43 protein-coding genes, 1 pseudogene and 2 other annotated features are annotated in these 43269 nt (G+C 53.8%); of the genes and pseudogenes, 1 reads left to right on the top strand and 43 read right to left on the bottom strand.

The annotated features are described in order from the left end of the window. Positions 1–366 precede the first annotated feature (366 nt). The 37 genes from AWJ19_RS27615 to AWJ19_RS27795 form a co-directional block, all read right to left on the bottom strand. Positions 367–1932, bottom strand: coding sequence for a LysM peptidoglycan-binding domain-containing protein (locus tag AWJ19_RS27615; protein WP_068728412.1), 1566 nt, complete (start codon positions 1930–1932; stop codon positions 367–369). A 328-nt stretch (positions 1933–2260) separates the two neighbouring features. After that, the gene (ilvE, locus tag AWJ19_RS27620; RefSeq protein WP_068728413.1) at positions 2261–3142 is read right to left on the bottom strand and encodes a branched-chain-amino-acid transaminase; all 882 of its coding nucleotides are present in this window, start codon (positions 3140–3142) and stop codon (positions 2261–2263) included. A gap of 4 nt (positions 3143–3146) precedes the next feature. After that, entirely contained in the window at positions 3147–4034 is an 888-nt protein-coding gene (gene pheA, locus AWJ19_RS27625; RefSeq protein WP_068728414.1) for a prephenate dehydratase, read from the bottom strand. Beyond that, complete coding sequence (thrB, locus tag AWJ19_RS27630; RefSeq protein ID WP_068728415.1) at positions 4031–5011, bottom strand: homoserine kinase; 981 nt, start codon at positions 5009–5011, stop codon at positions 4031–4033. The genes pheA and thrB overlap by 4 nt, the downstream gene beginning before the upstream one ends. Before the next feature lie 35 nt (positions 5012–5046). Beyond that, positions 5047–6333: a homoserine dehydrogenase gene (locus tag AWJ19_RS27635; RefSeq protein ID WP_068728416.1), complete on the bottom strand. Its 1287-nt coding sequence runs from the start codon at positions 6331–6333 to the stop codon at positions 5047–5049. Positions 6334–6498: 165 nt separating this feature from the next. Then, on the bottom strand, positions 6499–6936 hold the full coding sequence (locus AWJ19_RS27640) for an ACT domain-containing protein (RefSeq protein WP_039876434.1): 438 nt from the start codon (positions 6934–6936) through the stop codon (positions 6499–6501). Between the two features lie 184 nt (positions 6937–7120). Next, positions 7121–7549: a hypothetical protein gene (locus tag AWJ19_RS27645; RefSeq protein WP_068728417.1), complete on the bottom strand. Its 429-nt coding sequence runs from the start codon at positions 7547–7549 to the stop codon at positions 7121–7123. Then, positions 7540–7869 carry a hypothetical protein gene (locus AWJ19_RS27650; protein ID WP_068728418.1) on the bottom strand — a complete coding sequence of 110 codons (330 nt, stop codon included), beginning with the start codon at positions 7867–7869 and terminating at the stop codon, positions 7540–7542. The genes AWJ19_RS27645 and AWJ19_RS27650 overlap by 10 nt, the downstream gene beginning before the upstream one ends. A gap of 230 nt (positions 7870–8099) precedes the next feature. Then, entirely contained in the window at positions 8100–9410 is a 1311-nt protein-coding gene (gene obgE / locus AWJ19_RS27655) for a GTPase ObgE (RefSeq protein ID WP_068728419.1), read from the bottom strand. A 15-nt stretch (positions 9411–9425) separates the two neighbouring features. Beyond that, positions 9426–10166, bottom strand: coding sequence for a Spo0B domain-containing protein (locus AWJ19_RS27660; protein ID WP_068728420.1), 741 nt, complete (start codon positions 10164–10166; stop codon positions 9426–9428). 215 nt (positions 10167–10381) lie between these two features. Next, the gene (gene rpmA, locus AWJ19_RS27665) at positions 10382–10693 is read right to left on the bottom strand and encodes a 50S ribosomal protein L27 (RefSeq protein ID WP_039876443.1); all 312 of its coding nucleotides are present in this window, start codon (positions 10691–10693) and stop codon (positions 10382–10384) included. A gap of 18 nt (positions 10694–10711) precedes the next feature. Then, positions 10712–11047 carry a ribosomal-processing cysteine protease Prp gene (locus AWJ19_RS27670; RefSeq protein WP_068728421.1) on the bottom strand — a complete coding sequence of 112 codons (336 nt, stop codon included), beginning with the start codon at positions 11045–11047 and terminating at the stop codon, positions 10712–10714. A gap of 12 nt (positions 11048–11059) precedes the next feature. Then, on the bottom strand, positions 11060–11371 hold the full coding sequence (gene rplU / locus AWJ19_RS27675; RefSeq protein ID WP_019908991.1) for a 50S ribosomal protein L21: 312 nt from the start codon (positions 11369–11371) through the stop codon (positions 11060–11062). A gap of 14 nt (positions 11372–11385) precedes the next feature. Further along, positions 11386–11471, bottom strand: a sequence feature (ribosomal protein L21 leader region). Between the two features lie 81 nt (positions 11472–11552). Beyond that, positions 11553–12794 (bottom strand): Rne/Rng family ribonuclease, encoded by a 1242-nt coding sequence (locus tag AWJ19_RS27680; protein WP_068728422.1) that lies wholly within the window; start codon positions 12792–12794, stop codon positions 11553–11555. A gap of 62 nt (positions 12795–12856) precedes the next feature. Then, a complete protein-coding gene (locus AWJ19_RS27685; RefSeq protein WP_068728423.1) occupies positions 12857–13699 on the bottom strand; it encodes a M50 family metallopeptidase in 843 nt (280 codons plus the stop codon). Next, positions 13692–14543, bottom strand: a complete 852-nt coding sequence (locus tag AWJ19_RS27690) for a M23 family metallopeptidase (RefSeq protein ID WP_068728424.1) — start codon at positions 14541–14543, stop codon at positions 13692–13694. The genes AWJ19_RS27685 and AWJ19_RS27690 overlap by 8 nt, the downstream gene beginning before the upstream one ends. Positions 14544–14764: 221 nt before the next feature. Beyond that, a complete protein-coding gene (gene minD, locus AWJ19_RS27695) occupies positions 14765–15559 on the bottom strand; it encodes a septum site-determining protein MinD (RefSeq protein WP_068728425.1) in 795 nt (264 codons plus the stop codon). Between the two features lie 5 nt (positions 15560–15564). Beyond that, entirely contained in the window at positions 15565–16224 is a 660-nt protein-coding gene (locus tag AWJ19_RS27700) for a septum site-determining protein MinC (RefSeq protein WP_068728426.1), read from the bottom strand. An 80-nt stretch (positions 16225–16304) separates the two neighbouring features. Further along, positions 16305–16835, bottom strand: a complete 531-nt coding sequence (gene mreD / locus AWJ19_RS27705) for a rod shape-determining protein MreD (RefSeq protein WP_082708166.1) — start codon at positions 16833–16835, stop codon at positions 16305–16307. Further along, on the bottom strand, positions 16835–17713 hold the full coding sequence (gene mreC / locus AWJ19_RS27710; RefSeq protein WP_068728427.1) for a rod shape-determining protein MreC: 879 nt from the start codon (positions 17711–17713) through the stop codon (positions 16835–16837). The genes mreD and mreC overlap by 1 nt, the downstream gene beginning before the upstream one ends. A gap of 58 nt (positions 17714–17771) precedes the next feature. Further along, positions 17772–18806 (bottom strand): rod shape-determining protein, encoded by a 1035-nt coding sequence (locus tag AWJ19_RS27715; protein WP_068728428.1) that lies wholly within the window; start codon positions 18804–18806, stop codon positions 17772–17774. 40 nt (positions 18807–18846) lie between these two features. Then, entirely contained in the window at positions 18847–19536 is a 690-nt protein-coding gene (gene radC / locus AWJ19_RS27720; protein ID WP_068728429.1) for a DNA repair protein RadC, read from the bottom strand. 20 nt (positions 19537–19556) lie between these two features. Next, positions 19557–20165: a Maf family protein gene (locus AWJ19_RS27725; protein WP_068728430.1), complete on the bottom strand. Its 609-nt coding sequence runs from the start codon at positions 20163–20165 to the stop codon at positions 19557–19559. 37 nt (positions 20166–20202) lie between these two features. Then, positions 20203–20448 carry a DUF4321 domain-containing protein gene (locus AWJ19_RS27730; protein ID WP_068728431.1) on the bottom strand — a complete coding sequence of 82 codons (246 nt, stop codon included), beginning with the start codon at positions 20446–20448 and terminating at the stop codon, positions 20203–20205. 325 nt (positions 20449–20773) lie between these two features. After that, positions 20774–21769 carry an SPOR domain-containing protein gene (locus AWJ19_RS27735; RefSeq protein WP_068728432.1) on the bottom strand — a complete coding sequence of 332 codons (996 nt, stop codon included), beginning with the start codon at positions 21767–21769 and terminating at the stop codon, positions 20774–20776. Next, complete coding sequence (locus AWJ19_RS27740) at positions 21766–22146, bottom strand: hypothetical protein (protein ID WP_068728433.1); 381 nt, start codon at positions 22144–22146, stop codon at positions 21766–21768. Before AWJ19_RS27740 ends, AWJ19_RS27735 begins: the two co-directional genes overlap by 4 nt. Before the next feature lie 84 nt (positions 22147–22230). Then, entirely contained in the window at positions 22231–22461 is a 231-nt protein-coding gene (locus AWJ19_RS27745; RefSeq protein WP_068728434.1) for a glycosyltransferase, read from the bottom strand. Next, complete coding sequence (locus AWJ19_RS27750; protein ID WP_068728435.1) at positions 22440–23414, bottom strand: glycosyltransferase; 975 nt, start codon at positions 23412–23414, stop codon at positions 22440–22442. Before AWJ19_RS27750 ends, AWJ19_RS27745 begins: the two co-directional genes overlap by 22 nt. A gap of 303 nt (positions 23415–23717) precedes the next feature. Further along, positions 23718–24929: a diguanylate cyclase gene (locus AWJ19_RS27755; RefSeq protein ID WP_068728436.1), complete on the bottom strand. Its 1212-nt coding sequence runs from the start codon at positions 24927–24929 to the stop codon at positions 23718–23720. A gap of 27 nt (positions 24930–24956) precedes the next feature. Then, positions 24957–26120 carry a GGDEF domain-containing protein gene (locus AWJ19_RS27760; protein WP_068728437.1) on the bottom strand — a complete coding sequence of 388 codons (1164 nt, stop codon included), beginning with the start codon at positions 26118–26120 and terminating at the stop codon, positions 24957–24959. Between the two features lie 195 nt (positions 26121–26315). Next, on the bottom strand, positions 26316–27704 hold the full coding sequence (gene murC / locus AWJ19_RS27765; protein ID WP_068728438.1) for a UDP-N-acetylmuramate--L-alanine ligase: 1389 nt from the start codon (positions 27702–27704) through the stop codon (positions 26316–26318). Positions 27705–27711: 7 nt separating this feature from the next. Continuing rightward, positions 27712–29088: a folylpolyglutamate synthase/dihydrofolate synthase family protein gene (locus tag AWJ19_RS27770; protein WP_068728439.1), complete on the bottom strand. Its 1377-nt coding sequence runs from the start codon at positions 29086–29088 to the stop codon at positions 27712–27714. 5 nt (positions 29089–29093) lie between these two features. Next, entirely contained in the window at positions 29094–31730 is a 2637-nt protein-coding gene (locus AWJ19_RS27775; protein ID WP_277815843.1) for a valine--tRNA ligase, read from the bottom strand. A 144-nt stretch (positions 31731–31874) separates the two neighbouring features. Beyond that, positions 31875–32156, bottom strand: a binding site (T-box leader). 163 nt (positions 32157–32319) lie between these two features. After that, complete coding sequence (locus AWJ19_RS27780; protein ID WP_068728440.1) at positions 32320–33744, bottom strand: LysM peptidoglycan-binding domain-containing protein; 1425 nt, start codon at positions 33742–33744, stop codon at positions 32320–32322. A gap of 147 nt (positions 33745–33891) precedes the next feature. Continuing rightward, positions 33892–34593, bottom strand: a complete 702-nt coding sequence (locus AWJ19_RS27785; protein WP_068728441.1) for a glycosyltransferase — start codon at positions 34591–34593, stop codon at positions 33892–33894. Further along, positions 34548–34967 (bottom strand): glycosyltransferase family 4 protein, encoded by a 420-nt coding sequence (locus tag AWJ19_RS27790; RefSeq protein ID WP_082708168.1) that lies wholly within the window; start codon positions 34965–34967, stop codon positions 34548–34550. Before AWJ19_RS27790 ends, AWJ19_RS27785 begins: the two co-directional genes overlap by 46 nt. Continuing rightward, on the bottom strand, positions 34922–35287 hold the full coding sequence (locus AWJ19_RS27795) for a hypothetical protein (protein ID WP_068728443.1): 366 nt from the start codon (positions 35285–35287) through the stop codon (positions 34922–34924). The genes AWJ19_RS27790 and AWJ19_RS27795 overlap by 46 nt, the downstream gene beginning before the upstream one ends. Before the next feature lie 215 nt (positions 35288–35502). Between AWJ19_RS27795 and AWJ19_RS27800 the strand changes: the two genes are divergently transcribed. Next, positions 35503–36738: a GGDEF domain-containing protein gene (locus AWJ19_RS27800; protein ID WP_068728444.1), complete on the top strand. Its 1236-nt coding sequence runs from the start codon at positions 35503–35505 to the stop codon at positions 36736–36738. A 143-nt stretch (positions 36739–36881) separates the two neighbouring features. Here the strand turns inward: AWJ19_RS27800 and AWJ19_RS27805 are convergent, their stop codons facing one another. The 6 genes and pseudogenes from AWJ19_RS27805 to AWJ19_RS27830 form a co-directional block, all read right to left on the bottom strand. Next, entirely contained in the window at positions 36882–37733 is an 852-nt protein-coding gene (locus tag AWJ19_RS27805) for a neutral zinc metallopeptidase (RefSeq protein ID WP_068728445.1), read from the bottom strand. A gap of 743 nt (positions 37734–38476) precedes the next feature. Further along, positions 38477–39324, bottom strand: a pseudogene (locus AWJ19_RS27810) (RluA family pseudouridine synthase). 229 nt (positions 39325–39553) lie between these two features. Continuing rightward, positions 39554–39760 carry a hypothetical protein gene (locus AWJ19_RS27815; RefSeq protein ID WP_068728446.1) on the bottom strand — a complete coding sequence of 69 codons (207 nt, stop codon included), beginning with the start codon at positions 39758–39760 and terminating at the stop codon, positions 39554–39556. Continuing rightward, entirely contained in the window at positions 39757–41058 is a 1302-nt protein-coding gene (hemL, locus tag AWJ19_RS27820; protein WP_128083717.1) for a glutamate-1-semialdehyde 2,1-aminomutase, read from the bottom strand. Before hemL ends, AWJ19_RS27815 begins: the two co-directional genes overlap by 4 nt. A 28-nt stretch (positions 41059–41086) precedes the next feature. Further along, positions 41087–42085 carry a porphobilinogen synthase gene (gene hemB, locus AWJ19_RS27825; RefSeq protein ID WP_068728447.1) on the bottom strand — a complete coding sequence of 333 codons (999 nt, stop codon included), beginning with the start codon at positions 42083–42085 and terminating at the stop codon, positions 41087–41089. Positions 42086–42728: 643 nt separating this feature from the next. After that, positions 42729–43269, bottom strand: a 541-nt coding sequence (locus tag AWJ19_RS27830) for a uroporphyrinogen-III synthase (protein ID WP_198536655.1), incomplete at its 5' end; no start/stop codon positions are given.

Here is a 43269-nt window from a genome sequence, read left to right on the forward strand (position 1 = left end):
ACCGAAGTGATTTCCGATACTCACTCGTTGTTCAGTTTTCAAAGATCAAGCTCGTCGTCGCTTTCGATTAACTCGTCAGCAGCAACTTTTATAATATATCATGTCTTTCGATTTAATGCAACACTTTTTTTAAAAAAGTATTTTGCAATCTCATCATCAGAGCATGTCCCAATCACCAATTATTCCTTGCTGTTCGCGACTGGATTTATAATATACCATGGCCTGTCTCATAAAGACAACCCACAATATTTCCCAATTATAAATTTGTTGCATTAGTCCAAAAGAGCTACTATCCCAAGGCTTTTATTTTCTATCAAAAAGCATGCAGGCCTACAGCCCGCATGCTTCTGTTTAAACTAATCCCGGTTAATTCGAAATCCATGGATTTTTGCTTTTTTTGCTGCTTCGGTTACTTCCCTGTTTAGACGTTGTTTTCGCCGATTTCCCATCGGTATGACCGGAGACCTTCACTTTCGCTCCTCCCGCCTTACCACTCCGTGCTTTTCCTTTCGCTGCAGACTCTTTCAGTTCGGCGGATGCTTGAGGATCCTGCACGGCAGGCTCCGGTTCCAGAATCTCCGGCACCCGGTTATGCACAGCGTTCTCCATACCCGGGTAAACCGGATAAGCTGGAATACCGGCTATCGCCGGACTAGCATATGCACCTAATGGCGCTGCAGCGTTAATGCCGGCATTAGGCATAGACTCTGTCATAAATCCATATGGCGAAATCCCCTCTGGCTGAGGTGTGAATGCAGGATAGACGCCGCCATATACGGGCTGGTCATAGCTGTACGGTTGAATTACTGGTCCGCCTCCGCAGCCGCAGGATGGCCATGGCAGATTGACCGGCTGGCCCCCGTACTGCGGGACTCCATAAGGCGGATAATCGGTTGCCGGACTTACACCGGTAAACGGTGCAGCCGGATAGTCAGGCGCCATATTCGGATACCAGGCTCCCTGTGCTTCAGCTGCCGGGAATACATTGCCAGGGTAGCCATACGGCACGCCGTACGGGATCATGCAATCTGGCATATACATGGCCGGCTCGATCATATTCTGTGCCGGATTAATGCCCGCTACCGGCATAGCCTGCTCATAATACGGAGATACAGTCGGGCAATCATAGATATAAGGATTTTCATTTAATCCCGGGTAGCCCGCTGCCGGATCACAATGTGTTTCCTTAGTTGCCGGAGCCCAGACAGCAGGTTCAACCGCTGTCTTCCCCTTTTCCTTAGGCTCATAGACCACGGCTTCCTGGGCGGGAACGGAAATCTGCACATACAGGCTTTGCGATTCATGGACCATCTGGACAGGTGCAGGCTCAGGCGCTTTGTTAACTACCGGAGCTACATTTACTTCCGGAGCTATGTTTACTTCAGGAGCCACATTCATTTCAGGCGCTTTATTGATCACAGGCTCAGGTACCGTTTCTGCTACCGGGGCCGTCTCTGTTTCCTTAGCGGGCTCTGCTATAGGTCCGGTATAGGTTTTTCCGCCGACCTTTGTTTTATCTACAACTGCCGGAGATGTGGCTTCGGCCGGAACCGGTGTAGCATTCCCTTGGATAGATTGCGGCTGAATGGCCGCTCCATTCGATTTTTTTGGGATGTTCACAATTTCACCTGTCAAAAGCGCATTCGGATTTTTAAGCTGCGGATTGGCATCAATCACTTCCTTGAGCGTAATTCCCCAGGCTTTGGATAATTTCCACAAGGTATCCCCTTGTTTGACTGTATGTTTATAAAAAAGCTCACTGGTTTCCGGCACAGAGGCCGGAGCTGAAGGAATTTTGACTTTTTCCCCTACGTTCAGCACATCCGGATTACTGATCTGCGGATTAGCCTCAATGATTTTTTGCAGCGGTACTCCGTACTTTTGCGATAACGCATAGAGCGAATCGCCTTGCTTGACAATGTGTATTTTCACGCAGCATTAACCTCCTAAAAATGCGTAATGGTTGGAGCGCGTTGCAAGCTTTACAGCCATGTCTTCTCTAATCCGGCTGCAAATTCCGGCTCATAGAAGCATCCGTCCCCACTCCCGGGTACTGCTCCCTGAGCATCGTTATATGCGTTACAGCTGCCTCCTTCGTTACTACATCTTATGCAGCCCATGGGCGATTGACATCCCTGGAACAAAAAAAATCCCTTCATGCTCAGACGGGACTGGCCTTTGTCTTATTAACAAAGGTCTATCCCGCTTGCATGAAGGGATTTATATGTCTAATTAAAGCAGGCTCAGTCCCGGATACAACTTACTCCCAGACTTTATAGCCGTCCTTATCCACAGCATTACGGAATTCTTCAAGCAGCTGCAGCGTAATCGGACCGGCATGTCCTTCGCCGATAATCCGGCCGTCGATTTCGCGGGCGGCGATAACTTCGGCTGCTGTTCCGGTGAAGAAAACCTCGTCGGCAATATACACATCGTGCATGGTGAATGGCTCTTCCTTCAAAGGCAGACCCAGCTTCGCACACAGCTCGATGATCGCCAGACGGGTGATGCCTTCCAGTGCGCCCAGATAGCAAGGCGGCGTGTAGACAACTCCTCTTTTGACGATAAAGATGTTGTCACCGGAGCCCTCAGTTACATAGCCCTGTGCATTCATCATGATGGCTTCGTCGGCTTCCGCCAGATTGGACTGGATTTTGACGAGGATGTTGTTCAGATAGTTAAGCGACTTGATCTTCGGATTGAGCGCATCCGGAAGGTTGCGGCGCTGGGATACAGAGACGGCACGCAAGCCGTTCAGGTAAGCCTGTTCCGGATAGATCGCGAGCTGCTCCACAATAATGATTACACTGGCCTTAGGACAGCGGCGCGGATCAAGTCCAAGATTACCGACACCGCGCGAAACGATCAAACGGATATAGCCGTTGCGCATTTCATTCAGACGGATCGTCTCTGCCATCGCTTCCAGCATTTCATCATAAGTCAGCGGAATGTCCAGCATGATGGATTTGGCCGAATCATACAGCCTGTCCAGATGCTCTTTGCATTTAAAAATATTGCCGTTATAAATACGGATGCCTTCGAAAATACCATCCCCGTAAAGAAAACCGTGATCAAATACGGATACCTTTGCATTTTCCTTTGTTACGTGTTGTCCATCCAGATAGATCCATTGCTCAGCCATGAACTTACTGCACCTCCGCTTTCTCTTCCTCATAGGTGTATGTGGGATACGAGCCCAGAATCCGCACCTGGCAGCCCAAAGCTTTGATCTCTTCGATCGCCGCCGGCAGCAGGACCGATTCTATCGGTTCCAGCACATCAATGTAAAAATAATAAGTACCCAACTTCTTCTTCGTCGGCCGTGATTCAATACGTGATAAATTCAGCCGCCGCCACGCAAAGGCGGCCAGTACCTGGTGCAGAGCTCCCGGAAAATCCTCCGGCAGGGTTACAAGAATACTTGTCTTGTCACCAGAGCTCTTCTTCGGAAGGCTCAGCTTCTGCGGCCCTACCAGAACGAAACGCGTGTAGTTATTATGGTGATCCGTAATCTTGCGCTCGACAATCTCCAGGCCGTGTGTCGCGGCTCCAAGCGCAGTGCCGATGGCCGCCCAGCCCCGGCCGGGATTGTTCTTCACAATCTCCACAGCCTCGGAGGTGCTTCCTACCGACTCCAGCTCAGCCCACGGCGCATGCTCGCGTATGAACTGCAGGCACTGCGCCATAGCGACAGGATGAGAGAGGATCTTCACCATTCCGGAATAGTCCTTTTCGCCGCTGCTATTCTTGAATTCTCCAGGATGGCCGATCAGATTCTGAATAGACGGAAAGATCCATTCCGCCTGCATAGGCAAATTGACTTCATTGATGAGCCAGTCAATATGCAGGCTTACCGAACCGTCAATCGTATTCTCAATCGGGATCACACTGTAATCCGTAGTGCCGCCTGCCGTCGAAAGAAAGACATCGGATATCAGCTTGTGATGCACAATGCTGACCGGCTCGTCACCAAATAAATGCAGCAGCGCTTCGTGGGATACCGTACCCTGCGGCAATACCGCTATTGATTTCATGACAGTACTTCTCCTTTTATCATATCCAAAAATGAGCCGTTTTGCATCCCGTTTCTTTCCAGCAGCTCTGCCTTTACGCCGTCCGTACACGGAGACAGCCAGCGGGTGAGCGCCGGAATCCCGTGCTCCGCCATCGTCTCCTTCAGGAACAGCTCCAGATCCTGCTTCTGACTGCTGCCAGCGTCCACCAGACAGAGCAGGGTCGGGCCTGCTCCGCTAAGCGCAATACCAAGTGCCCCGTGCTGCGGTGCTTCTGCGAGCAGCTTCACCATTCCGGGGACAAGTGGAGCTCGGTACGGCTGATGCAGACGGTCCAGCATCGCCCGGCCGATCAGATCAAGCCTGCCCGCCGCAAAGGCTGCTGTAAGCAGCGAGGTACGGCTAATATTATACACAGCATCGCTGACGGTAATTTCCGCAGGAATAACCCCCCGTGCCTTGGTCGTAGCAAGCTCAAACTCTGGAATTACAACGAGCACCTCCATATCCCGGGGCGGCTCAATCCGGATATAGTCGGCATGTGCACCGTCCCAGACAGCCGTAATGATTCCTCCGAACAGGGAGGCTCCAACGTTGTCGGGATGCTTTTCGAGGGAGCAGGCCATATCGAACAGCTTGGCGTTGTCCAGCGGAGAGCCGATCATCGTATTGGCCGCAGCCAGCGCGCCGACAATGGCCGATGCGCTGCTGCCAAGGCCGCGGGTAAGCGGAATATCCGAATACATCGAAATGGACAGCTCGGGAACAGAGACGCCCGCTTCGGTAAATACCATCTGGGCCACCTGGTAGAGCAGATTGCTTTTATCACAGGGAAGCCCGTTCATCTGGTCGCCGTAAAAGTGAAACACCGTCTCTTCGGCTTCTTCCATCTCAATCCAGGCATACAGCGACAAAGCCATTCCCAGCGTATCAAAGCCGGGCCCCAGATTGGCGGTACTGGCGGGTACTTTTACTCTAGACCTTCCATACATACTCATAGCGGGTGAAATCTCCTTCGTCTTTTTTGCGAGTACTATCCCTCTACACGGTAATGGCTCTTGATCCGGTGAATAACCGGAAGCTCCTCCAGATGGCGCAGCACCTTGTTCATACTCGCCTTGCTGGCATTATGAGTTACAATAATAATTTCCGCATCCGGATTATTCGGATTGGCCTGCTGCACCACGGAATCGAGACTGACCTCATACTCCGCAAATACCTGGGTGATCTTGGCCAAAACGCCCGCTTTGTCATCAACATGGAGCAGCAGAAAGTTTTTGTAAAAGATATCTTCGTCGCTCTTCAGCTTCTTCTGCTTATAAGGCACAATCTGCTTCAAGCCGTTCACGCCCAGCTTCAGGTTCTTGATCACCGCCACCAGATCCGCAACGATTGAAGTCGCTGTAGGCATGGCACCGGCACCTGCGCCGTAGAACATCGTCTCTCCAACCGCCTGCCCGTATACATAAACCGCATTAAACACGCCGTTCACGGATGCGAGCGGGTGGGAGGTGCGGATCATCGTCGGCTGGACACTGATGCTGAATTCCTCGTCTTCACACTCGGCGATCCCCAGCAGTTTCATATCATAGCCAAGCCGTTTGGCAAAAGCAATATCCTCCTTGCTTACGCCGGAAATCCCGCTGACGCTGACATCATTCAGCTCCACATTGGTGCGGAAGCCGAGCGTGCCCAGAATGGCCATTTTGCGCGCTGCATCCAGGCCCTCCACATCAGAGGTCGGGTCGGACTCGGCATAGCCCAGTCCCTGCGCTTCTTTCAGCACATCGTGATACGAGGCGCCTTCCTGGCTCATTTTGCTCAGTATGTAATTGGTTGTACCGTTTACGATCCCCATGATTTTTTTGATTTTGTCAGAGGAAAAGCCCTCGATCAGCGTACGGATAATTGGAATCCCGCCGGCCACGCTGGCCTCATAAAATACGTCACACTGCTTCTCCTGCGCCTTGGCCAGAATCTCCGACCCGTGGAGTGCCATCAGATCTTTATTGGCGGTGACGATGTGCTTGCCGAGCTCCAGCGCCTCAAGAATATATTCCTTCGTGCCGGCGATGCCGCCCATTACCTCAACAATGACATCAATTTCCGGGTCGCGGATAACCTCCCAAGGATCTGTAGTGATCAGCGCTGCATCCACTTCGATGTCCCGCGGCTTATCGACATTTTTTACAGCTATACGTTCAATAACGATCGGGGAACCCACCTGACTGCTCAGGTCCTCCTGATTTCCTTCCACGATACGGACAACACCTGCACCGACCGTGCCAAGGCCCAATAATCCAACTTTAACCGGCTTCATGTGGTTCCTCCTAAAAGTTTTATGAAGCTATACTCCTCTGAATTTCTACGCAATAAAACTTGCTTCGTAAGCATCCGCTTAGTTTTATGAAGCTATACTCCCCTGAATTTCTACGCAATAAAACTTGCTTCGTAAGCATCCGCTTAGTTTTATGAAGCTATACTGCTACCCCTGACCTATGATCACAGCCCGTTTCACACCGGATATTTCCCGCAGACCGTCCAGCATATCGCCCAGCTCCTGATTCATATGTGAAATCTCTACAGAGATCACTACGTTCGCCCGTCCCTGCAGCGGAATACTCTGATTGATTGTCAGCACATTTGCCCCGTGAACCGCCACACAGCCAAGCACCTTGGACAGCATACCCGATTCATGCTCCAGATCAAGTGAAATAGTTACGATCCGTTCCCGCTCCAGCTGGTGGATTAGATGAATGCCGTCTTTATATTTATAAAAAGCGCTGCGGCTAAGTCCAACCTGCTCCACACCTTCATGTACCGTCTTGGCGTCTCCTGCTTCCAGCAGCTGTTTGACCTGCATGGTCTTCAGCACAGCGTCAGGCAAAATGTCCTCGCGGACCAAATAATAGCGCTCTTTCACGAACGTCCTCACCCCAAAGACTTTTGTGTTTTCATAGTGGACATTATACTTGAAAAGCTCTGAAAAAAGCAATAGGTTTTCACCGGGTACAGCCGGTGCCATCCCCGTTCAAATGCAAAATCAGATTGTATAAAAAGATAACATGCGGCTAATACAACGTCCAGGCGGTGCAGTACGCTGCCTCCTACTTTAACGCCGCAAGCTCCCTGTTCCGCCGCAGGAGCGTACCGGCTATGCTGTCCGCCAGTTCACCGGCCGCCCCTTCCCAGCCGCTGCCCGGGTCCCTGAGCGTCAGCAGAAGCGCCACCTGATCATGCAGCAAAGAAATCTGCCGGGTAAGCATTTCTTCGGTATCATACAGATCCGGCCTGGAGTGCGGGTCGCTATACCGGAACTGCTCCTCCAGCCCGGCGACAAGCTCCGCAAGCCACTGCGCCCCGGGATGCCTCCAGCTTCCGGCCAGCTCCCGGATGTCCCTCAGCTCGGCCTGGTGCTGTGTGTGGGCACTGGCGGCATCGTCAGTCCGGCGTCCCCCTGCAGCGGCATTGCGGCTGTATAGGCCTGTCACCGCGAGCAGGGCAGCAGCACTAACCAGCAGCAGCGTCAGCTGCACTGCCGCATAAGCCGCGCCTGGAGCTGCAGGCCCCAGTCGAGCAGCGCCGCCGCAATCATAACAGCGGCCGCATAAGCGGCAGTAATCCAGGCGCCGGCATTCAGCCCCAGAGAGGGATTCCGGTTACCTCTGGGCGTGCGCAGCCGGCATACGGTAAAGCCGAAGACCACACTTTCCGCAGACAGCATAGCCAGCATGCTGACGAAAGAGCGGGGCTGCAGTCCGGGCAGCCCAAGGATGATAAAGAAGGCGACTGTCAGAATTACCGCTGCTGCATAGATTAGACTACTGTTTCCGGCATAGCTCCTGTTCTTTTGCATAATGTCCTCCTTTAACCGGTCCTTCTGCCACACCTGCAGCTGAACTTCTGTCCTGGCTTCAGTTCAGGCCATCCGGCTTATATAGGAAATCGCGCCTTCCATCTCCCATTGTATACGATCTGCTGCCGGTTTGGATGTGCCCTACATGATAAAAAAACGCCGCAGTGCTCTCCGCTAGGAGAAGGCACTGCCGGCGTTCTATGACTGCCTGCCGGCGGGCATAAGCATTTTTAGTAGTAGCTGCTGTTCTCAACAAATTCGAATTCGAAATCGCCGATGCGGACGATCGTTCCTTCCACAGCTCCGCGCTTACGCAGCTCGGCATCGACTCCCATATGACGCAGAGTACGGGCCAGCTTCAGAATCGCATCATGCGTGCTCAGCTGCATGCGTTTGAGCATCTTCTCAATACGCGGGCTGCTGACAACGAAGGCCTCGTTATCACGCGTAATAGTGAAGCTGTCATCCGCTTCGGCTTCCAGCTTGTACACCTTGCGTTCCACTGTCTCGGCAACCTCTTCAACCACCGGAGCAACCGGAATGCTGTCCAGAAGATCCGCTGCACGGTAGAGCAGCTCCTGAATCCCCTGGCGGGTCAGCGAGGAGATCGGCATAATTTCGAGGTCAGGACGAATTTCAGCAATCCGTTCCCGGAAGGCAATCAGATTCTCCTCAGATTCCGGCATATCCATCTTGTTCGCTGCCACGATCTGCGGACGGTCGAGCAGATTGGCATTATACTGCTTCAGCTCATCGTTGATCAGCACCCAGTCCTCGAACGGATCGCGCCCTTCGGAGCCGGACATATCCACTACATGAATGATGATCCGCGTACGCTCAACATGGCGCAGGAACTCATGTCCAAGGCCTACACCCTCACTGGCTCCCTCAATCAGACCGGGCAGGTCCGCCATAACGAAGCTGCGGCCGTCACCAGCTGCAACCACACCCAGGTTCGGGGTAATCGTAGTAAAGTGATACGCACCAATCTTCGGCTGCGCTGCAGAGACTACCGACAGCAGAGTGGATTTGCCTACACTTGGAAAGCCTACCAGGCCCACATCTGCCATGACCTTCAGTTCCATCACAATATAACGTTCCTGGCCTTCTTCCCCGTTCTCGGCAAGTTCAGGTGCAGGATTATTTGCAGTGGCAAACCGGATATTCCCGCGTCCGCCCCGTCCGCCTTTTGCTACAACCACCTGCTGTCCATGACGGGTCATGTCGGCAATGACTTCCTGGGTATCATCATCAATCAGTATAGTTCCCGGAGGAATTCGCACGATCATATGCTCGGCATTTGCCCCGTGCTGGCTCTTGTTACGGCCCTTTACTCCGCGGTCAGCTTTAAAATGGCGCTGATAACGGAAATCCATCAGTGTCCGCAGCCCTTCATCCACACGGAAAATCACATCGCCGCCTCGACCGCCGTCACCGCCTGCCGGCCCGCCTTCCGGCACGTACTTTTCACGGCGGAAGGCCACGAGACCGTCGCCGCCGTCGCCGCCTTTAACATAAATCTTAGCCTTATCTACGAACATGAATATTCACCTTCCTTACATCTCCAGCGGCACCCGCAGCTCTACGTAAGCCTCGCTTGGCCTCCACTGCTCCGCCTTCATGATTTTGCCTTGCACTATATTATAAATTTGCTCCTGCAGCAGCTCAGGGTTACCATGCTCACCCTTGCCTTCGAATGAGATAAGAATATCTCCCTTGTCTTGTGTAAAGCTGAGGCGGAGTATCCGCGTATCGCCCTGGGACGTAAGCCCGCTGTACTGGTAAGCCCTTACCGTCTGCATCACCACAGATGTCAGCTCGTCACCCTGGCCGGGAGTCAGCTTGTCCTCCAGCTGTAAGCCTTCCTCCACCTGTACTTCCAGCTCCAGATTGCTGCTGAAGGTGCGGAACGACTGCAGATAGAATACCAGTGACGGAATGCCAAGCTTGGCGATCCGGCTGTCCAGTGCGATTCGTTCCTTTATTCTTTCCACACATTGTACGGATTTATCAGGCTTGTTCAGCTGAATATATCCATACAGCACTTGCAGATCATTCATCCAGTCATGACGATGATGATTCAGTGTCCGGTTCGCCGCCTGCTGCAGAGTCTTCTCCTGTATACGCAGTTCCTCTTCAAAATGACGCCGGTTGTAAAAAAAGCTGAAAGCAAGCACTGCAGCTACCCATACCGCGAGCAGCAGGCATGTGAAAAGGGTGGTGTGCCAATACAGAAGGCCCAAAGGAAGCGTTACGGATAACATGACTGCCCAGACAATACCTTTCCAGGATTTCATTCTTTCTCCCCGTCCCTCAGTTCGCAAAATTCATGCCAAATTTAGTCTAGCCCGCCCTAAGGCGCTTTTACCATTTTCCAGTATAACACACGCATCCTGTGCAATCACCAGCATTCAGACAGTTTCAGTGAACCCTCTGATCCGCCGTCTCACTTATCAAAAAAACCCCCGGCACTCATGCCGGAGGCTTCTCATGCAAATATGGTTCGGAAAGCTTACGCTTCCACTGCCGCTGCTACCGGAGCGACATCAACCGGGTACACGCTCACTTTTTTGCGATCGCGTCCCCAACGTTCGAACTTCACTACGCCATCAACCAGAGCGAACAGCGTATCATCTTTACCGATGCCTACGTTAGTGCCCGGGTGAATCTTGGTTCCGCGTTGACGAACCAGGATGTTACCGCCGGTAACTGCCTGACCGTCAGCACGTTTCACGCCAAGACGCTTGGAGTGGGAGTCACGTCCGTTCTTTGTGGAACCTACCCCTTTTTTGGATGCGAATAACTGAAGATCCAATTTCAACATGTTGGTCAACCTCCTTCTTTAAATGATAACTTGCTGTATCTTAATATACTTCCCGTATGATTCTGCGATATCACTGAGCATTAAGACCATGGATTCCAGCAGCAGTTGAACTTTCGCGGAGGTTTCGGCATCTTCAACAGAACCCAGGGTTCCGCTTAAAAAGCCGTTCTTCATGGACGTATCCATGGAAATTCCGGTCAGGCTCTCAATCGAGTTCACCGTACCCACTGTAACAGCAGATACTCCGGCGCACACAATATCTTCACCGCGTTTGGCATAACCTGCATGCCCTTCCACCTCAAAACCGATAACAGCACCCATGTCTGAAGCCCGTGTAATCCGCACGTTAATCATTAACGCACCTTCTTACGCCTGAATCTTCTCGATAGTTACTTTAGTGTACGGTTGACGATGGCCTTGTTTCTTGTGGTAGTTCTTCTTCGGTTTGTATTTGTAAACTACAACCTTCTGACCCTTACCGTGTTTCTCGACCTTAGCTGTTACAGACGCGCCGCTTACGAGCGGAGTTCCTGCAGTCAGACCGCCTTCGTTGGAAACAGCCAATACACGGTCAAACGTTACGCTTGCGCCGTCTTCAGCTTCCAGCTTCTCGATGAACAGAACATCGCCCTCTTGGACTCTGTATTGTTTACCGCCAGTTTCGATAATTGCATACATTGTACTTGCACCTCCTCATGTCTCAGACTCGCCTAGTCTAGGTGGCAGATTCCCGGAGGAACTGCGCTTATGTACCCGATCGGAGCGGTTACAGCATGTGCAGGAATAAGATAACCAAACACATACTTGAAGATATTATCATACTTATTTAATAGAGTCAATAATACAAGCTGAATTTCCTTTATTCCAGCCAGGCGCCAACCTTGCCTGTCCCGCCGCAGCACTGGCAGATAACGGGCGCAAAGCTTGCTGCGTCATGCCTCGCCTTTTTGCGGGTCATTTCCAGCAGGCCAAGATGCGTCCAGCCAAGAATATGCGTTTTGGTACGATCATTGCAGATCACCCGCTCCAGCCGCTCCAGCACCTGACGGCGGTGCTCATCCAGTTCCATATCAATAAAATCAACGATGATGATGCCCCCGGTATCACGCAGCCGGATCAGCCGGCCGATTTCCTCTGCCGCAAGCAGATTTGTCTGCGTCACAGTCTCTTCCAGTGTTGAGCCGCCTGTGTACTGTGCTGTATTAACATCAATAACCGTCAGTGCTTCGGTTTCATCCCAGATTAGCGTGCCTCCGCCTTCGAGGATGATTTTGCGGCTGAAGCTCTTCAGCAGCTGCTCCTGAACGCCGTAGGCAGTGAAGATCGACTCCTGCCCGCGGTAGAGGCCGACCGGTTTATACCCGTCAGGGGCCATCTCTGCCAGAAAAGCCTCCGCTTCCCGCACCGCCTTGGGCGAGTCAATCATCAGCTCATCCCGCTGCGGGTTAAAGGCATCGCGGATGAACCTCTGCACAATGCTGAGATCCGAGTGCAAAAGGGCAGGTGCAGCTGCTTCCTCAGCCCGGCGGACAATCATCTCCCACTGCGCGCGCAGGAAGGACAGATCACCTTCGACCGCATCCGCCTGCTCATCCTCCGATACGGTACGCATGATCAGTCCCTCTTCCCGCCGCCGCAGCCGCTCGCCGATCGCTTTCAGCCGGTTGCGCTCTGATTCGCGGCTGATTTTTTTGGATACTCCGACATATTCGGCAAAGGGCATGTACACCATCCAGCGTCCCGGCAGTGTATAATGGGTAGTTACCCGCGCCCCCTTGCCCCCCCGCGGCTCTTTGCGAACCTGGACGATGATCTCCTGGCCGGGCTGCAGCAGGGTATCAATAGAGGGCTTCACCTGCGGCTGCTTTTCCAGGTGGGGATGGAGCACATCATCTACATATAGAAAGGCATTTTTCTTCTGTCCGATATCGACAAAAGCAGCCTGCATGCCTGGCAGAACATTCATAACCCGGCCCTTGTAATAACTGCCGACCAGCCCTTGCTGCTGATCGCGTTCAGCCGCATACTCCACGAGCCGCCCGTTTTCCAGAAGAGCCATCCGGGTAACATGCTGCGTGCAGTGAACGATCATTTGTTTCATGGCTTCACCTCTGGTCTAGATCTTCATTCGTCGCCATCCGCTGTGCAGCGCTAAGCCATGCTCTACCTCCCGAAATAGGAGGAGATCAGGCGCTGCTCCGGTACAACGGCTACCACATTGTTATCCTCATTCATCACATAGATAAAATGATACTGGTTACGTTTAAATAGACGCAATATATCATCTAAAGGTTTCGCGGAAAAGGCAACAATCGGACGAGCCGTACTGCCGAGACTTAAATACCGCTCATAGGCAGCCTCCCTGTTCATCAGAAAAGCCAGAAAGCGGTAGGGCAGATTACGCTGGTCCGTAATATTGGAATAGAGCAGAAACGCTCCGATCATAAGCAGATTAAGCCGCAGTCCGGCCCCTGCTGTCAGGGGCAGCAGCGCATAACTGATGACAAGCCCGCTTGCTGCAATGCTCACTCTTCCGCTCCAGAGCAGGGTATAGTAATAAGGCACGAGCGTACTCAGCGCAGCTTGTACGATCTTGCCCCCATCCAGCGGCAGTACCGGCAGAAGGTTGAACAGCGCAATAATAGCGTTGGCCTGGATAAAGTAGGCAAGAAAGGCACTGCTTCCGCCCCCCAGCTGCTGCAGGAGGAGTGCAATCAGAATCATGATTCCGTTCTGCAGCGGTCCGGCAAGCGCTATGGCAATCTCGCGGCCGGCGTTCAGCCGTCCATGATCCTCAATGACAGCTACCCCGCCGAAGGGCAGCAGCTGGACTGACTTCACCGTAATCCCGTTCAGCAGAGCGGCACACACATGTCCCATTTCGTGAATAAATACAATCATAAATAACGTTACCAGTTCCAGAAACTGTCCGGTGATAACTGAAAGAAGCATAACCAGCACAAACAGCGGATGCAGCGACAGCTGGATTCCAAATATCCTAATCAAACGATACCACTTCGGCGGGATCAATATAAGTCTTGTCTTTCATAACCGCGAAAAAAAGCAGAGGTGCCCCGCTCTCCGTCTCCTGCATCCAGCCGATGGTATCTCCGCTCTCCACCCAGTCATCCGCCGATAGTCTGGTTCCGCTTAAATGCCCGTATTCTGCCGTAAGGCTTCCTGTGTGGCGGATAACGATCCGGATGCCTCCCTGCGCCTCCTTGGACACGGATAGAACCCGTCCCGTATCTACACTTTTCACCGTGACATTGCCGCTTGAATCGGACTCTGGCATAATTTCTACACCGTACAGGGTGTCTGCAAAAGAACGCAGGATACTGCCTGTCAGCGGGGCACTCAGGGTATGCGCGGTACTGACCTTTTCGGCCGGAACCTCATCCTCTCCAAAGATCGGAATAAACGATGGCGCACCGTTAAAATGCGTTTCGTACCATACCTGGGCAGCTGCAAAATCCATATCGTTGCTCAGCGCATCTGTAATAAATGCCTGCGCTTTGACAGCCCAAGGCTCTCTTGCGAGGAAAATGCCCCATACTGCCCCGAACACAAGTACACTCGCTACAGTTCTGCGGATAAGCCCGGCGGTGAAACGCGGCCTGCCGCCGTCGCCCCCTTCGTCCTTCCATCCTCCGCGGTTCTGCTTCCACAGGACCTCAGGGTCCGGCTCATAGCCGGGTTCCCTCCCGTCATGGTGCTTGCCCCATTCCTTGAAGCTGGGTGCGTCCTCCTCCAGCGTATACAGCGGAAGCGGTGCAGCTTCCCGCTGATCATCCAGCAGACTGCGGATGCGCTCCTTGCGCCGTCCTTTGATCCCTGATCCCTGTTCCATATTGATCCCTCCGGCGGGCTTGTTTTATTGCTAGTTTATGAGAGCCCGGAGCCTGTTTAGAACAAGCCCTCCGCGGCAGCATACACAATACCGGAAAAGGGAAGACCGTTATGATACCGCTACGGGTACAAGCGCCGCTATGTCTCTCCGCACGGCAAAAATCCCGCTGCAGTATGCCCTGCGGCGGGATTGTATGCCTTTGTATGATTGCTGAATTAGGATTAGCCCATGCCGAAAAATTTCTTGAACTTCTTGAATGCGCCCATCTTCCGGTCCAGCTGCATCAGCGGCACGGCATCGCCGAGAATCCGGCGGGCAATATTGCGGTAGGCAATGGCGGCAGACGAGTCTGGATTCATGACCGTAGGCTCACCGTTATTGGCCGCCTTAATGACCAGCTCATCGTCAGGAACGATTCCGATCAGGTCAATATTAAGCACCTGCAAAATATCTTCAATATCAAGCATGTCCCCGGTTTTGACCAGCCCGGGGCGGATGCGGTTAACTACAAGCTTCGGTGACTCCACACTGGATTGCTCCAGCAGCCCGATGATCCGGTCTGCGTCTCTCACAGCTGCATGCTCCGGAGTTGTGACCACAATAGCTTTGTCGGCACCGGCTATAGCATTGCGGAAACCGTGCTCAATCCCGGCCGGACAATCGATCAGTACGTATTCGTACTCCTTTTTTAGCTCCAGAATGATGTCCCTGACCTGCTCCGGAGTAACAGACGTCTTATCCTTTGTCTGGGCAGCCGGAAGCATGTACAGCTCATCAAAACGTTTATCCTTGACCAGCGCCTGATTCAGGCGGCAGCGCCCTTCCGCCACATCAACAAGATCATAGATGATCCGGTTTTCCAGCCCCATAACCACATCCAGATTCCGCAGTCCGATATCCGTATCAACCAGACATACTTTTTTGCCCTGCAGTGCAAGCGCGGTTCCAATATTGGCCGTTGTGGTTGTTTTGCCAACACCGCCTTTGCCCGAGGTTACGACAATCGCTTCTCCCATGGAGGCTACACCCCTTTAAACACATTTAAACCCTGACGTACTTTGACTATATTATGAATTTTGTCGATTTGCATAGCACCACTGGACAAATAGGCAAATTCCATACTGCTCTCCCGGGCTCCCCATTCATCCGGAGGCCGGCTGATACAATCGGCAATCCGCAGTTGGGTCGGGGTTAATAAAGAAGCGGCGATTATCGCCTCCTGATTTCCGTCCACACCGGCATGAGCGACGCCCCTGAGCGCTCCGAGGACATAGATATCACCTGTGCAGGTAACCGTCCCTCCCGGATTGACATCACCCAGATACAACAGATTGCCGACATGATGAACCACCTGGCCGGAACGGATGATCCCGCTCATAATGAACAGGGCGTCCTGATCGGTTTGGGCGGATTCAACAACCGCATCTATGGACCGGATCAGCAGGTTGCCTTGTCCTTTAAGAATCTCCAGCACAGCTGCCTTGTCTTCCTCAGTAACGGGACGGCTGCCCAGTTTAACGTCCACGTGCACAATCGGTCCGGTTAGAATATTCTGATGGCTGTGCTCCAGCTTGTAACGCAGCTCGCTTAAGAGATCTTCAAAGGGACACTTGTCGTCTAGCAGGAATACCAGGCCGTCCTTGATGCCCTTAATCCTCACGTGCTTGGATTTTACTGTCATAAGCCTGTCCCCCCATCCTCATTCATTCGTTCCGGATCAGGTAAATTCCTGCTTTGCCTGAAAGAAAATGCAGAGCCCGGCTATGCCGTTTCTTTCTTACTGGTCTCTTTCTGGATAAGCTCCAGCTGGCGCCTTACCGGAATGTACAGAAGCAGCCCGATAGCGAAATGGAACAGCATGGTAGGCAGCATATGATTCAGAAGTGCCCAATTGTACGGTTCCCTGTTCAGGTTGAATACACTGTAGATACCAAACAGGATGCTGTCCTCCAGCAGGCTGCCGAGCAGGACAACCGTCATCATCAGAGGCAGAGGCGCCCGGGGAAGCTGGAAAACCAGGCCGATCAGATAGGCGGATAAGCCCATTGCAAAGGAATGGGCCCCAAGGATTCTTCCATAAAAAACCACATCATGCAGCATGCCGAAGGCTAATCCCAGAATAAGTGCTGTATGCCGGTGATGATAAACAGTAACGAACAAAATTACGATAAAGACAAGATTAGGGATGACTCTCATTTCCCAGGCATCCGGAAGCAGCCAGGGCAGAATAGTTCCCTGAATAATAAACAAAAGAAATAGCAACAGGATAAGAACTGATCTGCGCATCCTCACTATTCAACACGCTCCTCCGTGAACACCACGAACAGATCCTTCCAGTCTTGGAAATTTGCGCTCGGTTCAATCAGGGCAGTCGATGTATATCCATAGGCCCCCTCTTGAACGCTCTTAACGGTTCCGATGGTCAGACCGCGCGGGTAAACGCCGCCGCTCCCTTTAGAAATAATAGTATCACCCACGGCAATCGGATCACCGACCGGAATTTTATTCATCTCCAGCAAGCCCGTCTGCGGATCATAGCTTTCGATCATGCCGAAGCTGTCCTGCTCTTTGTTCAGGGCGGTTCCGGCAATCGGCGGCTGAGAATTGGGATCGTTGATATCCATCATAGTCATCAGCTTAACTGTTGAGGTGAAATTGCTCACTTGGCTAATGACACCAACCATGCCTTCTGGAGAAATGACGGACATATTGGGTTTAATCCCATCCTTTAGGCCAAGATCAATAACAACAGAACTATTGTTAGGCTCTGTCGCCAGGCTGATTACCTGAGCAATGTGCAGCTCATAATCATACAGCACTTTTTGAGCTTCCTTAAATTCCAGCAGTCCTTTATATCTTTCATTATCCGCTTTTGTAAAATTATAGATCGCCTTGTCCCGCGCGTACTGGGCGGCCAGAATTTTGAGCTGCTCGTTCTCTTCGGCCAGATCATGCAAATTTGCGATATCTTGGAAGAAGCCCGCTACATATCCAGCGGGCTTGTAGAACAAATTTTGCACGAATCCGGTCGTATCCCTGAGGAAATTCTCCGGCCAGGACAAGGACTTCCTTGTTCCCAGGCTGAAGCCCATGACCACGATGAACATCACCAGTGTAATCAGCAGGATGAACAGACGTTTATTGTTAAACAGTTTAAACAGTTTCAACACCCTCTAACAACCGTATTCCACCCATATCAGGGGTTGATGTGCACAAATAGCAGTAGGCCTAACGTTTCTGACGAAGTCCTGTATTGTTGCGGCTCTTGAACAGATGAATGTTATCCAGCGCTTTGCCTGTGCCGATAACGACACAATCCAGCGGATTCTCGGCAACAATGACCGGCATCCCTGTTTCACGGGCAAGCAGCTTGTCCAGGTTGCGCAGCAGTGCACCGCCGCCGGTCAGTACAATGCCCCGGTCCATAATGTCGGCTGCAAGCTCCGGCGGACATTTCTCGAGTGTTACTTTTACAGCTTCGACAATCGCATTTACTGTATCAGACAACGCTTCACAAATCTCATCTGAAGTAATGGTCAGCGTCTTCGGCAGTCCGGTTACCAGGTCACGGCCGCGGATCTCCATCGTTTCCGCCTTTTCCAGCGGCAGAGCTGAACCTACGTCCATCTTGAGCTGCTCAGCCGTACGTTCACCAATCATCAGGTTATACTGGCGTTTGATGTACTGGATAATAGATTCATCCGCTTCATCGCCGGCTACACGTACAGAACGGCTTGTAACGATACCGCCAAGCGAAATAACAGCAACTTCAGTCGTTCCGCCGCCGATATCTACCACCATGCTGCCTGTCGGCTCCCATACCGGAAGATCTGCACCGATTGCCGCAGCAAAAGGCTCTTCAATAATGTAGGCTTCACGTGCGCCTGCCTGCTTGGTCGCGTCCTCAACGGCGCGCTGCTCAACCGCAGTAATGCCTGACGGCACACAGACCATAACGTTCGGATGACGCTGGAACATGGAGCGCTGCTTCTGCGCCTGACGGATGAAATATTTGATCATCGTTGCTGTTGTATCAAAGTCGGCAATAACGCCGTCTTTCATCGGACGGATGGCACGGATGTTGCCCGGCGTGCGGCCGATCATTTTTTTGGCGGATTCGCCCACTGCTTCAATCGTCTTAGTATCAGTATTAATGGCCACCACGGAAGGCTCTCTCACTACAATTCCCTTACCGCGTACATAGACAAGCGTATTCGCTGTCCCCAGGTCAATCCCCAAATCTTTCGTAAAACCACCTAACATGCTTGTATTCTCCTTTTCCTTATGAATCTGCACAATTATATTACATGTACCCTTTTTCTTTCAAACTTACAAACCGGCTGTCACCGATAATCAGGTGATCCAGTACGTCAATTCCGACAATTTCGCCCGCCTGAACCAGTCTGGAGGTCAGGGAAATATCCTCGGGACTAGGCGTAGGATCGCCGCTAGGATGATTATGCGCACAGATAATCGCTGCACTGCTGCATTTCATGGCAGCCCGGAACACCTCGCGCGGATGCACGATTGAAGCGTTAAGGCTGCCCATCGACAAGGTTTCCTGTGCAATTACATGATTCTTCGTATTCAGAAACAGGCAGACAAAATGCTCCTTCTGTAAATAACGCAGCTGCTCTGTCAGAATCTCAGCTGCGTCCTGCGGGCTGCGGATGATGACCGGCTCGGTAAGCCTGGAGTTCGCCATCCGCCTGCCCAGCTCTATGCCAGCTTTCAGTTGCACCGCCTTGGCAGGGCCGATGCCTTTGATATTCGTAAGTTCTTCAATGCTCAGGTCCGCAAGCCCGCGGAGTCCGCCTGAATGGCCCAGCAGCTGCTGGGCAATGTGGATGGCTGATTCCCGGCGCGTTCCCGTGCGCAGGAGGATTGCCAGCAGCTCCGCCTGACTGAGTGATTCTGCCCCATAATGCATCATGCGCTCTCGTGGTCGTTCTTCATGGGGGAGGTCCCGCAGCATAAATGTGTGCGACTCCATCCCTATCCCTCTCTCCTGTACTATCCTTGCCGGCCCAGCACAGATATGCCAAACCGGGGCAGCATGCCGCCAAGCAGCGACAGCGGTAGTCCGACCACGTTAAAATAACAGCCCTGGATCTCTTCGACCAGCGTGGCACCAAACCCTTGTATCGCATAGGAGCCGGCTTTGTCAGCAGGCTCTCCAGTTGCTATGTAGGCGGAGATTTCCTCTTCGCCAAGTGCTCTCATGGTTACTGAGGTTACCCGGTGCGCTACTTCAGACCTGCCGTCCGGCAGCCCGATGCAGGCTACGCCGGTATACACTTCATGTGTACGGCCCTGAAGCATGCTCAGCATAGCATGGCTGTCCTGCGCATCCTTAGGCTTGCCCAGTACTTTACCGTCCAGCACGACAATAGTGTCGCTGCCGATAATGACTGCATTCCGCTCTCCGGCAACAGGCAATACGGCTTCCGCCTTGCGCAATGCCAGGGTATGCACGATCATCTCCGGTGTATAATCTGCGGGCGTACTCTCATCCGCATCGCTGACCAGCACCTCGAAAGGCAGGCCAAGATTGGATAACAGCTCCCGGCGGCGTGGTGAGCCTGAGGCAAGGATAATGATTCGTGAGTTGTCATGCTCCACTGTATAAACGTCCCTTCTAAAGTCAGCAGCTTGAAAGCTACAGCCTGCGGTACAGCCACACGGCTGTAATCATACCGGCAAGACTGAGCAGGCACAATTTCAAATGAATGGTGATGTCGTAGGTTATGATGTCCAAATCGGCTTGCGGCGACCATGACAGGACAGTCGAAGCAGTAAGCAAAGACAGGGCTTTTACAGGCTCAAGCAGCTTTGCGATCCACGCACCGGCGAGCCAGCCCAGAATAAGAAATAACAGCAATGTTCCTACATTTTTCTTCTTCATCCACGTCTTCCCTCGCCATTTTTTGACACCCTAATTATTATACGGTGAAACTTGGCTCAATACAAACTCAAAATCCTCAGCGGAAATGATTACCACACCAACACTTCCAGCCGGCAGATCTAGTCCAAAAAGCGGGTATGGGTGTTAATGGAATCAGCAAGGTATTCTGGTGATTGGCCTAGCGGGCCGTTTAAGCCGCTCGTTCCCCCGAAAAAGTCAATGGATTTTACTCTGTGAGGAGGTCTTATCGGCACCTCTTAAACCCTATTCTCCCAAACAAAAGTCCCCCGGGCCGCGGGGTTACCGCGCGGGGGACTGCATCAGTCTAAGCAAGCAGGGAGAGCAGGGCCTTCTGACCTGTAAGGAAGCTCAGCATGGATTCCTGCACCTCCCAGAGCAGGCCCTGCGCCTGGTTTTTGTTGTATTCATTCAGGGCGGCAATACCCTGGCTCATTGCTTTCTGCAGACTTGCGCACAGGCTCTGCCCTTGCGCGCTCAGGCCAGGCTCAAGCGCTTTGACGGCTTCGGTCCACTGCATATGAAGATTGCTGACGGCAGTAGCATCCGGCAAACCGGAAGCGCCGCTTAGCAAGGAGGCCGACAGGCTGCTCAGCTCATTCAGCAGCTCTGTGCTGGCCGCGAAATAGCTGTCTACCGCCGCACCCTCTCCGGAAAAAGCAGCTTGTTCCAAGGCAGGAAGCTTAACCTCCCTGACGTAAAGCTCAATCCCCTGGTGCTTGAGTCCGCTGCTTAGCAGCTTGGCCTGCTCACGGTCAGGCGACACTCCAGCATAGACACGGTTGCCGCCTTCGGGATCAGCTCCTGCGGCCAGCCCGGCAGCGAGCAGCTCCTGCTGCGCCTGCTCTGCTCCGGCAGGTGTACTGAACACGCCGTATTGAAGCAGGTAATAGCTCTGCGAAGCAACCGCAACCGGTCTGCGGCCGGCTGCAGACGGCAATGCAGCACCGCCGGCAGCCTGCTGGCCGTTAGCCCCTGCATTGGCATTCTGCACGGTAGCGAGATTAGATCCGCTGCCGCCGTCGTTCACACCGCTGATGAAATTAAGCGCAGCATATCCCAGCAGCAGCCCTGTACCAAGGGCCCCCGCGATGGATAGGGCAAACTTCCACCAATGGGTCGGCCGGCGGGTCTGATATGAGCCTCCGCCCCCGTAACTGAGACCGGTGTAGGAGATATCCCCGAATGTGCCCGGCTCATCCTCCGCATAAGTCTCAGGATAACTGTCGCTGCGGCCGTACCCGTCCTCTTGGATAACCTCCGGAGTCCGATGTTGCGGAGTTCTTTCCCACAGGTCAGTCACCGGCTCCGGACGGAAAAAGGACGGGGCCGGCCGTTCGGACCGCGGCTATGGTCATCCCGGTCCCCGTAGTGCACCGGTACCGGTTCGGCCCGCAAGCCAGAATTACCAGCTGTATTGTATGCCCGGACTTCTTCAGAAACATCGGCACGATGCAGCGGGGTCTGGTAATCCTTGACTATGTCATAATCCTTAGCCGCCTCGTAACTCTTAACATTACCGTATCCCTCAACTGAGCCGGATTCCTTAACTGTGCCGTAATCCCGGGCTGTACCAAGATATCCCCGCCCGGAATCCGAATCCTTTATACTTCCTGCTTGTCCGGACTTATCCCTGCCATTGCCTGTATCAAAGCGGAACGTCATCTTTCCGTTATTCAAATCCTACACCTCGCTATCTTCAATTCTATAAGAGAATATATGATAGAGAAGAGAGGGATATGCTATTTTAAGATCATAATATCTTTAGACCAGGCTGAGCACTTTAGCCCGGACATTACCTGCTTCATAATGCTTCTGCAGTGTCCGGTAGGCCTGATCGGCGATAATGGGCCCCAGCTCCGGCGTCTGCATTAGCCTCAGCACCTGGTCGGCCATCTCCCCGGTCGTACCGGCCAGCAGAATGTTGCGGCCCGGCTCACAGTTTAAACCTTCCGCACTCTTCTGGCCGGTAACTACCGCGTCCGCAGCGCCCACGCTTCAAGGATCCGCAGCTGGCCGCCGCAGCCTTCGCGCAGGGAGGCCACAACTGCTTTGGAACGACGTATGTATTCCTGGACGGCACTGCCTTCTTCTATAACCTGTACTGAGGAATCCAGATTGGCGAGTGCTGCCACTTCCGGATGGATCTCCGGGCCGACAATATAACATTTGCAGCCCGGCACTTTCTCCTTGATCAGCGGAAACACCTTCTTAAGGAAGGTCAACGCAGTGTTCTTGCCCTGGCTGGTCTGCATATTCCAGTGCAGCAGAACCGCATCCTCCTTGACGGCAGGCTCGCTGAACCGGTATTCGTCCAGATCTATAAATTGCGGCACCACATGGACCTTCCCTGCATCTGCAAAGGACAAGGCCTTAAAGGACAGCGCCTCCCACTCCGAAGCAGTCAGGAGCAGTCCGGTTTTGTTCATCAGCCTGCGCTCATCCCGCCGGGAAAGTACTGCATTAAGCATGTGATAACGTCTGCTCAGCCCCCGCTTGCCGGCAGCCTTTCCCTCAGAATGCCGGCTCTCCAGATACAGCGCGTCTGTGATAATAAAGACTTCCGGCAGCAGGGATGAAATAAGTTCCGCGCAACTGACCGGCACTCCCCGGGTAATATACACGTGACTATAGTCATTGGTTTTGCACAGGTGCCTGATCTCATTCTGCAAATCTTTATGCGTATCGGTATGATACGAGCTACCGCGCAGCTTATTCAATGAATTCCTCAGGATGGTATGCGGCCTCGGTGCAGGCGTAACTGCATGTATTCTCAATGCGGGATCAGGCCTCAAGTGAGTCTTCCGACCGTAACTGCAGTATTCCAGCAGATCGATATCGAATTTCTCCAGCAGGATGCCGATCATCCCTTCCGTGCGCGTTTCTTCCTCAATCACTTCCTCCGGACCCCTGTTCCGGGCAGACAGATACAGCATTCTCTCTCTCATCTCTTACGACTCCTTGATTCTAGTTAAACCTGAAACTTTAGTTGTAGATCAATAGTAGCGCAGTTCACCGTGAAAGATTGTCGATTCATGGGAGTAAACTTTTTTTATTTCTAAATATGACATTGTTCAGACAAGGCTCAGCAGCTTCTGCTTCACGCTCTCCGCCTCATAGCATATATTACCCGGATAAATACCTTCCCCATTATTAACTGGTAAAATATTTTAAAAATTTCTAATTATTTCTTTTATATAAATCTATCAATTCAGTCAAAACAAAAAAAAGCACCGCCCCCCGTTAACCTGTTAAGAGGATGGTACTTTTTCGTCCAGCAAACTGCTGTGTTCATAGGTTCTGACAACGCGGTTTCTGCCTGTTTGCTTGGCCTCATACAGGGCTAGATCGGTCAGCTTGTACAATCTGTCCAGCGGTACCCGCTTCTCAGAGCGGATGGTCACCACTCCAATGCTCACTGTATACGGCAGCAAGGTGTCATCAATAACCGCACCCAGAACGCACCGCCTAAGCCGCTCCGCAATCCCGGTACTGGCGGTCTCATCCGCCCTGTGCAGCAGTACCGCAAATTCCTCGCCGCCAAATCTTCCGAACAGGTCATCGCTGCTTAGCTGAGCCTCGATTTTGCGCGAAAAATCCCACAGCACCTTGTCCCCGGTCTCATGTCCGAATGTATCATTGATCTGCTTGAAGTGATCCACGTCGAGGAGCAGAAAAGAAAAGGGCACATCCGCTCTGGCAGCTTCAGCAATCAGCGGCCGGGCCCGCATTACAAAAGCCCTGCGGTTCAGGATTCCCGTAAGCTCATCATAGGTGGCCACGCGCTCCAATTCAGCATAAGTATGCTCCCGCGAGAGCAGCATGTACCCGGCCGTACCCAGAAACATCAGCAGGTACAGGCTGATATAAAAAAACTCCTGCAGCCAGCGGGACGCCGCCGAGCCTGCCAAGGGCTTCGCGTACAGCAGGTGGACCGCCTGCCCGAGCAGCGCGATGATGGCGATGCCGTACAGCAGCCCGATCAGTTTTTGCAGCGGAGTCTCCCCCAGCTTTATGCAGAGTAAATAGACTGGATAGACGATCATGGCCGCACCGGCCGCTACAGTCAGCGCGCCGGCCGGCTCCGCTGCAGGATACAGCTCCGCCAGCAGCACCAACGCGGCCCCTGATATCCCTGCCAGCCTGTAATATAAACGCCGGATTCCGGCATTGTATACCCCCAGCAGCTTTAGAAGGGCAAAAGCTTCCATCATTCCCCCGGCCAGGCTTATCAGCATAACCGGCAGCTGCACGCCACGCAGTTCAACAGCGGCTTCCGTCAGCAGCAGCATCCATACCAGCAGCTGAATCAGCTTGGCTATAACGTAAGGCCTGAGAACGCTGCCTTTTGTATAACTCGAACGGTGCGACAGCATGAATAGAACAGTAAAGAAGTTGACAATAAAAAGGCATACCAGCATTGTTTCAAAATCCAAACTGACCGCTGCCGCTATGTGCTTCACCTTCCCCGCCTGAATTATTCCTGAATCCTAATATGTATTGTAACGGACGACCCGGTTTCTTCCCTCCTGCTTGGCCTGGTACAGTGCCCGGTCACACAGCTTGAACAGAATATTGACCGAGGTCTGCGGATCCGGAATGACCGTCATGACGCCAATGCTGACTGTGTACCCGGCTGTGCCTGTGACCCTGGAGGTTTCCGCTACCGCCATGCGCAGCTGCTCCGTCTTACGGCTGCTCTCAGCTTCACCCAGACCGTACAGAACGGCAGCGAACTCCTCTCCGCCGACTCTCCCGAACAAAGCGCCGTTGCCAAGATTGTTTTGCACGGTAAGGGCAAATTCCTGCAATACTCCGTCACCTTTATCATGGCCGTAGGTATCATTTATCCTCTTGAAATGATCAAGATCCAGCAGCAGCAGGGAATAGGGCCGGCCTTTTTTAACAGCAAGCGCAAGCTTCAGCTCCGCCTCAAGCAGAAACGCCCTGCGGCTCAGGATACCCGTGAGGGAGTCGTAGGTGGCAATTCTTTTCAGCTTTTCGTAGGAATGCCCGTTGGAGAGAAGGATAAACGCTGCGGTCCCCGACACGAGCATAAAAAACATGCCTATATAATAAAGATACTGCGCCATATTAGCTGATAATGCGCCCATCTCCGGGTCAATAAACAGCGCAGCAATAAACCGTCCCAGCATGACAAAGGCAATCCCGTAAAAGATAAGTCCGGTTAATCTGTGCAGGGGCGGCTTCTGCTTACCTGCGGACAGCCGGACAGCCGGATAGAGGACATACAGCAGTACCGACAGTGAAGCTGAAGCTACCCGCAGGTTGGCCTGGTTGAAGAACAGCGCAATCACGCAGAAGCTCGTGACACTTAATGCTGTCAGCAGCCCATAATACAGTCTGGCCGAACGACCGAAGATATCCATCATCATCAAAAGTGCTGTAATTTCCAGTATTCCCCCGATCAGAATCAGGACATTGCTCAGCGGGATCATCAGCTTATGCGGCAGATAATCCCACAGGAGGATCGAGCTCCAAAAGAGCACCTGCACCCATTTGCCGCCGATGAACAGGGCTGAAGCCATATCCTTCGGGGAATGGAACCGGTAAAAGGTGATCAGCAGCCCAGTAAATAAATTCCCTAAGATAAAAAGGTACACTAAGGTTTTGATATCAAGCTGAAACTCCATAATCACACCACCAACTGTCCGGAAATCAATAACGCAACCTGCAAACTGCAGTCTATCAAATCTATTATCGGCAGAGGCCCTCTAAGAATTGACCTGCACAAGTAGAAACATAAATAAGGCGTATTCTCTCTGTGTTCAGAGAAAATACGCCTTAGAATAGCGGATCACTGCTCCAAGCGGCGCAGCGGCGCTAATTTATTCCTTATTCTCTTGTTCCCGCAGGCCTTCGGCCAGCTTGTATCCTACCTTCCAGATATCGCCTGCACCCATGGTGAGCACCAGGTCTCCCGGAGCGATACGGCCCTGCAGATCAGCAAGCACATCTTCCTTGGTCGGCAGATGCCTTGCACTGGAATTGCTGTTCTGGACAATCAGCTCCACCAGCTTCGCAGAGGTTACTCCTTCAATCTGCTTCTCACCTGCCGGCGAGTAGATATCGGTAATAATGACCTCATCTGCCTCACTGAAGGCGCGGCTGAACGCATCCAGCAGGAAGAAGGTACGCGTATAGCGCTGCGGCTGGAATACAGCGATGATCTTTTTGCCGGTAGCCTTGGCTGCGCTGATCGTAGCCTGGATTTCCGTCGGATGGTGGGCATAATCATCAATGACCAGAATGTCATTAACCTCGCCCAGCACCTGGAAGCGGCGCTTGGCGCCATGGAATTTCACAATAGCGGCAGCAATGGCATCAAAGGCAACGCCTGACTTCAGGCAGGCAATTACCGCAGCCATCGAGTTGTAAAGATTGTATTTGCCCGGGATGGACAGCTCAATCTTGCCCAGCACGCGCCCCTGATGATTCATTGTATAGGAGACCTGTCTGTCCCCCAGCACGATATCAGTAGCAGTATAGTCCGCAACCGGAGAATCAATGCCGTAAGTGATAATACTGCCCTTCACCTCAGACAAAAGAGAGCTGGCTGTCTCATCATCAGCACATACAATCGCCGTGCCGTCTTCACGCAGCTGATTCATAAACTGGACGTAAGCGGCCTTCAGCTTGCCGAAATCACCGCCGTAATTCTCCAGATGATCTGCTTCAATATTCGTTACAATCGCCAGCCAAGGGTGGTACTGGAGGAAGGAGCCGTCGCTCTCGTCTGCTTCGGCTACAACGTATTCCCCTTGTCCTGCCTTGGCATTTGTACCGACATTCATAATCTCCCCGCCGATAATATATGTCGGGTCCACTCCGCAGTCTTCCATGATCAATGCAATCATAGAGGAGGTGGTGGTTTTGCCGTGCGCCCCTGCAACGGCAACGCCCTTGCGTTCATTCAGCAGACGCGCCAGCATCTGGGAACGGTGCAGCACCGGGATGTTGAGGCGCTCGGCCTCCACCCACTCCACATTGTCGCTTGCAAGCGCGGTTGAATAGACAACAAGATCAGCACCCTTAACCTGCTCGGCCGTATGCCCGATATAGACCTTGGCGCCTTTGGCAATCAGTTTCTCGGTTAATTCCTGGGCAGCCACATCGGAGCCCGTAACCGTGTATCCCATTTCCAGCATTACCCGGGCAATCGCGCTCATACCGTAGCCGCCGATCCCAATAAAATGCACACGTTCAGTAGTATCCAACAGTTCGTCACCAGCCTTTTTCAGAATCGGGTTGCTGCAAAAGCGTACTGCGCACATCGGAAATCAGATACAATGTGCCGGACACGACCGCAAGATCCTTCTCCGACGTGATCGACTGCAGCAGCTGCAGCGCCTTGCCCCAATTACGTTCTACTATGATTTCCAAATGGTTCCTGGCATATTTCTCCCGCAGACTTTCTGCGATGGCCTGCAGTTCTTCCGCGTCCATTTTCTTCCGGAAATCCGGTTCGGTCAGGATGAGCGTATCCACTATAGGCAGTATATGCTTGAAGTATGACTCATGATGCTTATTAGCCAGCATCCCCATGAGTAAATTTAATTTACCGTACTTATAAAACTGCGGCAGGCTTCTGGCCAGGCTCTCCGCACCTTCCGGATTATGCGCACCGTCGAGTACAATCCGCGGATGCTGGCTGACCTCCTCCAGACGTCCGGCCCAAAAGGTATCCTTGAAGCCTTCCAGCACATCCTCATCGTCCAGCATGAACGCCATATACTGGCGCAGCACCTCAACAACCATCATCGCTCCGGCCGCGTTGCTCAGCTGATGCTCGCCTTTCATAGCGATGCCGACCTGAAGCTCACGGAACGGTCCCTTGAAGGTAAAGCTCTGTACGCCTTCTTCGATTCCTGCAAGCTCATAACTGAAATCTTCCCCTGCCAGATAGAGCTTTGAACGGCAGGCTTCTGCCCGCGCCTTCAGAACGGCAATCACTTCAGGCTGGGTGACACAGCTGACCACAGGCACACCGGGCTTGATTATCCCCGCCTTCTCAAAGGCAATCTTCTCCAGCGTATCGCCCAGCACATCAGTATGATCATGCCCGACATTGGTAATTACGGAAACAACCGGCATTACGATGTTCGTTACATCCAGCCTTCCCCCAAGCCCTGTCTCCCATACGACTACATCAGGGAAACAGCATTCGGCGTAGTAGAGGATAGCCAGCGCTGTCGCGACCTCGAACATCGTCGGTGAACCGAGCTCGCCGGCGGCGATCTCTTCCACTAAGGGACGCAGCTTCTCTGCAAGCGCAGTAAGGGTGTCTTCGGGAATATCTGTACCGTTATATTGAAAACGGTTGGTGAATTTGGTGATATACGGGGAAGTAAACGTCCCTACACTGTAGCCGCTTTTCAGCAGTACGCTTGTCAAAAAAGCACAGGTTGAGCCTTTGCCGTTCGTCCCTGCCACATGAATGAACTTCAGCCTGCGGTGCGGGTTGCCCAGCATCTCCATCAGGAGCCGGATTCGCTCCAGCCCTGGACGGATGCCGAAGGGGATCAGGCCGTTGATCCAATCCACCGCTTCTGTATAAGAACCTAAGGGAGCGGCGTTAGCGCTCCCGATCATCTCTTCCATATCCCTTATCCTCTCAGCTCTGCGATGCGGGCCAGCACTTTCTCGCGCTTAGCGGAATAATCCGCCTGCTTCGCCCGTTCCTCTTCGATGACTTTAGCCGGAGCCTTGGCAACAAAGCCCTGATTGCCAAGCTTTTTCTCAACGCGTTCCACTTCACTGTTCAGCGTCTGCACTTCTTTTTCGAGACGCAGAATTTCCTGCTCAATATCGATCAGCCCCGACAGCGGCAGCAGCAGCTCTGCTCCAGTAACCACTGCGGACATTACCTTATCAGGCGTCTGCGGATCTAGTCCGGCTTCGAACGAAGATGTGTTGCAGAAGCGTCCGATGTAATTGTCGTTGCGGGTAATGATGCTGAGTGTTTCTGCACTGCCTGCCTTGATGATCAGCTCTACCTTTTTGCTCATCGGTACATTAACCTCTGCACGGATGTTGCGTACCGCGCGGATGATGTCCATCAGCAGGTTCATTTCGGCCACAGCCTCAGGGCTTTCCAGTGCTGCGTCGTACTTAGGCCACTCTGCCAGCGTAATCGTTGCACCCTCGTGCGGCAAATGCTGCCAGATCTCCTCGGTAATGAACGGCATGAACGGATGAATCAGGCGCAGCGTGCGGTCGAGCACGTAGGCGAGCACCGATTGGGTTTTGGCTTTGGCAGCCGCATCCGCACCGTACAGCGACAGCTTCGCGAACTCGATATACCAGTCGCACAGATCATCCCAGATGAAGTTGTACAGCAGACGGCCGGTCTCGCCGTACTCGTACGCGTCAATTAGACGCGTAATATCGCGGGAAGTTTCGTTCAGGCGGTGCAAAATCCAGCGGTCAGCGGTTGTAAGCTCACCTGTAATGTCAATATCTGCAAAGTTTACGCCCTCCAGATTCATCAGCGCAAAGCGCGATGCGTTCCAGATCTTGTTGGCAAAATTGCGGGCCTGCTCTACCTTTTCCATCCGGAAACGCAGATCCTGCCCGGCAGTAATCCCGGTTGAAATCATATAGCGCATGGCGTCGGCGCCGTACTGCTCGATAACATCCAGCGGGTCAATCCCGTTGCCGAGCGACTTGGACATTTTGCGGCCGTCGGCATCGCGTACAAGACCATGCATGAATACATCGGCGAACGGCTTCTGGCCGGTAAATTCAAAGGCGGAGAAGATCATGCGGGCTACCCAGAAATAGATGATATCGTATCCGGTAACGAGCACGTTGTTCGGATAATAACGCTGGTAGTCGCTGCTGCTCTCGTCAGGCCAGCCCAGTGTGGCAAACGGCCAGAGGTTCGAGCTGAACCAGGTATCCAACACGTCTTCATCCTGCTTCAGATCATCAAGACCGCTCATTTCGCGGGCTTCTTCTTCACTGTAGGCTACGAATACTTCACCTGTAGACTCCGAGTACCAGGCAGGAATGCGGTGGCCCCACCACAGCTGGCGGGAGATACACCAGTCGCGTACATTTTCGATCCAGTTCAGGTATGTCTTCTCAAAACGTTCAGGAACAAAATTAACGCCGTTGCCTTCCTTCTGCGCATTGATGGCTACCTCAGCAAGCGGCTGCATTTTAACAAACCATTGGGTGGACAGATAAGGCTCAACTACGGCGCCGGAGCGCTCGCTGTGTCCTACCTGGTGTACATGGTCCTCGATCGAAATCAGGACGCCCTGCTCCTTCAGATCAGCTACGATGTTCTTGCGGCATTCGCTGCGGTCCTGGCCGTTATATGGCCCAGCTTCCTCATTCATAATGCCGCCCTCATCCATCACATTGATCTGCGGCAGATTGTGGCGCTGGCCAACCTCAAAGTCATTCGGATCATGGGCCGGAGTAATCTTCACCGCGCCGCTGCCGAATTCCTTCTCTACGTATTCATCAGCAATAATCGGAATTTCACGGCCGATAATCGGCAGGATCAGCGTTTTGCCGATCAGGTCCTTATAACGCTCATCCTTGGGATGCACCGCTACCGCTGTATCGCCGAGCATCGTCTCCGGACGTGTAGTGGCTACAGTAATGTGGCCGCTGCCGTCCTTCAGCGGATAACGCAGGTGGTACAGGTGTCCGTTAACCTCTTTGTATTCAACTTCAATATCCGACAGGGCTGTACGTGCAGCCGGGTCCCAGTTGATGATGCGCTTGCCGCGGTAGATCAGGCCTTTGCGGTACAGCTCAACAAAGACCTGGCGTACCCCTTTGGTCAAGCCTTCATCCAGGGTGAAGCGTTCGCGGGAATAGTCCAGGGAAAGGCCCATCTTCGCCCACTGTCCATGGATCGTTTCAGCATACTGGTCCTTCCAGGCCCATACCTGCTCCAGGAACTTCTCGCGGCCCAGGTCATGGCGGGAAATGCCCTGCTGGCGCAGCTTCTGCTCCACCTTCGTCTGGGTAGCAATCCCGGCATGGTCCGTTCCCGGCAGCCAAAGGGTATCATAGCCCTGCATCCGCTTGGTACGGATCAGAATATCCTGCAGGGTGAAGTCGAGTGCATGCCCGATGTGCAGCATTCCTGTTACGTTCGGCGGAGGGATTACAATGCTGTAAGGCTCTGCGTCCGGCCGCTGGCCGGCCTTGAAGAATTCATTCTCCATCCAGTAGGTGTACCACTTGTTCTCTGCCGCTTTCGGGTCGTACGTTGTCGGCATGTCGTTCTTAGCGCTATTGTCAGCGGCAGCCTGTGCTGCCGCTTCCTGCGTGTCCGGCAGCATCTCTGCCGCTTTGATGTCATCAGCCATGTTCAGAACCTCCATTAATTTCTCATCTTGTGAAAATACAAAAAGCCTTTCGTCTCAAAGGACGAAAGGCCATTCTTTCGCGGTACCACCTTTGTTTCGCGCTAATACCAAATAACCCTGTGCCCGGGAACCTGCAGTTCCCCAAGCTTAGCGCGACACTCATGCAGATAACGGCTGCGTCCGGCCACATCCTACACTGATCAGCCTAACGGCTTAACCTTCGGAAGGGCGACTCCGGGGCGACTTCGGTGGCAAACATCCTGCGGAAATTCACAGCAATTACAATTCCGCTCTCTGAAGGGCTGACGACCTACTCTTCCCGTTCCCAGTCTTTTAGCTAAGTTTTACTTATTCCCATAATACATTTAGTACTATTCCTAGTCAACCAGCATACACACAAACAGCCAGTCTTATACTATTGAATTTATCCTTTGCTAACAAAAAACTGAGCAGCGCTCCCCGCAATCAGGAAGCCGCTACCCAGTCCCATAACCATGACCTAAGGAATATATAAAACCTGCCCCTCTTCCACATTCTGCCCGGCCAGCCGGTTATACATTACCAGCTCCCTTGCGCTGAGCTGATACTTCTCGGCAATCGTATCCAGCGTATCCTCCCGCTGCACAATGCACATCCGGACCTTGCGGAACAGTTCAGCACCGCCGGTTCTGCTGATAAAGCGGCTCTTCCAGTCGCTGTCATTCCCCGCTTCCGGAACTTCCGCCTGCGGAGCCGCTGCAGCCGCCGTTACCGCACTCTCCTGCTCCTTATGGGCCCTGCTTGAGCTGAGCAGGGAGGAGAAGGTAAGATGCTCCTTGGCGGAGCTTGCCTCTTCCTTCTTGCTGCCGAGCGCAACCTTGAGATCTGCCTTTTCCTCCTGGACAGGCAGCGTTTCCGGTGAGAGAAGCGTATCCTTCTCCTTGGTGTCCTCCGCCTCCGGCAGAACCGCTTCTTCCTGGACCTCCGGAGGAGTGTACTCAGGCTCAACCGCAGCAACCGGCTCCTCCTGTCTCTCGGCATAGAGCTGCCCGGAGGCGATGTCCGCGAAATCAAATGCCTGCGCAGCAGCAGGAACGATCTCCTCTACAGCATCACCTGACCCGGTCCGCGAAATCTCAGCAGCAGAAGCGGCCGGTTTCACTGCCGGTTCCTTCTCACGCGTGCCGAAAAAATACCCGGATACCGGCTCCGCCGCTGCCTTCCCCTTCTGCCAGGCTTCCGCATCCGCTCCGCCTGTAAATCCCGCCTGATCCTCCAGGCTGTGCGTGCGCAGCTTTGCTTCCTTTTCCTTATGCGGCTGGGCAGCAGGTCCGGCCGCCTGCGTATAGACGGAGCTCTCCAGAACCAGCGGATTTACCGCTGCCGCATCGGGAATAAAAGAGGTGTACTCCTGCTGGTCTGCAGGAATTTCCGCCGCCCCCTCGCCGTAGGTCCACAGTGAATTCTCGTACAGGACATCGCCGTCCTGTTCCCTGCCCTCGGCCGGAGCAGCAACTGCCCGGTCTTCCTGCTCAGGCGAGTAGGCCACTGTATACTCCTCCTGCTGCCAGGCCGTCCCTGTCTCCGTTCCGCCTATTCCCCTCAGGGAAAGCACGCCGGTTATGTTGACAGTACGCATCGTAAGCAGGTCGATATCGAAGTTCTCGATCTCTACCCCTATGTCTTCAAGTGAGCTGACCCGGGTCAGCGGGACTGTGATTTCAACGGGGATTGCATGCTCCAGGCGCTCCGTCCGGTCATTTTCTCCCCGGTAAAGTCCGGTGAGCAGCAGCTGGCCGTAGAGCTCCGCCCGGTCTTCCCGCTGAATCACCTGAATTTCCGGAATAAGCTCCACCTCTTCCAGCTCAGCGATTCCCGGAAGTTCTGCAGGCAGGTGGATGCGTTCATAAATATCAAACCGCAAGCCGTGGGACTGGTCAAACACGGGAAATTTCCTCCTTCTTGGCATAATCTAACCCTGAGACAAGCCCAGAGCATAAGCCCAAAATGTTACTCCACTCATGTATATGCTCCAATCAGGAAGGCATGACTAATTTGGACACATCCGCTTTTACCCTGCGCTTACCGGCTTTTACCCGGGGAGGATATTAGCATCAGGTATTCTGTAATCCGCCGGAAGCCGGCTGCGCAGCACAGATTCCAGCGGATTGCCGGGGGTAATTACATTCAGCAGATCGGCCGGATGAAAGGCCCCCTGTATATGATGTCCGGACTGCCCGGCAGGACGACTCCGCTGCGGCCAGCCATGCATCTCCGCTGCTCTGCGGTAGGCCTTAAGCGTCCCTTCCGCCATCGAATCCAGCGAACGGTTTGCCCGCGCCCATTGCTGCGCCGCATTACCGGCTCTGGCCCGCAGGCTGTCATCACGCAGCAGCAGCTCCAGCTGACCGGCCAGTGCCGCTGCATTGTCTGCAGGCACAATCCAGCCTGTCACCCCGTGCCGTACCATCTCCGGCATACCTGTCGTATCCGCCACCACAGGTGCTATGCCGGCAAGCTGGGCTTCCGTCACCGAAAAGGGCTGGGTATCCTGCAGGCTGGGCTGGACATAGATATCGGCGGACGTCAGCGCTGCAGGAATATTGTCCATTGTCCCGGAAAATTCAATATCATCTTGCACGCCCAGCGCCTGTGCCTGCAGCTTCAGCTCCTCCAGCAGACTCCCGCTGCCGGCGATGACACAGGTCCAGTCCCGGCGCCGCTGCCGCAATAGGCCGAGCGCACGGATCAGGATGTGAACTCCCTTAATGTATTCAAGGCGTCCTGCATACATGATGAGCTTCTTACCTTGACGCGCTTCAGCGGAGACGGCAGTAAAGCCTTGGCCTCATACTCCTTCAGATTGACCCCGTAGGGCTGAATATGAATCCGGTCAGGCGTGACACCGTGGCCGCCCACAACCTGTCCAATCCATTTTGAAGAAACAAGAATCAGATCAGCCGCATGTACAGCAAGCTGCTCCATTCTCCGGAAATAGCTCCAGATCGGCCGCTTCTCGTACTCCTCCCGGGTCAGTCCCGGTTCAAGACCCCTGTATTCATAATAGGACTCGCGGGCAAGTGCCCCGTGCATGCTTGCCACCAGCGGCACCGCCTTCTTCATTACCCTACGCAGCGCATATGCAGAAATAGGATCCTGAGTATGAATAACATCATACTGCTCAAGCCCGAGCGCGCAGCTCCGCCTTCAAATACATAACGTCCCAGCTCAAAGCTGAAAATCCCGTGCTCCTGGTGGAGATGGGGAAACTGTTGCGGATCCAGATAAGGAAGCAGCGAGGAGTAGTAAGCTTTTTTGTCAAAATAAATATTCCGGTCCAGCAGGTATAACGTGTTGCTGTCCACATGGCTGCCCATGAGCGTAACCTCATGCCCCTGCTGGGCCAGCTTGTCTGAGAGCTGCTTCATATAGGTCCAGATCCCGCCCAGATTCGTGAGTCCCCAGTAGGTGACCAGCAATATTCTCATGAATCCCTCTCCTCCGGTTATAGATTTCACTACAGAAATAGAAACAGCCGGCATATGCATTAACAAAGTATTATATGTCCGGCCCCGGTTTTCCGGTATAGGTGGGAGTCTCAATTCTATCAACGAAGTAAAGTGTGAATTTTTGCAAAACTATTTTCATCATGTTTACATATTTCGGGTATAATCGGTATAACGCTCGAAAGGATGTTACTGATATGTCTAAAGCTAGATTATTCGACCTATCCCTGTTCGCGGCTGCTGTGGTCCTGGCGCTTTTCACGCACCCATCAGTGGTTCTGGATGATACATATATAAAGGCCATGCTGCTCTACTGGGTATTCGCCAGCTTTTACTTTCAGCTGCGCATTGTTACCCGGAAAGGGAATTCTACGATCGACTATGCGATCAGCTATACTTCTTCCTTCGGTATTTTTGCCGGACCGCTCGGCACGCTGATTTATGAGTTTTTCTACAGGACCACAGTGTACATCTATAAAAAGAAAACAAAGACCGCCGATCCGGGAGAATTCCTGGACGCTTTTTATAATATCGGCTCTTTCACGCTTGGCGGGACCGCTGCCTATTATCTGTACACGCTGCTCTATCCGGCTGCCGCTCATGTTCCTGGCGGTTACTGGCTGCTGTTCCTGCTGGTGGTCTGTGTAACAACCCTTTTGTCCTCGGGGTTTCTGGTCATAACCTTCGCCCTCTCGGGGGACATTACAACACGCAAGGAAGCGATTGACCTGCTGCTCAAGAGCAGAAACCTGCTGGATTTCAGCAAAGTAGCGCTGACCAATGCCCTGCTGCTGCGTCTGCTGCAGATGGAGAAATGGGAGATGCTGATCGCGCTGTTCCTGCTGAACTACATCGTCAGCCTATCCTTTTTCTCCAAATCCCAGAGCGCCCAGCACAAATTCGAACGGGACAAGTTTGAGCAAATGGCCTATCAGGACTTCCTGACCGGAACCTTCAACCGGGCCCATATGGACAAAATGATGAACGAGCTCGGCCACAGCAGCGAATATATAGGCATAGTTGTAGCAGACATCGACCGGTTCAAAAAAATCAACGATACTTACAATCACGCTGTAGGCGACAGGGTCATTATTCATTTTGCCGATACCCTGAAAGCCCGTCTGCAGGAGGAGGACATCCTGTTCCGCAGCGGCGGAGAGGAATTCACGCTGTTTCTGAGGGGCAAGTCTTACCGGGAGTGCCGCCTGATCATTCAAGAGATGCTGCTCGATGTTCAGGGAAGTTCAGCTGCAGCAGATTATGAGGAGCAGCAGATCAAGGTCAGCTATTCAGCTTCCTTTGGCCTCTACTACTTTAAAGCAGACCAGAGTATCTCCTTGGAAAAAGGGTACGTCCGCGCCGACCAGCTCCTGCTGGAATCCAAAAAACTCGGCCGCAACCGCCTCTCGTCGCACAATGCCCTGGATGACTAATTTGTTATATAAAAGAGCCGTCCCTCCAGTTGCCCGGTTGGAACGGCTCTTGTTGTATCTGCAGAGCTGCATAAGCTGAATCTGCAATAACGGCTGTGTTCGTGCAGCTTCATAAATAGTGCGGACATCAGCGGCACGTTTGACTACAGCTCGGCTGCGTTAAAAGTGTCCCCACCGGTGATCGTACCGTTGTTGAAGCCTTTGTAGAACCAGCGTTTCCGCTGCTCCGACGTCCCATGTGTGAAGCTGTCCGGTACCGCATAGCCCTGGGCCTGCTTCTGGATCGTATCATCGCCGACAGCGCTCGCGGCCGTCAGCGCCTCCTCCAGGTCGCCCTCCTCCAGCAGATTCATCCCCTGGGCATGGTTCGCCCAGACTCCGGCCAGATAATCCGCCTGCAGCTCAAAACGGACCTGATATTTGTTGTATTCCGTCTCGCTCAGACTGCGGCGCAGGGAATCCAGCTGCTTCGTTGTTCCAAGCAAAGTCTGCACGTGATGCCCAACCTCATGGGCGATGACATAGGCCATTGCAAAATCACCCGGCGCCTTAAAGCGCTGCTGCAGCTCGTCATAGAAGCTCAGGTCGATGTACAGCTTGCTGTCCCCCGGACAATAAAATGGTCCGACCGCCGAGCTTGCGGTCCCGCAGGCCGAATTCACACTGCCGCTATACAGCACCAGTGTGGGATCAGTGTAAGTCATCCCCTGCTTGGCAAAAAGCTCGCTCCACACATCCTCCGTATCCGCCAGCACCACCGTGACGAACTGTGCCAGCTCCTGCTCCTCGGCCGTCTCCTGGTAAGGGGCATTTGAGGTAGTGGTTCCGCCGGTCAGATTGCCCAGGATATCCCCGACATTCCCGCCGCTCAGCAGCGTGACTACAACCACCAGAATAATGCCTCCGATCCCGCCGCCGACCAGCTTCCCGCCACCGCCGCCGCTGCCTCTGCGGTCCTCCACATTCGAGCTGCCTCTTCTTCCCTGCCACTTCATGGGTCTTCCTCCAGTCCGTTTTCATTAATGGTTTATTGATTCCGGAACAGTCCGGAGTCTTGCGAAAACAGCAAAAACAGTAAAACCTTATTAACGTTTGCTAACGCTTAATAGTGTTATACCCAAAATCGGCAGGGTGCGACTGCTGGGAAATCGAGGAAAACGCAGGGGGAACCTAATGGGTATATTTATCATTTTGCCGGGAGTGCGGCTTCTGGAAGAAGTGCTTGTGCGGGCTGCATATATTGTGGGAGCTGCATGTATTGGGAGGGATGCTTGTAATGTGTGGAATTCGTGTATTGTGTGGGCTTCAAGTAATTAGTTGGATTTTCGCCATCTAATTTCTTTGGTTCCCCACTTTTTTTAATTTTTAAGTGGAAAAATGCCACTTAATATTGCCGAAAGCCCCTTTTAGAGCGAAAATCGTGAAAATAAGCAGCCTTTTTCCACCTGAATTCTGCAATAAGCTGTTTTGGCAAGAAATAGATAGCTATTTTCCACTTATTTCACCGGCTGTGCCCTGCGGAATATCATATTAAGCCTAAGCTCCAGGCTCGTTAGAGAAGCAAGCTTTCCATACACCTAAATAAAAACCCGCACGGCCCGCACAATATGCTGGCAGCGTGCGGGTCTTATTTATAAAACATAGAGTGATTTAGTAAGCAGGTAGTTGAGCGCGCTCCATTTCCCCGCCAGTCCAGCTCTACGGTACGCCTTGTTACAGAGGCGCGCCGCCCAGCGACTCACCGCAGCCGGAGCATGTCCTCCGGCCACGGGTCGGCCACTACGGTCAGCTCCCGGGTCCAGGGGTGGCGGAAGGCCAGCGCTTCGCCATGCAGCGCCTGCGCCCGTGCTCAGCCAGTCCCCAGCGCGGCCCGCCGGTACAGCTCATCCCCCGATGAGCGGATGGCCGGCGTGGCTGAGGTGGACGCGGATTTGATGCGTCCGCCCGGTTTCGAGCTCGACCTGCAGGGCGGTTGCCCCGCGCAGCACCTCGCGCCCGGTAATCCGCGTCACCGCCGGCTGCCCGCCGGGCGACACCCGCCGCCGCGATGCATGATGGCGGTCGCGGCCGATCGGCGCGTCGATTGACAGTGAGTTGGGCAGGCACAGCGCCCTCAGCGATGGCTGCATAGCGGCGCGAAATGTCCTTGCTGCGCATGTCCTCATCGAGTACAAGCTGCGCGTACTCATTCTTCGCATAGAGCACTGGACCGGTCGTATCCTTGTCCAGACGGTGGATGTGGCGCACGGCAATGCCGCCGCCGGAGGCGGCGTAATGACCGGCCACCAGATGGTCCAGCGTAGTATCCGATCCGCTGCCGTCCGGGTGGACCGCCATACCCGCAGGCTTATGGACAATGAGGCAGAAGTCGTCCTCATACAGCACCTCCGCCCCCTGCCATACCGGCTCTATCCCGGCTTCCCGCTGCGGCCAAAGCGCCAGCCGCAGCCGGTCGCCCCGCCACTGGATGCCGCCCTCGCGGCGCAGCCGGGCATGAAGCTTCACGGGCATCCCGGCAGTTTCAAGCAGCCAGAGGTCAATGGCGGCATCCTTATCGGCCGCTCCGGTAACGGCCCGTCCGGGCATCGCCTCAAGCCATTCCCCGCGCCGTTTCCAGGCGCCGCCGCCTTGGACCGCCTTGTTGCCGCCAGCATCTGTTGGCTTATTATCGGCGTTCTTGACAGCGTTGTTACCTCTGCTGTTGGCAGCCTGGTTGACGGCACTCTGTACAGTTTGGTTCCCGCTACCTTTTGCGGTCACATCCCAACTGCCTGTTACTGCCTTGTCACCGACGCCCTTAGCAGCCATATTCCCGCTATCCTGGACCGCTTTTTCCCAGCTGCCCTTTACCGTCCTTATTCTCGCCGCCTCTTGCAGGCTTATCCCAGCGGCCTCTTGCCGCTTTATCCTCGGCGCCCTTTACCGCCTTATTCTCGCCGCTTCTTGCAGACTTATCCCAACGGCCTGTTGACGTCTTGTCCCAACCGCCGCTTTTCGGCTTCTCCCCGCCGCCAGTCGTCACAGCGACTTCAGCGCCTGGTAGTGCGCCTCAAGCGTATCGTCGATATCCTGCTCGCTGTGCACGCCGGACACGAACATGCCCTCAAACTGGGAAGGCGGCACGCTGATGCCCTGGTCGAGCATTTTGCCAAAGTAGCTGCGGAATTGCTCAAGATTACTTGTCTTGGCCGTTTCAAAGTTATAGACAGGCCCTTCCGTAAAGAACGGGCATACCATCGAGCCGATCCGGTTAATCGTCAGCGGGATGCCGGTGTCAACGCTGTTACGCTTCAGCCCAGCTTCCAGACGCGCGCCCAGCGTTTCCAGCCGGTCGTACACCTCCGGAGTCAGCAGCTGCAGCGTGCTGTAGCCGGCAGCCATCGCCAGCGGATTGCCGCTGAGCGTACCGGCCTGGTAGATCGGCCCCGCAGGAGCCATCTGCTCCATGATCTCCCCGCGGCCGCCGTAAGCGCCGACTGGAAGACCGCCGCCGATGACCTTGCCGAAGCAGGTCAGATCCGGTTCAATACCGAACAGGCCCTGCGCACAGCTGCGGTTCACCCGGAACCCGGTCATCACCTCATCAAAAATCAGCAGCGCCCCATACCCCGTAGTCACCTTACGCAGGCCCTCAAGGAAGCCGGGCTGCGGCGGTACAACGCCCATATTGCCGGCGATCGGCTCGACGATGACTGCGGCGATTTCGTTGCCGTAGCGTTCGAAGGCGATTTTGACACCTTCCAGGTCGTTGTAAGGTACAGTAATGGTGTTCACCGCTACCCCTTCCGGCACTCCCGGGCTGTCCGGCAGACCCAAGGTTGCAACACCCGAACCGGCTTTGATCAGCAGGCTGTCGGCGTGACCGTGGTAGGAGCCTTCGAACTTAAGGATTTTGCTGCGTCCGGTATAGCCGCGGGCCAGACGAATTGCGCTCATCGTAGCTTCCGTACCGGAGTTAACCATCCGCACGATATCGACAGAAGGCACCCGTTCTACGACCAGCTTGGCCATTTCCGTCTCCAGCAGCGTCGGCGCGCCGAAGCTTGTGCCTTTTACAGCAGTCTCCTGCAGCGCTTTGACCACCTCAGGATGGGCGTGTCCCATAATGAGCGGCCCCCAGGAGCAGACATAGTCGATAAAGCTGTTGCCGTCGATATCATAAATACGCGAGCCGATCCCGTGATCCACATACACCGGTGTCAGGCCGACCGATTTGAACGCCCGCACCGGGCTATTCACCCCGCCGGGAATATACTGCTTGGCTTCTTCAAAAGCGTTCCGGGAAGCCTCTTCCCGGCGCGACAATGGCACATTGTCCATGTTATTCACTCCTGTTCTGTTCGTAAGTTTAGCCGCGCAGCCAGCGGGCCGCATCCTTGGCAAAATAAGTGATAATAATGTCAGCTCCTGCCCGCTTCATGCCGGTCAGCATTTCCATTACGATGGCTTTTTCATCGATCCAGCCCTGCAGCGCTGCGGCTTTGACCATTGAATACTCACCGCTCACATTGTAAGCCACCAAAGGCAGATCAAACTGATCGCGGATCGTCCGGATCACATCGAGATAAGCCAGCGCCGGCTTAACCATCAGCATATCGGCACCTTCCAGCACATCGGAGTCCGCTTCGCGGATCGCTTCCCGCAGGTTCGCCGGGTCCATCTGGTATGTTTTGCGGTTGCCGAACTGCGGCGCAGAATCAGCAGCCTCGCGGAACGGGCCGTAGAAGGCGGAGGCGTATTTTACCGAATAGGACATGATCGGCACATGCTCAAATCCGTTCTCATCCAGTCCGGCACGAATTGCCTGCACAAACCCGTCCATCATGTTCGAAGGCGCGATAATATCCGCCCCGGCCTTGGCCTGCGATACCGCAGTGCGGGTCAGCAGCTCCAGCGAAGCGTCATTGATAACATCGCCATGCACCACGCCGTCCACCACATGAGTGTGAACCATGCCGCAATGGCCGTGGTCCGTGAACTCACACAGACAGGTATCAGCTACAACGAGCAGCTCGGGGTACCATTTTTTGATCAGGCGTGTCGCCTCCTGCACAATCCCGTCATCGGCAAAACCGGAAGAACCCACCGCATCCTTAGTCTCAGGAATCCCGAACAGCAGAACCGCCGGAATTCCCAGCGCCGCAATTTCATCCACCTCAGCCTTCAGCATATCGAGCGAAAAATGATATACGCCCGGCATCGAGCCAATCTCCGTCTTCACACCTGTTCCGTACGTCACAAAAATCGGCTGGATCAGATCCAGCGTATTCAGCACAGTCTCCCGCACCATCCCGCGGATTCCGGCTGTACCGCGCAGACGGCGGTGCCGGGTAATTGGAAAGCTCATTGATGTATCCTCCTGTGTAGTTAATATGTAAAAAAAGTCCGGCAGCACTGAGCAATGTCAGCGCATGTCCGGAGTACCTTTGATGTTGGGTCGGGAGGGTTCCCCCGCCTCAAACTAACTTTAACTGCACTCTGTACAACTATTCCGCCAGTTTTCCCCTGAGTAGCTACATTAGTTGTACTTTGTGAAGCTATTTTACCGAAAAAAGCATTATTTAGCCGTTTTGGGCAGAGTTAGTTGTATAGAGTGCAGCTATTCCGTGCAGCAGCCGAATATGACCGGGTTTAGTTGCACAAAGTGCAGCTATTCCGCATCAGGAGAGTGTTACCTGCCCTCACACCGACATCCTGCGCATACTACCACACGCAGCATAGCTCATCCTCCCAGTACACAAATGAGTTAAACACTTCCGCAGATATTCAGCGCATCTTACAACAGCATAGCTCATCCAGCCGATACACTAATGTGTTCAACACTTCAGCAGATATTCGGCGCATTAACGGCACATAGCATGTCCAAGCCGCCTAGCTAACGAGTGTCACCATACCATCAGCCGGCTCCAACAGTAACTCCTGCCAATCAAGGCGATCCTCTGCCGTATGTAACTATCCTTAAGCCGCTACGCCTGCGGGGGAGGATGCCCCTATCTTACTCTCGTTAACTCGTTCCAGCGGCACAGCTCCTGCACCAGTCCTTCGATCGTGGCCTCGTCGGGCAGCAGGCCCGGGGTCAGGCCTGCGGCGACCGCGGTTTCCTCGGTCACCGGGCCGATGCAGGCGATCTTCACGCCGGCCAGCACGGCCACCGGGTCTTCCAGGCCCATGCGCTTCAGGATCTCGATGAAATTGCGCACGGTCGAAGAGCTGGTGAAGGTAACCGCATGGATGCGTTTCTCCTCGAGCAGGCGCAGCAGCTCGATATCGTCTTCTCCCGTCACCACCGTCTCGTAGGTGTCGATCTCGGTCACTTCCAGCCCAAGCTCGCGCAGCTTGGCGGGAAGCCACTCCCGCGCGAGGTCCCCGCGCGGCAGCAGCACCTTCTGGCCCGCCTCAAGCCGCGGTCCAAACGCCTCCAGCAGCCCTTCCGCCTGGAAGCGGGCGGGCAGCTCCTCGGCCACCAGCCCCCGCTCCGCCAGCGCGGCAGCCGTGGCCGGCCCCACCGCGCCGATGCGCGCGCGGTGCAAA

The sequence above is a fragment of the Paenibacillus sp. DMB5 genome (assembly GCF_001517085.1).
Lineage (GTDB): Bacteria > Bacillota > Bacilli > Paenibacillales > Paenibacillaceae > Paenibacillus_AQ.

Bases quoted from the DNA above. Each gene is read 5' to 3' on its own strand.
- ilvE (WP_068728413.1), bottom strand. From the start codon at position 3,142: ATGGCTGAGCAATGGATCTATCTGGATGGACAACACGTAACAAAGGAA.
- pheA (WP_068728414.1), bottom strand. From the start codon at position 4,034: ATGAAATCAATAGCGGTATTGCCGCAGGGTACGGTATCCCACGAAGCG.
- thrB (WP_068728415.1), bottom strand. From the start codon at position 5,011: ATGAGTATGTATGGAAGGTCTAGAGTAAAAGTACCCGCCAGTACCGCC.
- AWJ19_RS27635 (WP_068728416.1), bottom strand. From the start codon at position 6,333: ATGAAGCCGGTTAAAGTTGGATTATTGGGCCTTGGCACGGTCGGTGCA.
- AWJ19_RS27650 (WP_068728418.1), bottom strand. From the start codon at position 7,869: ATGCAAAAGAACAGGAGCTATGCCGGAAACAGTAGTCTAATCTATGCA.
- obgE (WP_068728419.1), bottom strand. From the start codon at position 9,410: ATGTTCGTAGATAAGGCTAAGATTTATGTTAAAGGCGGCGACGGCGGC.
- AWJ19_RS27660 (WP_068728420.1), bottom strand. From the start codon at position 10,166: ATGAAATCCTGGAAAGGTATTGTCTGGGCAGTCATGTTATCCGTAACG.
- rpmA (WP_039876443.1), bottom strand. From the start codon at position 10,693: ATGTTGAAATTGGATCTTCAGTTATTCGCATCCAAAAAAGGGGTAGGT.
- AWJ19_RS27670 (WP_068728421.1), bottom strand. From the start codon at position 11,047: ATGATTAACGTGCGGATTACACGGGCTTCAGACATGGGTGCTGTTATC.
- rplU (WP_019908991.1), bottom strand. From the start codon at position 11,371: ATGTATGCAATTATCGAAACTGGCGGTAAACAATACAGAGTCCAAGAG.
- AWJ19_RS27680 (WP_068728422.1), bottom strand. From the start codon at position 12,794: ATGAAACAAATGATCGTTCACTGCACGCAGCATGTTACCCGGATGGCT.
- AWJ19_RS27690 (WP_068728424.1), bottom strand. From the start codon at position 14,543: ATGGAACAGGGATCAGGGATCAAAGGACGGCGCAAGGAGCGCATCCGC.
- minD (WP_068728425.1), bottom strand. From the start codon at position 15,559: ATGGGAGAAGCGATTGTCGTAACCTCGGGCAAAGGCGGTGTTGGCAAA.
- AWJ19_RS27700 (WP_068728426.1), bottom strand. From the start codon at position 16,224: ATGACAGTAAAATCCAAGCACGTGAGGATTAAGGGCATCAAGGACGGC.
- AWJ19_RS27715 (WP_068728428.1), bottom strand. From the start codon at position 18,806: ATGTTAGGTGGTTTTACGAAAGATTTGGGGATTGACCTGGGGACAGCG.
- radC (WP_068728429.1), bottom strand. From the start codon at position 19,536: ATGGAGTCGCACACATTTATGCTGCGGGACCTCCCCCATGAAGAACGA.
- AWJ19_RS27730 (WP_068728431.1), bottom strand. From the start codon at position 20,448: ATGAAGAAGAAAAATGTAGGAACATTGCTGTTATTTCTTATTCTGGGC.
- AWJ19_RS27750 (WP_068728435.1), bottom strand. From the start codon at position 23,414: ATGAGAGAGAGAATGCTGTATCTGTCTGCCCGGAACAGGGGTCCGGAG.
- AWJ19_RS27760 (WP_068728437.1), bottom strand. From the start codon at position 26,120: ATGGAGTTTCAGCTTGATATCAAAACCTTAGTGTACCTTTTTATCTTA.
- AWJ19_RS27770 (WP_068728439.1), bottom strand. From the start codon at position 29,088: ATGGAAGAGATGATCGGGAGCGCTAACGCCGCTCCCTTAGGTTCTTAT.
- AWJ19_RS27775 (WP_277815843.1), bottom strand. From the start codon at position 31,730: ATGCCGACAACGTACGACCCGAAAGCGGCAGAGAACAAGTGGTACACC.
- AWJ19_RS27785 (WP_068728441.1), bottom strand. From the start codon at position 34,593: ATGTATGCAGGACGCCTTGAATACATTAAGGGAGTTCACATCCTGATC.
- AWJ19_RS27795 (WP_068728443.1), bottom strand. From the start codon at position 35,287: ATGAGAATATTGCTGGTCACCTACTGGGGACTCACGAATCTGGGCGGG.
- AWJ19_RS27800 (WP_068728444.1), top strand. From the start codon at position 35,503: ATGTCTAAAGCTAGATTATTCGACCTATCCCTGTTCGCGGCTGCTGTG.
- AWJ19_RS27805 (WP_068728445.1), bottom strand. From the start codon at position 37,733: ATGAAGTGGCAGGGAAGAAGAGGCAGCTCGAATGTGGAGGACCGCAGA.
- hemL (WP_128083717.1), bottom strand. From the start codon at position 41,058: ATGGACAATGTGCCATTGTCGCGCCGGGAAGAGGCTTCCCGGAACGCT.
- hemB (WP_068728447.1), bottom strand. From the start codon at position 42,085: ATGAGCTTTCCAATTACCCGGCACCGCCGTCTGCGCGGTACAGCCGGA.